Annotated in this window: 51 protein-coding genes (2 of these 51 cut by a window edge); 18 read left to right on the top strand and 33 right to left on the bottom strand. The window is 57.0% G+C overall.

The window, feature by feature from the left end; translation table 11 throughout:
- The 6 genes from hppD to LRR79_RS02600 all read right to left on the bottom strand — a co-directional run.
- Window positions 1–49 carry the beginning of a 4-hydroxyphenylpyruvate dioxygenase gene (gene hppD, locus LRR79_RS02575; RefSeq protein ID WP_231758857.1) on the bottom strand. Its footprint begins 1,049 nt before the window's first position, so 49 of the gene's 1,098 nt are visible here — the first part of the coding sequence; its start codon is at window positions 47–49; its stop codon lies off the left edge, out of view.
- A gap of 316 nt (window positions 50–365) precedes the next feature.
- Window positions 366–2,060 carry a flotillin family protein gene (locus LRR79_RS02580; protein ID WP_231758858.1) on the bottom strand — a complete coding sequence of 565 codons (1,695 nt, stop codon included), beginning with the start codon at window positions 2,058–2,060 and terminating at the stop codon, window positions 366–368.
- Between the two features lie 15 nt (window positions 2,061–2,075).
- Window positions 2,076–2,735, bottom strand: a complete 660-nt coding sequence (locus tag LRR79_RS02585) for a YqiJ family protein (protein ID WP_231758859.1) — start codon at window positions 2,733–2,735, stop codon at window positions 2,076–2,078.
- Entirely contained in the window at window positions 2,735–3,403 is a 669-nt protein-coding gene (locus LRR79_RS02590) for a PspA/IM30 family protein (protein ID WP_231758860.1), read from the bottom strand. Before LRR79_RS02590 ends, LRR79_RS02585 begins: the two co-directional genes overlap by 1 nt.
- Window positions 3,404–3,441: 38 nt before the next feature.
- Entirely contained in the window at window positions 3,442–3,897 is a 456-nt protein-coding gene (locus LRR79_RS02595; RefSeq protein WP_231758861.1) for a hypothetical protein, read from the bottom strand.
- 356 nt (window positions 3,898–4,253) lie between these two features.
- Window positions 4,254–5,030, bottom strand: coding sequence for a ferredoxin--NADP reductase (locus LRR79_RS02600; protein WP_231758862.1), 777 nt, complete (start codon window positions 5,028–5,030; stop codon window positions 4,254–4,256).
- A 113-nt stretch (window positions 5,031–5,143) separates the two neighbouring features.
- On the opposite strand from LRR79_RS02600, the gene LRR79_RS02605 reads away from it, so the two are divergent.
- Window positions 5,144–6,025 (top strand): LysR family transcriptional regulator, encoded by an 882-nt coding sequence (locus tag LRR79_RS02605; protein ID WP_231758863.1) that lies wholly within the window; start codon window positions 5,144–5,146, stop codon window positions 6,023–6,025.
- A gap of 54 nt (window positions 6,026–6,079) precedes the next feature.
- Here the strand turns inward: LRR79_RS02605 and LRR79_RS02610 are convergent, their stop codons facing one another.
- Complete coding sequence (locus LRR79_RS02610; protein ID WP_231758864.1) at window positions 6,080–7,546, bottom strand: RimK family protein; 1,467 nt, start codon at window positions 7,544–7,546, stop codon at window positions 6,080–6,082.
- A 353-nt stretch (window positions 7,547–7,899) separates the two neighbouring features.
- Between LRR79_RS02610 and LRR79_RS02615 the strand changes: the two genes are divergently transcribed.
- Window positions 7,900–8,676 (top strand): FadR/GntR family transcriptional regulator, encoded by a 777-nt coding sequence (locus tag LRR79_RS02615; protein ID WP_231758865.1) that lies wholly within the window; start codon window positions 7,900–7,902, stop codon window positions 8,674–8,676.
- A 258-nt stretch (window positions 8,677–8,934) separates the two neighbouring features.
- On the opposite strand, the gene LRR79_RS02620 is transcribed toward LRR79_RS02615, so the two are convergent.
- Window positions 8,935–11,949 (bottom strand): TonB-dependent receptor, encoded by a 3,015-nt coding sequence (locus tag LRR79_RS02620; protein ID WP_231758866.1) that lies wholly within the window; start codon window positions 11,947–11,949, stop codon window positions 8,935–8,937.
- A 478-nt stretch (window positions 11,950–12,427) separates the two neighbouring features.
- Between LRR79_RS02620 and LRR79_RS02625 the strand changes: the two genes are divergently transcribed.
- The 9 genes from LRR79_RS02625 (at window position 12,428) to LRR79_RS02665 (ending at window position 26,489) form a co-directional block, all read left to right on the top strand.
- Window positions 12,428–14,698, top strand: a complete 2,271-nt coding sequence (locus tag LRR79_RS02625) for a chondroitinase-B domain-containing protein (RefSeq protein ID WP_231758867.1) — start codon at window positions 12,428–12,430, stop codon at window positions 14,696–14,698.
- A gap of 20 nt (window positions 14,699–14,718) precedes the next feature.
- A complete protein-coding gene (locus LRR79_RS02630; protein WP_231758868.1) occupies window positions 14,719–16,962 on the top strand; it encodes a heparinase II/III domain-containing protein in 2,244 nt (747 codons plus the stop codon).
- A 16-nt stretch (window positions 16,963–16,978) separates the two neighbouring features.
- Window positions 16,979–17,320, top strand: coding sequence for a cupin domain-containing protein (locus tag LRR79_RS02635; protein WP_231758869.1), 342 nt, complete (start codon window positions 16,979–16,981; stop codon window positions 17,318–17,320).
- Window positions 17,321–17,334: 14 nt separating this feature from the next.
- Window positions 17,335–18,630 (top strand): MFS transporter, encoded by a 1,296-nt coding sequence (locus LRR79_RS02640; protein ID WP_231758870.1) that lies wholly within the window; start codon window positions 17,335–17,337, stop codon window positions 18,628–18,630.
- Window positions 18,631–18,691: 61 nt separating this feature from the next.
- Complete coding sequence (locus tag LRR79_RS02645; protein WP_043319803.1) at window positions 18,692–19,441, top strand: SDR family NAD(P)-dependent oxidoreductase; 750 nt, start codon at window positions 18,692–18,694, stop codon at window positions 19,439–19,441.
- A gap of 48 nt (window positions 19,442–19,489) precedes the next feature.
- The gene (locus tag LRR79_RS02650; RefSeq protein ID WP_231758871.1) at window positions 19,490–20,446 is read left to right on the top strand and encodes a sugar kinase; all 957 of its coding nucleotides are present in this window, start codon (window positions 19,490–19,492) and stop codon (window positions 20,444–20,446) included.
- Window positions 20,447–20,803: 357 nt separating this feature from the next.
- Window positions 20,804–23,677, top strand: coding sequence for a TonB-dependent receptor (locus LRR79_RS02655; protein WP_231758872.1), 2,874 nt, complete (start codon window positions 20,804–20,806; stop codon window positions 23,675–23,677).
- A 200-nt stretch (window positions 23,678–23,877) separates the two neighbouring features.
- Window positions 23,878–25,746 carry a polysaccharide lyase family 7 protein gene (locus LRR79_RS02660; RefSeq protein ID WP_231758873.1) on the top strand — a complete coding sequence of 623 codons (1,869 nt, stop codon included), beginning with the start codon at window positions 23,878–23,880 and terminating at the stop codon, window positions 25,744–25,746.
- 353 nt (window positions 25,747–26,099) lie between these two features.
- Window positions 26,100–26,489: a polysaccharide lyase family 7 protein gene (locus LRR79_RS02665; RefSeq protein WP_231758874.1), complete on the top strand. Its 390-nt coding sequence runs from the start codon at window positions 26,100–26,102 to the stop codon at window positions 26,487–26,489.
- A 142-nt stretch (window positions 26,490–26,631) separates the two neighbouring features.
- Here LRR79_RS02665 and LRR79_RS02670 read toward each other — a convergent pair whose 3' ends face one another.
- Window positions 26,632–27,477: a hypothetical protein gene (locus LRR79_RS02670; RefSeq protein ID WP_231758875.1), complete on the bottom strand. Its 846-nt coding sequence runs from the start codon at window positions 27,475–27,477 to the stop codon at window positions 26,632–26,634.
- 232 nt (window positions 27,478–27,709) lie between these two features.
- Between LRR79_RS02670 and LRR79_RS02675 the strand changes: the two genes are divergently transcribed.
- Window positions 27,710–28,828, top strand: coding sequence for a GNAT family N-acetyltransferase/peptidase C39 family protein (locus LRR79_RS02675; protein WP_231758876.1), 1,119 nt, complete (start codon window positions 27,710–27,712; stop codon window positions 28,826–28,828).
- A 50-nt stretch (window positions 28,829–28,878) separates the two neighbouring features.
- Here LRR79_RS02675 and LRR79_RS02680 read toward each other — a convergent pair whose 3' ends face one another.
- Window positions 28,879–29,034 carry a hypothetical protein gene (locus LRR79_RS02680; protein ID WP_231758877.1) on the bottom strand — a complete coding sequence of 52 codons (156 nt, stop codon included), beginning with the start codon at window positions 29,032–29,034 and terminating at the stop codon, window positions 28,879–28,881.
- Between the two features lie 236 nt (window positions 29,035–29,270).
- On the opposite strand from LRR79_RS02680, the gene LRR79_RS02685 reads away from it, so the two are divergent.
- Window positions 29,271–30,428: a polysaccharide lyase family 7 protein gene (locus LRR79_RS02685; RefSeq protein ID WP_231758878.1), complete on the top strand. Its 1,158-nt coding sequence runs from the start codon at window positions 29,271–29,273 to the stop codon at window positions 30,426–30,428.
- Window positions 30,429–30,501: 73 nt separating this feature from the next.
- On the opposite strand, the gene LRR79_RS02690 is transcribed toward LRR79_RS02685, so the two are convergent.
- The 9 genes from LRR79_RS02690 to LRR79_RS02730 form a co-directional block, all read right to left on the bottom strand.
- The gene (locus LRR79_RS02690; RefSeq protein WP_231758879.1) at window positions 30,502–32,259 is read right to left on the bottom strand and encodes a M28 family metallopeptidase; all 1,758 of its coding nucleotides are present in this window, start codon (window positions 32,257–32,259) and stop codon (window positions 30,502–30,504) included.
- A 100-nt stretch (window positions 32,260–32,359) separates the two neighbouring features.
- Window positions 32,360–33,106 carry a hypothetical protein gene (locus LRR79_RS02695; protein WP_231758880.1) on the bottom strand — a complete coding sequence of 249 codons (747 nt, stop codon included), beginning with the start codon at window positions 33,104–33,106 and terminating at the stop codon, window positions 32,360–32,362.
- A 70-nt stretch (window positions 33,107–33,176) separates the two neighbouring features.
- Window positions 33,177–33,587: an ACT domain-containing protein gene (locus LRR79_RS02700; RefSeq protein ID WP_231758881.1), complete on the bottom strand. Its 411-nt coding sequence runs from the start codon at window positions 33,585–33,587 to the stop codon at window positions 33,177–33,179.
- Window positions 33,584–34,408, bottom strand: a complete 825-nt coding sequence (locus tag LRR79_RS02705; protein ID WP_231758882.1) for a hypothetical protein — start codon at window positions 34,406–34,408, stop codon at window positions 33,584–33,586. Before LRR79_RS02705 ends, LRR79_RS02700 begins: the two co-directional genes overlap by 4 nt.
- 150 nt (window positions 34,409–34,558) lie before the next feature.
- Entirely contained in the window at window positions 34,559–35,104 is a 546-nt protein-coding gene (locus LRR79_RS02710; RefSeq protein WP_231758883.1) for a hypothetical protein, read from the bottom strand.
- A 166-nt stretch (window positions 35,105–35,270) separates the two neighbouring features.
- The gene (locus LRR79_RS02715) at window positions 35,271–36,500 is read right to left on the bottom strand and encodes a cytochrome c (RefSeq protein WP_231758884.1); all 1,230 of its coding nucleotides are present in this window, start codon (window positions 36,498–36,500) and stop codon (window positions 35,271–35,273) included.
- 154 nt (window positions 36,501–36,654) lie between these two features.
- A complete protein-coding gene (locus LRR79_RS02720) occupies window positions 36,655–37,332 on the bottom strand; it encodes a thiol:disulfide interchange protein DsbA/DsbL (RefSeq protein ID WP_231758885.1) in 678 nt (225 codons plus the stop codon).
- Window positions 37,333–37,510: 178 nt separating this feature from the next.
- Window positions 37,511–38,815, bottom strand: a complete 1,305-nt coding sequence (locus tag LRR79_RS02725; protein ID WP_407665237.1) for an IS4 family transposase — start codon at window positions 38,813–38,815, stop codon at window positions 37,511–37,513.
- 172 nt (window positions 38,816–38,987) lie between these two features.
- Window positions 38,988–39,638, bottom strand: a complete 651-nt coding sequence (locus LRR79_RS02730; RefSeq protein WP_231758887.1) for a c-type cytochrome — start codon at window positions 39,636–39,638, stop codon at window positions 38,988–38,990.
- A 136-nt stretch (window positions 39,639–39,774) separates the two neighbouring features.
- Here LRR79_RS02730 and yihA point away from each other — a divergent pair, with 136 nt between their 5' ends.
- Window positions 39,775–40,449 carry a ribosome biogenesis GTP-binding protein YihA/YsxC gene (gene yihA / locus LRR79_RS02735; protein ID WP_231758888.1) on the top strand — a complete coding sequence of 225 codons (675 nt, stop codon included), beginning with the start codon at window positions 39,775–39,777 and terminating at the stop codon, window positions 40,447–40,449.
- 6 nt (window positions 40,450–40,455) lie between these two features.
- Here the strand turns inward: yihA and LRR79_RS02740 are convergent, their stop codons facing one another.
- The 3 genes from LRR79_RS02740 to polA form a co-directional block, all read right to left on the bottom strand.
- Complete coding sequence (locus tag LRR79_RS02740; RefSeq protein WP_231758889.1) at window positions 40,456–40,632, bottom strand: hypothetical protein; 177 nt, start codon at window positions 40,630–40,632, stop codon at window positions 40,456–40,458.
- Between the two features lie 10 nt (window positions 40,633–40,642).
- The gene (locus LRR79_RS02745) at window positions 40,643–41,134 is read right to left on the bottom strand and encodes a hypothetical protein (RefSeq protein ID WP_231758890.1); all 492 of its coding nucleotides are present in this window, start codon (window positions 41,132–41,134) and stop codon (window positions 40,643–40,645) included.
- 1,081 nt (window positions 41,135–42,215) lie between these two features.
- Window positions 42,216–44,966, bottom strand: a complete 2,751-nt coding sequence (polA, locus tag LRR79_RS02750) for a DNA polymerase I (protein ID WP_231758891.1) — start codon at window positions 44,964–44,966, stop codon at window positions 42,216–42,218.
- 209 nt (window positions 44,967–45,175) lie between these two features.
- Between polA and LRR79_RS02755 the strand changes: the two genes are divergently transcribed.
- Entirely contained in the window at window positions 45,176–45,691 is a 516-nt protein-coding gene (locus LRR79_RS02755; protein WP_231758892.1) for a hypothetical protein, read from the top strand.
- 28 nt (window positions 45,692–45,719) lie between these two features.
- On the opposite strand, the gene LRR79_RS02760 is transcribed toward LRR79_RS02755, so the two are convergent.
- Window positions 45,720–46,652 carry a metal ABC transporter substrate-binding protein gene (locus tag LRR79_RS02760; RefSeq protein ID WP_231758893.1) on the bottom strand — a complete coding sequence of 311 codons (933 nt, stop codon included), beginning with the start codon at window positions 46,650–46,652 and terminating at the stop codon, window positions 45,720–45,722.
- Window positions 46,653–46,833: 181 nt separating this feature from the next.
- On the opposite strand from LRR79_RS02760, the gene znuC reads away from it, so the two are divergent.
- On the top strand, window positions 46,834–47,622 hold the full coding sequence (gene znuC / locus LRR79_RS02765; RefSeq protein ID WP_407665238.1) for a zinc ABC transporter ATP-binding protein ZnuC: 789 nt from the start codon (window positions 46,834–46,836) through the stop codon (window positions 47,620–47,622).
- Window positions 47,622–48,428 carry a zinc ABC transporter permease subunit ZnuB gene (gene znuB, locus LRR79_RS02770; protein ID WP_231758895.1) on the top strand — a complete coding sequence of 269 codons (807 nt, stop codon included), beginning with the start codon at window positions 47,622–47,624 and terminating at the stop codon, window positions 48,426–48,428. Before znuC ends, znuB begins: the two co-directional genes overlap by 1 nt.
- Before the next feature lie 39 nt (window positions 48,429–48,467).
- Here znuB and LRR79_RS02775 read toward each other — a convergent pair whose 3' ends face one another.
- The 6 genes from LRR79_RS02775 to LRR79_RS02800 form a co-directional block, all read right to left on the bottom strand.
- Window positions 48,468–49,256 (bottom strand): CPBP family intramembrane glutamic endopeptidase, encoded by a 789-nt coding sequence (locus LRR79_RS02775; RefSeq protein ID WP_231758896.1) that lies wholly within the window; start codon window positions 49,254–49,256, stop codon window positions 48,468–48,470.
- Between the two features lie 115 nt (window positions 49,257–49,371).
- Window positions 49,372–50,040: an SCO family protein gene (locus tag LRR79_RS02780; RefSeq protein ID WP_231758897.1), complete on the bottom strand. Its 669-nt coding sequence runs from the start codon at window positions 50,038–50,040 to the stop codon at window positions 49,372–49,374.
- A gap of 1 nt (window position 50,041) precedes the next feature.
- Window positions 50,042–50,950 carry a heme o synthase gene (gene cyoE / locus LRR79_RS02785; RefSeq protein WP_231758898.1) on the bottom strand — a complete coding sequence of 303 codons (909 nt, stop codon included), beginning with the start codon at window positions 50,948–50,950 and terminating at the stop codon, window positions 50,042–50,044.
- Between the two features lie 79 nt (window positions 50,951–51,029).
- Window positions 51,030–52,082 carry a COX15/CtaA family protein gene (locus LRR79_RS02790; RefSeq protein ID WP_231758899.1) on the bottom strand — a complete coding sequence of 351 codons (1,053 nt, stop codon included), beginning with the start codon at window positions 52,080–52,082 and terminating at the stop codon, window positions 51,030–51,032.
- 20 nt (window positions 52,083–52,102) lie between these two features.
- Window positions 52,103–52,756, bottom strand: coding sequence for a hypothetical protein (locus tag LRR79_RS02795; protein WP_231758900.1), 654 nt, complete (start codon window positions 52,754–52,756; stop codon window positions 52,103–52,105).
- A 72-nt stretch (window positions 52,757–52,828) separates the two neighbouring features.
- On the bottom strand, window positions 52,829–53,674 hold the full coding sequence (locus tag LRR79_RS02800) for an SURF1 family protein (RefSeq protein ID WP_231758901.1): 846 nt from the start codon (window positions 53,672–53,674) through the stop codon (window positions 52,829–52,831).
- A 33-nt stretch (window positions 53,675–53,707) separates the two neighbouring features.
- Between LRR79_RS02800 and LRR79_RS02805 the strand changes: the two genes are divergently transcribed.
- Entirely contained in the window at window positions 53,708–53,932 is a 225-nt protein-coding gene (locus LRR79_RS02805) for a DUF2909 domain-containing protein (RefSeq protein ID WP_043320533.1), read from the top strand.
- Between the two features lie 51 nt (window positions 53,933–53,983).
- Here LRR79_RS02805 and LRR79_RS02810 read toward each other — a convergent pair whose 3' ends face one another.
- The 4 genes in view from LRR79_RS02810 to coxB are tightly spaced (at most 24 nt apart) and all read right to left on the bottom strand, a layout consistent with a single transcriptional unit that may run on beyond the window.
- Window positions 53,984–54,874 carry a cytochrome c oxidase subunit 3 gene (locus LRR79_RS02810; RefSeq protein ID WP_231758902.1) on the bottom strand — a complete coding sequence of 297 codons (891 nt, stop codon included), beginning with the start codon at window positions 54,872–54,874 and terminating at the stop codon, window positions 53,984–53,986.
- A gap of 6 nt (window positions 54,875–54,880) precedes the next feature.
- Entirely contained in the window at window positions 54,881–55,453 is a 573-nt protein-coding gene (locus LRR79_RS02815; protein WP_231758903.1) for a cytochrome c oxidase assembly protein, read from the bottom strand.
- A gap of 24 nt (window positions 55,454–55,477) precedes the next feature.
- Window positions 55,478–57,028, bottom strand: a complete 1,551-nt coding sequence (gene ctaD / locus LRR79_RS02820; protein ID WP_043319828.1) for a cytochrome c oxidase subunit I — start codon at window positions 57,026–57,028, stop codon at window positions 55,478–55,480.
- A 24-nt stretch (window positions 57,029–57,052) separates the two neighbouring features.
- Window positions 57,053–57,671, bottom strand: partial view of a cytochrome c oxidase subunit II gene (gene coxB / locus LRR79_RS02825; RefSeq protein WP_231758904.1) — the 3' portion only. Its footprint extends 542 nt past the window's final position; only the last 619 of its 1,161 coding nucleotides appear in the window; its start codon lies off the right edge, out of view — the gene reads right to left on this strand; its stop codon occupies window positions 57,053–57,055.

The raw sequence follows: 57,671 nt of genomic DNA on the forward strand, positions 1-57,671 counted from the left end.
CGAATTCAAAGCCGTCCAGGCCCATCGGGTTCTCAAATAAGTCGGCCATGTGATCCTCCATTTATATTGGAATCGTTGTCGAGGCCCGCTACGCGACTTGTGGCCACGGCGGTGCGCTTGGTTTCAAGTGCAACGAATTTAGTTACGCGTGAAACCAATGTCAAGAGATGGTTGAGACAGCTCAACTAGTGATAGATCCAGTGACCGGGTTTCGGTGGGAAATTGATGACTGGTAAGTAGAGCGCAGTGCCAATAATTTGCGGAAGCGGGTATCAGGCGGGTACGGCGGAAAGCAATGATCGGCAGGCAGGTGACGGGAAGCGGGATTCCGGGCCGCTGAGGGCCCGGAACAGGGAGTTGATGACTTAGAGTTCCGGTTCGGTCACTTTGCTCAGGTCACCCACACCGGCTTCTTTCAGCAGTGAGTCTACCAGCGGCGCCATGGCACGATGCTTCAGAGCGCTGCCTACCAGCGCTTCCGGCAGGCTCTGCCCCTGGGACTGCTCGTCGCCGTCGACGATACCGCCACTGGCACGGCCACCGACGCCATTCAGACCTTCCACGGAGATGATCTTCATGCCGTCGATCTTCTCCAGCGGGCGCACGCTCTCGCGCACAATACTGGGCAGATTCTCGTGCAGGCTGAGTACGCGCTTGAGGGCGATCTGCGCTTCGCTCAGGCTGTTCATGGCTTCGTTCATCAGGCGCTGACCTTCCGCATCCACCGCGTATTTTTCGCGATCCGCTTCCACCTTGATGCGCACAGCTTCGGCTTCGGCGGCGGCCTGCAGGCGCAGGGCTTCGGCCTTGTCTTCCGCCGCGGCTTTTTCCGCTTCTGCGGCGACCTTGATGGAGGTTGCCTGACGCTCGGCTTCTTTCTGCGCTTCGATAATCTCGATGCGCTTGTCACGCTCGGCCACTTCCACGTCTTGGGCGGTACGCACCTGTTCTTCTGCCTTCACCGCTTCGGCGCGGGCAACGTTGGCCTGCTGATCGGCAACGGACTGCTCTTTGGATTTCTCCGCAACCGCAATCGCGCGCTCCTGCTCGGCAATTTCCACGGATTTTGTTTTGGAAATACGCTGCTCGTCCAGTACCCGCTCGCGCTCGATTTCCTGCTCCTGCAGACGCTTTTCCTTTTCAATTTCCAGCAGTCGTGTCGCCTGCTCCGCGGCGATACGGGACTGATCGACTTCGCGCTCCGCTTCAATTTCTGCCTGGCGGGCCGCGCGTTCCTGTGCGGCGGTTTCGCGCGCAATATCCGCTTTCTGTGCGGCTTCGCGGTTTTCCAGTTCGCGCTGCTGCTCAAGGTGTGCGTAGCGTTTTTCTTTTTCAATTTCCAGACGCTGACGTTCGGCTTCCAGGTTTTTGGTTTCGATCTGGACCCGGGTCTCCTGCTCGACGTCGTTCACTTCTTTGCGGCGCGCCTCAATCGAGCGGGTCATGCTGGCGAGACCTTCGGCGTCAAACACGTTGTCCTGGTTGAAAAACTCCTTGCCGGTCTGGTCCAACCCGGTCAGGGACACGGACTCCAGTTCAAGACCGTTTTTCAGCAGGTCTTCAGACACCACCTGCTGCACCTTCTGCACGAACTGGCTGCGCTGCTCATGCAGTTCCGCCATTTCCATTTCCGCGGCCACGGAGCGCAGAGCATCAACGAATTTACCCTCGATCATTTCTTTCAGTGCTTCCGGATCCAGGGTGCGCACACCCAGGGTCTGGGCCGCGTTGGCGATGGCGTCGGTATCCGGTTTAACCCGCAGGTAAAATTCGGCAAGCACATCCACACGCATGCGGTCTTTGGTGATCAGCGCCTGGTGCTCCTTGCGAGAAACCGCAAGGCGCAGGGTATTCATATTGACCGGAATGATTTCGTGCAATACCGGCAGCACCAGTGCACCACCATTCATGATGACTTTCTGGCCGCCCATACCGGTGCGCACAAATGAACGCTCTTTGGAAGCACGCGTATAAAGGCGCGCGAAAATTGTGCCGATAACGATCAGGCCGACAAGAACCGCCCCTGCCATGATCGCAATGTTGGATAGATTCTGAATCACTGAGTTTTCTCCAATTTAATTGTTATGCAGCAGATGCGCATTGGTGGGTCTGATCACACGGAAACAGGCTCCGCGCTCTTCCACCAGTAAGACCTGCTCTCCCTGTGAAAATGTTTCACCGGTATCCGGTTCCACCATCACGTAATGGGTGGTCCCAAATTCATCGCTAAAGCGCGCCTCCGCGGGCGATCCGGCGCTGGCCTCACCAATAGTGATTACCGCTACGCGCCCAACAAAGGTTTTTCGCCCCACTGCTTCGGTTTCATCACCCACCGCGAAACGGCGCAACACATTGCCCACAAAACGCACCTGCGGCAGCGCCAGAAACAGCACCGGGATCGCCAGCAGCCAGCCGGGCAGCAACATTCCAAGCAGCGACTCGCTGAACATCTGGATCAATAGGCCGGTCACGCCGAAACTTACCAGAAATGCGACCAGCAGGATCAGTGCCGGTACCTCACCGAAGCGCAGCCAACCGAGCAGCTTGGTCAGGACGCCACCGGCTTCGGTTTCCGGTGCATCCAGATCGATGTCCATGTCCGGCAGTAAATTGTCGAGCATGTCCGAAATGCCGACGCCGATCATCAGCATCACACCTTCGAGCACGGCAATCATCAACATCAGTACCAGGGCACCGGTGAACAACTGATTGCCGTCTTGCAGAAAGAACCCCATCAGGCCTCCGTCTGGGTTTTAATTTTCGCCAGACGCTCCTTGATGCGGTTGCTTCGCGCCAGCTCTTCCAGCTCGGCCAGCTTGCTGGCATCGGCACTGGATTCACTGGTGGGCACACCGGCATTTTCCAAAATACGATTGAAGGCACCGGTAGCCTGCTCCACCTTGTCCGCTGTACCCCGCTGTGTGCCCGGCTGCTCACCGGTCGCACCACTGGCTACATGCTCGCTTGCCTTCACAAATTCCCGCAGCTGATCGCGCATTTCGCGCTTTTTGCCCTGCAGTGCGGAAATGTAGGAGTTCAACTCCGCGATTTCCTGGTCGGTTTCGCCGATGGTTTTTTCCAGTACCGGAATCTGCGCTTCGATATCCATCTGCCTGGCGATGGCCGCCTCGGCAAGATCGTCCCGCCCCTGCTGTACCGCCACCTCGATCTGCTCACTCAGAGCAGTGTGACGGGTGTTTTCGTCGTTCAGGGTTTTGCTGCTGAGATACTTTGCGGCTTCCGCCTTACCCAGCTGATCGCGCACTTCGGCGATGGCGTCGTCGATTTCACGGATGGCCTGCTCCATCACCAATTGCGGGGTGGCATTTTCCACCGAATCCACCACCGCATTGGCAGAGGCGGAGATAATGCGGGAAATACGTTTTATCAGTCCTTCTTTCATTGTTGTTTCCTTCCTCTTGTTGATCAGTTAATTGGCCGTCACCGCTCGAGTAACATTTTCAGACGGTGTCGGATTCGTTCCGCCGTTTGCGGATCTGCAAGACGCGGCTCTTGTTGCAACGCGATCAGTAGTATTTTTTCCAGAAAGGCTTCCACCGCAGGCAGTGACTTCTGCTCTAGGACCGGCGCCACAGGCTGTTGGTCCGCACACACCTGAATAGCGGCCGCGCCCTCGCTGACCAATTCCAGCAGAGCTTCCACCAGCAGGCTGCGGGGCTCTTCATCGGCACAGCGGGTTTTTATTGGCAACATGGTTTCATTGGAAGCGAGATAGGCGCGGGCAAAGCTCTCCACACCCACGGATTCCCGAGCCATTGCGATCAGCTCGCGCACTTTTTCACTCTGGGTGACAGCGCCATTGCGATCAATGGACATCAGGTAGGCATAATCTTCCGCGGAGAGGCGCGCCGATATGGATTGGCTTTTATTGAGCATGGCATTCCCTGACTTGCGATGTATACAAAAGTACACAGTACATCAGGGCGGGTCAATTACATTCCGTTACAGAGCAATTCTCACGACACCCGGCGCGCAAAAAGTCACAAGATAACGGAAAGACATACAACTTTCGCCAGCAATGATTTCTGCCGGCGAAAAAAAACCACCCGTAGGGTGGTTATCAATACAGGGTTGAACCCTTTCACTGGTAGGGCCGGCCACATCACTGGCAGGGCACCGGGGTCGACACTTGGAAGTTCAGCTTTCCCACTCTGTCCTTGCGCAATCCTTCACGCGACCACTTCTAAGTACCGACGCCGCTGCCCTGCCCGGGGCGGCAGGTTCGGACGGGTTTACTTCTCTACGAACGCCCGCTCGATCACGTACTCATGGGGAATACCCGCGCGGGTTTCCTTAAATCCCCACTCGTCCAGAATTCCGGTCAGGTCTTTGAGCATCGCGGGCGAGCCACACAACATAAAGCGGTCCTCTTCCACATTCGGCTGAGGCACTCCCAGATCACTCAATATTTTGCCGGACAGCATCAGATCCGTGAGCCGGCCGTTATTGCGATAGGGCTCGCGGGTTACTGTGGGGTAATACAGCAGCCCCTGTTTCACCATTTCGCCGAAGTACTCGTGCTCCGGCAGCTCCTTTTCGATGTAATCCTGATAGGCCAGCTCAGACTTGAAGCGCACACCATGGGTGAGGATCACCTGGTCAAAGCGCTCGTAGACATCCGGATCCTTGATGATGCTCATAAAGGGCGCCAGCCCGGTACCGGTAGACAGTAACCATAGGCGTTTGCCCGGCAGCAGGTGGTCGGCCACCAGGGTACCCGTGGGCTTGCGGCTAACGAAGATCTCGTCACCGGGTTTGATCTTTTGCAGCTGGGAAGTCAGTGGGCCATCCGGGACCTTGATGCTGAAGAACTCCAGCTCGTCTTCATAATTGGCACTGGCGATGGAGTAGGCGCGCAACAGCGGACGGCCGTTGGGCTGCTCCAGTCCAATCATGGTGAAGTGGCCGTTCTCAAAGCGGAAACCGGGGTCACGACTGGTTTTGAAACTGAACAGGGTCTCGTTCCAGTGATGGACCTCGAGCACCGTTTCCTTATTCAAGTTTGACATAACAATAGAACCACTTATTCCTGACTACTTTGCTGGGTGAATTCTAGCGCTGGCATATCTATTGGCAAAATGGGATATTTCGATATTCGTTATCAGTTATCTGGATATTTGCCATGCGCTATTCCCTGCGCCAGCTGGAGGTGTTTCTGGCCTGTGCCCACTTCCAGAATGTGAGCCGGGCCGCCGAAAGCCTGAACATGTCCCAATCCGCCGCCTCCACCGCCCTCAAGGAGTTTGAGCAGCAGTTCGACCTGCGTCTGTTTGAGCGCACCGGCAAACGTTTGCGACTGAATGAGCTGGGCCGGCAGCTGTGGCCGCGGGCGGAAGAATTACTGGAGCGGGCGCGAGAACTGGAAGCCACCTTGTCGGTACACAGTGATCTCGGCCGTCTGAAGATCGGCGCGACCCTGACGATCGGCAATTATCTGGCGGCGGGCATTATGGCGCGCTATATGGAGGAACAGCCGGGTGCACGCGTGGAGCTGGAGGTGGCGAATACCGCGGCCATTGCCCAGGGAGTACTCAATTTCGAGCTGGACCTGGGGCTCATCGAAGGCGAACTCAATCACCCCGATCTGGAAATGATTCCCTGGCGGGACGACGAACAGGTGGTCTTCTGCGCACCGGATCACCCGCTGGCGAAGTGCGCGCAACTGAGCGACGAGGATCTGCGGGAGGCCACTTGGATTCTGCGGGAAACCGGCTCCGGTACCCGCCAGACCTTTGAGCGGGCACTAGCGGGCTTGTTGCCGGAGCTGAATATAAGGCTGGAGTTACAGCACACCGAAGCGATCAAACGCGCGGTGGAAGCGGGACTGGGGATCAGCTGCCTGTCCCGGGTATCCCTGACCGACGCCTTTCGCCGCGGTGCATTGGTGGAACTGCCGGTACCGCAGCGGGACTTCAGCCGGGAGTTTTACTTCGCGCTGCACCGGCAGAAATACCGCAGCGCGGGTATCGAGCGCTGGCTGGAACTATGCCGGCAGGCTCCGTAATCTGCAGAGAACGCTGGCGGAGCCTGCTCTGCAGGTATGCAGTGCAGCGCGGCTTTACTCCTGCCCCGCCTTGCGCGCATCCAGGCGGCGGATAAATTCCTGCAAAATCAAACGGTACAGTTCCTTGCCCAGATATTTATCTTCGACACCGCTGTCGATGGAGGGGTTGTCGTTCACCTCGATCACGTAGCCTTTCCCCGCCGACTCCTTTACATCCACACCATAAAAACCGCGGCCGATGGGTTTGGTGGCTTTTAGTGCAGCCTGCAGAACCGGCTTCGGCACTTCAAACGTCGGCAAGGTGGTAAAACCTCCGCTCACGGTTTTTTTGTTACCGTGGTTGTAGATCTGCCAGTGGTTCTTAGCCATGTAGTAACGGCACGCGTACAGGGGTTTGTTATCGAGCACACCAATCCGCCAGTCAAATTCCGTGTAGAGAAATTCCTGAGCCAGTAGCAGGCTGGACTCCGCAAACAGCTCTTCGAGTTTGCCGTGCAATTCGCCTTCCGAATTGACCTTCACGACCCCACGGGAAAACGAGCCGTCGGGAATTTTTACCACCATAGGCAATCCCAGTTCTTCCATCGCGCGCTTCAGGCTCTCCTCGTCACCGCGGCGCAGAATGCATGTGCGCGGTGCCGGCACCTTGTGAGTGTTGAACAGGTCCGCCAGGTAAATCTTGTTGGTACAACGCAGGATACTGGTCGGGTCGTCCAGCACCACCAGACCCTCCGCTTCGGCTTTCTTGGCAAACCGGTAGGTGTGGTGATCAATGGCGGTTGTTTCGCGGATAAACAGACCATCAAACTCCGGCAGTCGCATGTAATCTCCGGGACCAATCAATTCCAGCGACAGGCCCAATTCGCGCCCGGCACTGACAAATTTCTTGATCGCCGCTCCATCGGACGGCGGCAGCGTTTCTTCCGGATTTACCAGAATCGCCAGATCGTAGCGGCTGTTGCTGGGCTTTTTGTGCTGACGCCACACTTTGTTGCTGAAATTATCCAGCGCCTCGGCGAATTCAGTTTCTTCCTCCTCGCTCAGATCCCGGTGTGAACACACCTTTAACTCGACAATTTCCCACTGCGGGTTCGCCCGCAGTTGAATTTCCAGCACTGGACAGGCGAACCGGTCAAACAGGGCTCGCGCCAGAGGCTGCAATGCAGGATCCGCGCAGCGGCCAAAATAGCTCTTCACCACACGCTCAGTACCCGGGCCCGGCAACGGCAGTTTCGCCAGTGCTGGAATCACCTGAGATAACTGCAGTTTGTACAACTGAGGCAGCGCCAGGTCATTCAGGGTTCGCACACTGGGCAGCACATTGTGATGGCGCGCTTCCGCCAATAGCGAACAGTAATAGCCTTCACTGCGGTAGTCGTAATCTGCGCACAGGTTAATCACGCGCACCCGCTGGGAACGCGCCGGCAGTGCCAGGTAATCGGCAAATGGAATCACCCGCTCGCTGGGGTAATAGGGTGCCCAGTCGTCGGGCTCATCAATCACAATGAGAATCTGTGACATCGGTTGGGGGTCTGCCTCAATAAAAGGTGGGCGGCGCTGGGAGACGGTAACCCGTGATCTCGGGCGAGCCTGGATAGCGGGTCAGATCTGACCCGCAGGATGTGCGAAAGATAGAAGAAAAACGGCGTTCTGCCTAATACTTTTTACGCCCGTTTTCGGCTCCGCAATGGCGGCTATCGGGCGTTATTTCCAGTGGCCGACAGCGAGGGAAATCCAAGCTGTCACGACCAGCCATCATACCAATAAATCTTGCCTGTAAGACCAATTGTGGTAGACTCAAGTGTGACTTTCAGCCTGTGGCTCTACGTCGCCACACCACAAAGGCTTATATAACAACGATAGAATTTAGTGCTATGAAAAGCGATTATGTAGGAAATGGCCGCCGCATCTATCAGCAGGTGGTAGAAAAAATGTTGACCCTCCTCGACAGTGGCGAGTATCCCCCCGGGGTGCGCCTACCGTCCGAGCGGGAGTTGTCGGAAATGTTTGATGTCAGCCGCCCCAGCATCCGCGAAGCGATCATCGCGCTTGAGGTGATGGGCCGGGTTGCCGTGCGTACCGGCTCCGGGGTATACGTCATTGAGCCGGTGAATTCCTTTACCGACACCAAGGACTTCAGCCCCTTCGAACTGACCGAAGCGCGGGTGTTGATCGAGGGCGAACTGGCCGCGCTGGCCGCGACCATGATCACTGAGGAACAGCTCGAAGATCTGCGCCTCGCATACCGCGACATGGTGCGTGAGAACGAGGAAGGCAACCTGACTTCCGAGCGCGCCGACCGCAAATTCCACGAAGTCATTTCCCGCGCAACCAACAATCGCGTGTTGATGAGCACCATCGACAAACTCTGGGATATTCAGGAACATTCGCCGGATATCCAGACGGTACACAAGAACGTGTGTAAAAAAGACGGACAAAAGCGTCTTGCCGAACACAAAGCCATTCTGCAGGCACTGGAAAATCACGATCCCTGTGCGGCGCGCAAAGCCATGCGCCTGCACTTCAACCGCTCACTGAATGCGCTACACGATGCCTCGGAAGCGAAAGCGGTGGAAGTGGTACGCCGCGAAGTTTCCGAACGTCGCAAGCGCTTCTCTATCGACCGCCTTGGTGAGACTGCAGGGTTCTGAATCCACCAAAACCAGCGCTGAATATTCAGGCCATACCGCAGCGCGGTATGGCCTTTTTTATAGGCAGGCGGAAATCCTTTCAGCGAATTTCACGCATAAAAAAGCCCGCACAAGGCGGGCGAATAATTTCCGACAGGCGGCACCTTGTCGGATGGAGAAGAGACAACCAATCAAACAAAACCGAAAAACTGCAGTCCTCACCGAGGATATTGGACCGCAGATCTCCTATGCCCAGTACATAGGGCCTAAGGATAGCGCTTAAAACTTGGCTTTCAGGCCAAGGAATACACGCGGTCCATAGCTATTTACTTCACCCAGGTTATCGCGGGTAAAGAAGTACTGCTTCTTCGGCTCATCAAACAGGTTGATGGCTTCCAGGCTCAGCTTCACAGCATCGGTCAGCTGGTAGGACGCTTTCATCTCCCAGACACCCACGTCACCAACGTAACGCAGACGGGTACCGTTGGTGGTGTAGGGCTGGAAGTACTCACTGCGGTACTTGTAGATCAGGCTCGTATCGAGATCCCCGATCTGGTAGTACAGCTGGCCGGAGAATACATTCTCAGAGAAACCAGGCAGGTTGCCCGGGGCGATGATGCCCTGCTTCTCTGAAGTCACATTGCCACTTTCGTCGAGTACAACAGAGTCACCGTACAGGCTGTCTTCGAACTCGAAGTCAGAATCAGCGTAGTTGTAGCTCACTTTCGCACCCAGACCGCTCAGGTAACCCGGCAGGTAGGAGAAGCGGTGTGTACCGGTCACTTCAAAACCACTCAGGGCACTGGTGTCTTCGGTGGTGCGAGTAATGTCGAAAGAAGCAGGAATCTGCTGGCCATCAACCGTCAGCATTTCGGTAACGTGTGCAGTTTCGAATCCGCCCTGGAAGCGCTTGTGGTACAGGCCGAACGCCAGCATGGTGTCGTCGTTCGGATACCACTCCAGTGCGGTATCAAAGCTCCAGGACATCAGCGGCTGCATATTCGGGTTGCCGTCACCATTCACGTCTTCCAGCAGATCTGCGATATCGGTGATTTCGTCAGAGCCATTGGTTTCAAATGTGCGGGAATAGCCCAGGTTGGACGGGTCCGGACGGGACATGCCGCGATAAATCGCACCGCGCAGCATCAGGTCGTCACGAATGTCGGCAATGACGTTCAGGCTTGGCAATACTTCGGTGTAGTCGCCACCGGCAGATACACGCTCGAGCTCGGCACCTTCTACGTCGTCGATTGACAGAGTGCCATCGTCGTTGGTGGTAATGGTATAAGGCGTGCGGTACGCCACAGACTCGACCTCAGTCTGTACAACACGGACACCAAAGTTACCGCGTACCGGCAGGTTGGAAACGGAGGTATCGAAGTCCGCCATTACGTACGCGGCGGTTGTGGTTTCGGTAACGTCGGTTGTACCACCACTCTTCGACTCAAGTTCCGGGTAGGCAAAGTCTTCACCCAGGTGGGTCAGAAGCATATCCGCCACACAGTTGGTGTCGAAGGTAGCCCAGGAGTTGGCACCACCGGTTACATTGCCATCTTCGTCAACATTGGTGATCAGGTGGCCGCTGCCTTCTTTCGCCAGGAAATCGCTTTCCGCGAACTCAAGCGCACAGGCCTGATTGATTTCAGCAATTTTTTCCTGGTCGCTGCCCAGACTGATGCTGTACTCATCGCGCGCTGCACCGAGATCTACGTACTCCAGTTCGGAGAAGCGCAGACCACCTTTAACTCCGGTGATAAAGCCGTGATCCAGAGTCAGGTCGAAATCAGTGCGGAACGCTTCGTTCGTGTTGCGACGATCTACGTCGTTGTCTACACGAATGCGGTAGGAATCGGAGAACAGCGTGTGATCGGTTACGTCGAAGTCGGTAACGGTGTACTGACGAATTCCGGAATCAAAATCCCAGGAAACCAGAGGGCGATAGTTTGAGCTGTCGCCGTAAATATCCTTGCTGTCTGACTGGGTACGCAGAAGAATCTGGGTCTCTTCACGGGTGGTCTCAGAGAAAGAGTAGTCTGCAGATACCGTCAGGTTATCGGTGAATGCGTATGCCACATTCAGGCCGTAACCGAGGTAGTCCTCTGCACGTTCATACACTTCACTATTGGATTCGATAGCCGTCTCACCGGCCCACTCTTTCACCGCACCAGAGTCGGTCACCACCAGGCTGTCACCGGTCACACCCGGAGTGGCGCGCTTCATGTTGGCGAAGTTCAGGTCGTGACGTTGCTCGGCCTGGATACGCTCGGACTGCTGCAGGTCGAAGTTGATATCGGTCTTGTCGTTGGGCTGGAATTGCAGCGCTACAAATACGGCGTCGCGCTTGTCAGAGGTATCGTTCTGGCGATAGCCATTGGAGCTGCCCACGAAAGCAAAGGGCGTACCATCACTGATGGCTTTGCCAGTTTCCGGATCAACTGCAGTCTGATAGCCCTGGTTACTGGAGCCATCAATCTGGTCCTCACAGTCACCGGCGGAACCGCGGTAAAAACCTTCATTGGTATTGCTGGGGTCATTCAGACACGCCCACAGCGAAGTACCACTGGGGCTGGAAGAGCGCATCTCGGATTCCGGCTGGGAAATATCACTTCTTTCCACACCCAGAGATACACCGAACGCCATGCCGTTATCGAATTCAAATTGGTCGACATAGCTAGCGCTGCCGCGGAAGCCCATATCACCCGCCATGGAATCTTCCACGTTAAACTGATTCGGGTTGATATTCGCTTTTGCGTCGATCTGGATACGCTGTTCGCCGTATTCCAGCGGCTTCAGGGTTTCCAGGGCGATCAGACCAGCCACACCACCTTCGATCAGGCTGGCGTCCTGGGTCTTGTAGATCGCAATTTTGTTCATCAGTTCAGACGGGAACTGGGAGAAGTTTACCGAGCGATCCCCACTACCATTGGTCGCTGAACGGCCATTAATAGTGGTCGCACTCAGATATGGGCCCATACCACGGATGGAGATCTCGGTGGCACCGCCATTTTCACGGTGAGAACCAGCACCGGTAACGTTCTCGAGTGCTTCACCAATGGACAGCGCAGGCAGATCACCGATCTCATTCGCAGACATGCCGTCTACGATGGTGGTGGAGTTGCGCTTGATATCAATTGTGGTCTGGATAGTGGCGCGGGTGCCGGTTACGACTACCTCTTCCAGCGCCTGATCGGATTCTGCGATTGCAGCGTCCTGAGCTTGGGCTGCACCAACGTAGGTCACTGCAGCAATTGCACTTACAAGAAGCGACTTCTTAAACGTTTTCTCGTTAGCCATTACATCTCTCGCGTCTTTATTATTATCACGCATGATTACCCCCAAGGAAGTCTGCGCTAGTTGATAGTAACAAGGGCGCCGTGCTTTGGCGCCTTATTCATCGCTCATTTCGCGGATTTTATTATCAGCCTCTTGACCAGTGACAACCGTTATTTCCTGTTATTTGATCGGCTGTCCGCGATCTGGCCAGCACAAATTCTCACCTGCCCACAAGCCAGTCAACCAATTTTCAGAAAAACTTCACATTTTGGACTGACCCCTGCCTGTTTTTTGTGCATTTTATCGGAAAATTCTGCGCTGCGCACCAAAAAAGAACAAAAATCTGGCAAAAACTGGTTAACCCGATTGGTTGACAATTATTTTTGACCAATTTAGTCTGGCCCCATAATAACTCCGCGAGGTCATATAACGCCCCGAGATGGTGCAACCGGGCAGACCTTTCGCGAAAACAAAAATCTAATAAAACAATCAGGTGATCATGAGAACTTCAGCAATCAAACCAATACTGGCTGCCGCCCTGCTTACCTGTGGGCAAGCGTCCCTGTTCTGCGTCCAGGCATCCGCCGAGGAATACCTGGTCCACAACCAGCAGGAATACGCGAAGGTTGCCAAAGACCTAGAGGCCGGCGACACCGTGGTGCTGGCCAATGGCATCTGGAAAGATTTTGAAATCCTGTTCACCGGTGAGGGTGAAAAAGAGCACCCGATTACGCTGACCGCGGAGGAAAAGGGTAAAGTCGTCCTTAGCGGGCAATCCAACCTGCGGCTGGCCGGCGAATACCTGGTGGTCTCGGGCCTGGTGTTTAAAGACGGTTATACCCCCAGCAGCGAAGTCATTTCCTTCCGCCGCAACAAAGAACATCTGGCCAACAACTCCCGCGTCACCGAGATCGTCATCGAAGATTTCAGCAAGCCGGAACGTATGGATTCCGACTACTGGGTGAGTATCTACGGGAAAAACAACCGCTTCGACCACAGCCATCTGGCGGGCAAACGCAACAAGGGCGTTACCATGGCGGTGCGCCTGAATACCGAGGCTAGCCAGGAGAACCGCCACCGCATCGACCACAACTACTTTGGCCCACGCCCGGTGCTCGGCTCCAATGGTGGTGAGACCCTGCGTATCGGCACCAGCCACTACTCCCTGACAGATTCACTGACCGTAGTCGAAAACAATTTTTTTGACCGCTGTGACGGCGAGGTGGAAATCATCTCGGTCAAATCCGGCAAGAATATTCTGCGCAACAACACCTTTTTCGAATCCCGCGGAACCCTGACCATGCGTCACGGCAACGGCAATTTGATCGAGGGCAATGTGTTCCTGGGCAATGGCGTAGACCACACCGGCGGTATTCGTGTGATCAATGCGGACCAGGTCATCCGCAACAATTATCTCGAAGGTCTCACAGGCTATCGGTTTGGGAGTGGGTTCACCGTGATGAACGGTGTTCCCAACTCTCCCATTAATCGCTATCACCAGGTGGTGAACGCGAACATCGAGAACAACAGCTTTATCAATGTGGAGCATATCCACCTGGCCGCTGGCAGTGACCAGGAACGCAGTGCTACACCGCAGGACTCCACGGTACGCGACAACATTTTTTATACGGAAACTGGCAAATCGCCGTTCTCCATTTTTGACGATATCTCGGGTATCACGTTTACAGACAATGTCTCCAATGGCTTTGTGGATCAGAAGATTCACGAAGGTATTCACAAACGTGTGAATAAATTGAAGCGCGCAGACAATGGCCTGCTCTACCCCACCGATAAATCTATTGCGGACAAGGGCGCGCGTCGCGATCTGGTGGTGACCACCAAAGAAATAACCGGCACTTCCTGGTACCCGAAATCCGAGCCGGTAACGCCGTTTGATAGCGGAAAGATCATTAGTGTGCGCCCCGGAGAAAATGCACTGTTTGATGCCATTGCACAGGCTGCCGACGGCGATACGCTGCTGCTGGAAAGTGGCGAATACAGTGCGACCAAACGCCTGGATATCAACAAGACTCTGACCATCAGGGCGAAGAAACCCGGTAAAGTGACCCTTACCAGCGGCCGCCCGGTGATGTTTGAAATCCAGGACGGCGGCAGTCTGTCACTGGATGGTCTGGTGATTTCCGGAGCCAACAGCCCGGACAATGCGGGCAATATTCTGATCCGTACCGCGGTATGGGGCATGCTGAAAAACTATCGTTTTTCAATGGTCAATAGCCGCGTAGAAAACCTGGATATCAACCATTCCTACCATTTCTTCGATTCCGGCCTGCGCGCATTCGCCGACACTATCACGCTGACCAACAATCACTTCGAAAACATTACCGGCGATCTGCTGAAATTGAATAAAGAGACCGACGACCTCGGCGTCTACAACGCAGAATACGTGATCGTCACTGGTAACACCTTTAACAACGTGCAGGGCGCACTGGTTGATCTCTATCGCGGTGGTACCGACGAAAGTACGTTCGGCCCGCACATCGATTTCAGTGACAACACCGTTACCGACTCCGGGAAAGGCAAGCGCAACAAGGCACAGGCGCTGATCAAACTGCACGGTACCCAGGTGGCGGACATCCGGGAAAACCGCATCGAGAACAGTGCGGGGATAGTGGTAGAGCACACCGTGGGTGAACCAGTAACGCACATTGCCAACAATCAGTTCTACAAGGCTCCAGAGCCGAAAGTGACCGAGCTGGTGGCTGAAGGTCCGCACACCGCGACCCTCGCCAACAATAAAGTCAAGAACTGATCAAGAGAAGTAACACAACCATGTTTGGCAATCTGCAAAAAAATCAGCGTAAATCCCTAGCCGCCAGGGTCGCACTGGTAGCGGGTGTGTCTGCGGCAGCGTTTGCATTCAACCCCTTGTCAGCAACGGCAGCGGATCACCCCAACCTGGTGATCAGTGCCGCCGATATTGATGCAATGCAAGGCGCCATCGAGCAGCCGGGCCGTTTCCGCAATGCCTTTCTCACTACACAGTCCGCGGTAGATCGTGCGCTGCAAGCACCGATTGCGGTACCGCAACCGGCGGATGCGGGGGGCGGTTATACCCACGAACAGCACAAGAAGAATTACCAGCTGATGTACAACGCGGGTGTTCTGTATCAGATCACCCAGGATGCAAAATATGCGGAACGCGTACGGGACATGCTGCTCGCCTATGCGGATATGTACCCGACGCTGCCCCTGCATCCAAAGCGCCGTCCGGGTGCGGAGAACCCCGGAAAACTCTTCTGGCAAAGCCTCAATGAAGCGGTATGGTTGGTATATACCATTCAGGCTTATGACCTGATTCTCCCTGCACTTTCAGATTCAGAAGCACAGAAAATCGAACAGGGTGCTCTGCGTCCGGTCGCCAAGTTTCTCTCGGTGGATTCGCCCAAAACATTCAATAAGGTACACAACCACGGCACCTGGCTTACCGCTGGTGTGGGCATGGCCGGCTATGTGCTGGACGAACCCGAGTGGGTGGAGCAGGCGCTGCTGGACCTCGATAAGTCCGGCAAGGGAGGCTTTCTTCGTCAGCTGAGTACCCTGTTTTCACCGGACGGTTACTATAACGAAGGTCCCTATTATCAGCGCTACGCGCTTATGCCCTTCGTCACCTTTGCCAAAGCGATTGAAAACAATGAGCCCGAGCGCGGTATCTTTGACTATCGCGACGGTATCGTGATGAAAGCCATCGATACCACCATCCAGCTCAGCTACAACAATCTGTTCTTCCCGATCAACGATGCCATCAAGAGCAAGGGCATCGATACGTCGGAGCTGGTACTGGGTGTGACCATTGCCTATGGCGAATCCGGCAACCCGCAGTTGCTGGATATCGCAGCCCGTCAGGATCAGATTCTATTGACTGGCGATGGCCTCAAGGTGGCCCAGGCTTTGGACGCCGGCGCACAGCAACCTTACGAGTTCAAATCTTTCGCCTTCCGCGATGGTAAAGATGGCGACGAAGGCGCACTGGTGGTGCTGCGCCAACAGGTGAATGGCGACCAGGCGCTGGTCTTCAAGCCCGCCGCACAGGGAATGGGGCACGGTCACTTCGATAAACTGTCCTGGCAGTTTTACGATCGCGGTGCGGAAATCGTCACCGATTATGGTGCGGCCCGTTTTCTGAATGTGGAAGCCAAAAATGGTGGCCGCTACCTGGAAGAAAATGAGACCTGGGCCAAACAGACCGTTGCTCACAATACCGTGGTCGTCGATGAGACCTCCCACTTCGATAACAACCTGCAAGTAGCGAACCGGAATCATCCGGAGCTGCTGTTCTTCCACGCGGATGATCAGGTCAAGATCAGCGCTGCGGAAATCGATTCCGCCTACCCGGGTATTACCCTCAAGCGCACCCTCGCACTGGTCAACAATCCAGACAACGGCAGTACCTTCGCCATCGACGTGTTTGATGTGGAGTCCCGAAATAAACACCAGCTGGACCTGCCGGTGCACTACAACGGCCAGCTTGTGGATACCAATTTCAAGCTTCAGGGCTACACCGACAGCCTGCGAGCACTGGGCAAAGAAAACGGCTATCAGCACCTGTGGCTGAAAGCCAGTGCAAAGCCGGCAACTGGCCTGGCCCAGGTCACCTGGCTGAACGATAACGGCCGATTCTACACTCAGTCCAGTCTGGTAGACGGTAATACCGAACTTCTATTTACCGAGCTTGGCGCCAACGATCCCAATTTTAATCTGCGTGCTGAGAAAAGCTTCATTGCACGGCGGGACAATGCGGACAAGCACACGTTCATTAGTGTTCTTGAGCCCCACGGTGAATACAACCCCTCCAAGGAATTCACCCTCAAGGCTGAAAGCCAGGTCAGCGCCCTCCGTCATCAACGCACTGGCGACCTGGAGCTGATTGCAATCGGCGGTAAAAACGGCACGACACAGTTATTGGCGTACAACCGCAATAGCGATGTGGACGACTCGGTATATAACCGATTTGAATTCGACGGCAGTGAATACTCTTTCAACGGCCGCGCCAAACTCTTTCAGATTAAAAATTGAGGAAGGCAAACACGCTATGCCCGCAACTGATGCATTTGTTCAAGCGCAGGATGTCGAAGTCGAGGATCTCGGCGGCGGTATCAAGCGACAGATTCTTGGCCACGATGACAATCTGATGATTGTCCGCGTTTGGTTTGAGGAAGGCAGTATCGGCTATGTACACAAACATCCGCACACCCAGGTGAGCTACGTGGAGAGCGGTGAGTTTGAAGTACAGGTAGACGGCCGTAAAAAGCTGCTGAAAGCTGGCGACAGCTTTTACATTGCGCCACACCTGGAACACGGCGCCGTGTGTAAAAAGGCCGGAGTGCTGCTCGATACCTTCAGTCCCTACCGGGAAGACTTTCTGGAAAACTAAACAGGACAATAATAATGAAGAACTTACGCTGGACCATTGTGTCCCTGGTGGCACTCGCCACCATCATCAACTACATCGACCGAACCGCACTGTCGGTCATGTGGCCCGGGGTTTCCGAAGACCTGGGTATGGACAGTCACGATTACGCCAACATCATGAGCGTGTTCCTGATCGCCTACGCCATTGGCCAGGCGGTATTCGGACGCGTGTTTGATGCCATTGGTACCCGCCTGGGCTTTATGTTGTCCATCGTGGTGTGGTCTGTGTCGATCGCGCTGCACGCACTGGCTACCTCGGTAACCTCGTTCAGTATCTTCCGTACCCTGTTGGGCTTCGGTGAAGCGGGCAACTGGCCCGGCGCCACCAAGGCCAACGCCGAGTGGTTCCCGGCCAAGGAGCGCGCTCTGGCTCAGGGTATCTTCGGTGCAGGGGCCTCGGCCGGTAACATCATCGCGCCGCCACTGGTTGCCTTCCTGTATGCCTTTATGGGTTGGCAGGCCACCTTTATTGTGATCGCCCTGCTCGGCTTTATCTGGCTGGTGCCCTGGCTGATCATCTACAAAAGCGGCCCGGACGCTCACCCCTGGATTACCCCGGAAGAGCGTGAACTGATCCTGTCTGGCCAGATTGCGCCAGAAAAAGAAGAAGACGAATATGTCCCTACCCTGCGCGAGCTGCTGTCCCACCGCCAGAGCTGGAGCGTAATCTCCGCACGTTTCTTCATCGAGCCGATCTGGTGGTTGTTTGTGGCCTGGCTGCCCCTGTACCTGAACGACAAATTCGGATTTGACGTAAAGGCAATTGGCGCATCTGCCTGGATTCCATACTGTGGAGCTGCCGCCGGTGCACTGTTTGGTGGGTGGTTGTCTGGCAAGCTGATGAGCAGCGGCTGGAGTGTCAACAAGTCCCGCAAATTTGCCGTGCTGTTCGGCGGCCTCTGCATGCTGCCTGCACTGCTCGCCACCACCGTTGCGGCAACACCGGCCGCGGCATTGGCATTGATCACCGTGATCCTGTTTGGCTTCCAGGCGGCGATCAACAATATCCAGACACTGCCGAGTGACTACTTCTCCGGCAAAAGCGTTGCCAGCCTTGCCGGTATCAGCGGCGCGGTTGGTGTGATCAGCGTGATTACTGCTATCCAGTTGGTGCCGGTCATTACCAACGATGGCACCTATTACCCGCCCTTCTTCATTCTCGGTGCTTCTTTGGTACCGCTGATGTTGATCTCAGTTCTGTTTGTTGGGGGACGTATCGCACCGGTACGTAGCAAGCAGCAAAAGAAGCAACTCGCTGAAGCAGCGAGCTAAATCAAACTTAGAAAATCCTTCGATCAAAAGTCGGAATTCAAAATTACAGTTAGGAGTAACTATGAAACTTCAAGGTAAAGTAGCCATCGTCAGCGGTGGGGCGCGGGACATCGGTAAAGCGGTTTCCCTGAAACTGGCAGCAGAAGGCGCCAAAGTTGTGGTGAACTACTTCAGCAATGCGCAGACTGCCGAAGAAACTCTGGCGGAAATCAAAGCCGCTGGTGGCGAAGCCATCATCGCCAAGGGTGACATGACCAAGCAGGCGGACGTTGAGAGCGTCGTCGCTGCGGCGCAGGAAGCTTACGGTAAAACCATCGACGTGCTGGTAAACGTTGCTGGCGGCCTGGTAGAGCGCAAAACCATCGAAGAAATGGATGAAGATTTCTTCAATAAAGTCATCGCCCTGAACCTGAACAGCACCTTCCTGCTGACCAAAGCGGTTGTTCCGCACATGGACGGCGGCGCTATCGTAAACCTGGCCTCCCAGGCTGGTCGCGACGGTGGTGGCCCCGGTGCTTCTGCCTACGCCACCTCCAAGGGTGCGGTCATGACTTTCACCCGCGCTATGGCAAAAGAGCTGGGCCCGAAAAACATTCGCGTCAACTCTCTGTGCCCGGGCATGATCAGCACCACCTTCCACGATACCTTTACCAAAGATGCCGTACGCGCAAACGTTGCCAACGCAACCCCGCTGAAACGTGAAGGTAAGGCTCCGGAAGTGGCTGACGCTGTGGCTTACCTGGCCTCTGATGAAGCTTCCTTCATTACCGGTACCAACATCGACATCAACGGTGGCCTGTTCTTCTCCTAAGGGAGAAGACACAGATACTCAGCTCTTTGAGGTAAATAGGCGGAAACCATGCACAAGCGCATAGCAGTCATCGGCGAATGTATGCTGGAAATGAACCTGGACAGCGATTGTCGCAGTCATCACAGTGAGCGCCGCCTGAACGCGGGGCTCTCATTTGGTGGCGACACATTGAATACAGCACTGTATATGTCCCGGCTCGGCGCCAGTGTCGATTACGTGACAGCGCTGGGTGATGATCACCTGAGTGACTGGATGATCCGCCAATGGCAGGCAGAGGGTATCGGCTGTGATCTGGTAAAGCGCGAGGCAAATGCAACACCCGGGCTTTACCTGATCGAGACCGATGCCAGCGGTGAGCGAACTTTCCATTACTGGAGGGACCGCGCCCCGGCAAAACGCCTGCTGGATAGCCCGCAGGCTGCCAAGCAGCTGTTCGCGCAGCTCGCGCAGTTTGATGCGGTTTATCTGTCCGGGATTTCCCTGGCGATTCTCTCACCCTATGGGCGCGAGTGCCTGTTCGATTTCCTGGCGGAGTTCCGCCAGGGCGGTGGGCAGGTTATTTTCGATGGCAATTACCGGCCTCGCCTATGGGGAAGTGAAACACTGACCCGTAAAGCCTACGAGCAGATACTGCGGTTGACAGATATCGCCCTGCCGACCTTTGAAGACGAGCAGTTGCTATTTGCGGATGAAGATACTGATGCCGCACTGGCACGTTTTCAGGAGTGGGGTGTGGGTGAAGTCGTGCTGAAACTCGGCGGCGACGGCTGTCTCGTGGTTCAGCATAACCGCGATCCACAGCTTGTGCCGGCGAATAAAGTGGTACCGGTAGACACCACTGCGGCCGGTGACTCGTTCAATGCCGGGTACCTGGCCAGTCGCCTGTCTGGTGACAACCCTGAAACTGCGGCAAAAAACGGTCACTTACTTGCCAGTACGGTTATTCAGCACCGCGGCGCCATCATTGCGCAAAGTGCCATGCCCGAAACTCTGCAGGATGCGTAAAATATCCCGACAGATTCGGTGACCAAAAGCGGCTATTAAGCCGCTTTTTTATTGTCTGTCCGACGGTAACCGCTTTACGCAAGCCTCATAAAATACCGACCTATCAAACCAATTGGTTTTACCCCTGGGTAATAGTTGAGTCGTTTATTAAAACAATAAAATTCCCTCAAAAAAATTTTCTCACTGAAAAAACCCGAAAAACCCATACAAAACAATTATTTAATCGAGTTTTGCAACAACCTATCTTACCAATATCGGTAACCAATATTATTGACAGGTTTTCCGGAACGCGTTTAACTCGCAATGCTGCGAGCTAATAAAAATAAAATCGTTCTTACAATGAGAGGAAACTGTTCGATGGATAACTATAAGAAGTTTAAGAAGTTCGATAAGCAGACCGCCCTGAGAGACCTCAGTGTGCTGATGCTATCCGCCTCCGCTATGGCATTTACCCCGATGACTTTTGCCCAGGCTGACGATGCCGCCCTGGAAGAAGTTACCGTAACGGGTATTCGCGCCAGTCTCGAAGCCGCCGCCGATGCCAAACGTGACGACGCCCGTGTTGTCGACGCGGTGGTTGCAGAAGATATCGGTAAGCTCCCCGACAATAACATTGCCGAAGCGCTGCAACGTGTAACCGGGGTTTCCATTAACCGTGAGTTTGGTGTGGGTTCTGCGGTATCTATTCGCGGTCTCACCCAGAACCGCGTAGAAGTGAATGGCCGCTCTGTTCTCGGCGACAGCCGTAGCGGTATCGACTTCCAGGATTTCCCCGCTGCATTCCTGCAGAAAGTGGAAGTCGTTAAATCACCAACCCCCGAAATGACCGAAGGCGCCCTGGGCGGCACCATCAGCCTGAAAATGGCACGTCCGCTGGATCTGAATGCGCCGCTGGCAGCCGTATCGGTGCAGGGCGAATATGCGGACAAGGCAGAAAACTGGGCCCCCATCATCAGTTCCGGTGTGGGTAACAACTGGGACCTGGGTGATGCCGGCACCTTCGGTGTGATTGCCTCACTGGCGTATCAGGACCGCACCCTGCGTCGCGACGAATCTCTGGTGCAGCTGCAGGTAGGTCCCGTTGAAGGCCTGGGCCCGGCTCAGAACACACCAAGCGGCAACTATGTGTACGCCCGCGAGCACACCTACAACCCACGCACCGAAGATCGCGAACGCACCGCTCTGAACCTTGCCTTCCAGTGGGCCCCCGCTTCCGAGCAGGGACAGTTCTACCTGGATATGAACATGGTTGAGCGCGACGGCGCACAGGAGACCTTCTCCCTGCTGCATATTCTCGACGATCCGACCGTGATTCCTGGCGAAACCTATGAAGACGGAAACGGGCAGCTGCAGAATTTCATGTACGATGAAGTACAGCCGCTGATGACCACCGGTTCCAGCTTCCGCCAAAGCGATTCCTTCAGCCACGCCTTTGGCGGTGAGTGGAACTTCACCGATAAATTGACCGTAAGCGGTGAATACTCCATCGCCGAATCCGACAGCTACATCCCCTTCTCCGAGTTCCGCTACCGCGGTATTGATCGCTCCCTGGAAGGTCAGGGCGCCGAGGGCGAAAACAAGTGGCTGATCCCGGTAACCTACCGCGGGAACGATAGCGGTGCACCGGTGGTGGACTTTGCTGACGGCTATGTATTTACCGATCAGCAGAATCAGGCGTTCCGTCGCTATGAAGACACCCGCGACTACATCAAAAACAACGAAGACGCTTTCCGTTTTGATGTGGAGTACGTCGAGCCCTTCGGACTGAACTGGGTGAGTGCGGTCAAATCCGGCGTACGCGTTACCACGCGCGATTACGAGCAAAGCAAAGAGCAGTTCCGTATTACCAACATCTTTAAAGACCTGACCGATGCGGATGGCAATCCCGACATCATCTGGATGGAAGATGTTTCGGCACAGTTCCCCAATGCGATGACCGACTACGACTTCACTGGCGATGCCTTCGAGCACTCGGGTCGCGCCGGCGCCTATGATCTGGCGAAATTCACTGCCTACGATGCCAAGCTGCTGCAAAATCAGCAGGCGACTTTTGATATCGTCAAGCAGCTGCTCGCCGGTACCAACATGGAAATCAACGGCAGCCTCGCCGACAACCTCGAATATCAGGAAGGTGGTTACGCGGAAGTCAACGAAGATACCGCCGCAGCCTACATTCAGGCGGAACTGGACTTCGGGGATGTGCGTGCGATCGTCGGTGGCCGCTATGTGTCTACCGACCTCAGCTCCAGCGCCTACCAGGATGGTGAGATTGTTTCCGACACCAGCAGCTATGACGACTTCCTACCCAGCGTGAACGTGACCTGGGGCCTCACTGACGATACCCAACTGCGCTTCGCCGCGGCCAAGGTAATGCGTCGTGCGGACTTCAATCAGCTGAGCCCCGCTTATGACTATCGCGATGCGTATATTGCTGCCAGCCGCGGTAACCCGGACCTGGAGCCGTACCGCGCAACCCAGTACGACATCGCCGCTGAGCATTACTGGGACAACAACATGGTCTCCGCGACCCTGTTCTTCAAGGACGTGGAATCCTTCCTGACCCGCACCTACGAGTGTGAAAACCAGCCAGAGATTGTCAGCACTCAGACCAACGTGTCTGACTACGACAAAATCTGTCTGTGGCAGGCGAACGGTATCCAGTACGCCAACGAAAACACCCCGATCTCCGAGATGGGCATCCTGACCGACTTCATCACCAATGGTGAGAACGGCAAGATCCAAGGTCTCGAGCTGGGCTACCAGCAGGCGTTTGACTTCCTGCCGGGCCGCTGGTCCGGCCTGGGCATCAGCGCCAACTACACCTACGCGGACAGTGAAAACCCCGACGGTACCCCGCTGGAAGATATCTCCAAAAACACCTTCAACACTCAGTTGTACTACGAGTATGAAGGCCTGGGTATCCGCCTGGCATACACCTACCGCGACCGTTTCCTCGACAACGAAGAAACCAAGCGCGTACTGCCGCTGGGTGAGCTGGTACTTGCCGGCGCTTCACAGGAAGATGACCCGACTCTGGGTAACGACTACCGTGAAGACCTGGCGCAACTGGACCTTTCCGCCAGCTACGACATCAACGACAACATTACCGTGATCGGCAATGTTGTAAACCTCACTGGTGAACCCACCATCAACACCGGTACCAACGGCAGCGCGTTCCAGATTATGGAAAACGACCGTCGCTTCGTATTGGGTGTACGCGCCAAGTTCTAATCTGGCGCAAGGGCCGGCGGCGCTCCGTCGCCGGCCTTCCTGCTCTTACCAAATATCAAGTTAAACAAAAATACACCGTACCAACGGCGGCTTCGCTGTGGACGAGAATTCCAACGAATATAAAAAGAGAGAAACAGCAGCAGTCGGTATCGCTGCGCCCCTAGGCCATTAGAGCACCTAATAAAAATATAGAGGGTTCAATGAAAAGCAGTAAAAAAACCTTAGCGATGAAAATCAGTTGCGCCGCCGCACTGTCGGTCTGTATGGCCGGTGCCAACGCATCCATTCAAAACCCCGGATTCGAAAGCGACTGGGATAGCTGGAGTGACTCTGACCCTTCCGCCATTTCTGGCGTTGCCCACAGTGGCAGTAAATCCGCAAAAATTTCCGGTAGCGGTGGCAAGGTGGAACAACAGGTTTCCGTCAGCCCCAATACCAACTATCGCCTGACAGCGCGTATCAGCGGTGCTGGCACCATCGGCGCCGTGGTTGACGGGACTACTTACGACAGCAGTGTCAGCAACGGCGACTGGGATCAGTTGCAAGTGGACTTCCATTCCGGAAGCGCCAGCACGATCACCGTATTCGGCACCTACAACGGCAGTGAAGGTCGCTTCGATACCTTTGCACTGGAAAACCTCGGCAGTGGTTCGTCTTCGGGAGGCTCATCCGGTAGCTCCTCTGGCAGCTCATCTGGTGGATCTTCCGGTGGCACTAGCTGCACCTCCGGATCCAATCTTCCGGTAGCATCCGCCAGTGACGATGGTAGTAATGACGGGCATGGTCCGGGCAACGTAATTGATGGCAGCCTGGCCGACGAGTCCCGCTGGTCTTCCCAGGGCATTAAATGGATCACCCTGGACCTCGGTGCAGTGAAAACCGTCGAGGGTGTGGATATCGCCTGGTTCAAAGGGGATCAGCGATCCAGCTTGTTCACTGTCGAAACCTCCACGGATAACAGCAACTGGACCACGGTACTTTCCGGCGGACAATCCAGTGGTAATAGCACAGATATGGAAAGTTACGACGTAACCGATACCAGCGCGCGCTACGTGCGGGTTACCGGTAGCGGCAATACCGCCAACAACTGGAACAGCATGCTGGAAATGGACGTGATTGGCTGCGGAGATGGCGGCGGCTCCAGCTCCAGTGGCTCATCATCCGGCTCCTCCTCCAGCTCGAGTAGTGGTTCAAGCGGTGGATCCGGTTCTGGCAGTTCTGGCTCCGGTGGCAACCTCGATCCGAATCTGCCTCCCGCCAGCAACTTCGATCTAAGCGCCTGGTACCTGAGTGTCCCTAGCGACAACAACGGTGACGGCAAGGCGGATTCCATTAAAGAAAACGAGCTGAACAGCGGCTACGCCAACAGCAGCTACTTCTATACCGCTGACGATGGCGGCATGGTATTCCGCTGCCCGATTGATGGGTACAAAACCTCGTCCGGCACCTCCTACACCCGCACCGAGCTGCGCGAGATGTTGCGCCGCGGCGACACCAGCATCGCCACCCAGGGTGTGAATGAAAACAACTGGGTATTTGGCTCCGCGCCTTCCTCTGCACGCAACGCCGCAGGCGGTGTCGATGGTGTGCTGCGTGCGACTCTCGCAGTCAATCACGTGACCACCACCGGCGACAGCGGCCAGGTCGGACGGGTCATCGTCGGTCAGATCCACGCCAATGACGACGAGCCCCTGCGTCTCTACTACCGCAAACTGCCGGGCAACAGCAAAGGCTCTGTGTACATCGCGCACGAGCCCAACGGTGGCAGCGACAGCTGGTACGAGATGATCGGTAGCCGCTCCAGCAGTGCCTCCAACCCGTCTGACGGCATTGCCCTGGATGAAATCTGGAGCTACGAAGTCAAGGTGGTGGGCAACACCCTCACCGTCACCATCATGCGCGATGGCAAAGACGACGTGGTGCAAGAAGTGGATATGAGCAACAGTGGTTACGACGTATCCGATCAGTACCAGTACTTCAAAGCCGGCGTGTACAACCAGAACAACACCGGTAATGGCAGCGACTATGTACAGGCGACCTTCTACGCCCTGGAGCAGTCACACGACTAACTGCCGAATGACTATTTCCCCAAGCGCGTGATGCGGGTGACTCTTACCCCCAATAGTAGTTTCTAGGAAGGGTCACTCAGCGGAAGCTTCCCGGAGCGGTGTCGTTTCATCTCCGCCGCTCCGGGCTTTTTGATTCTAACGATTTTTCTTAACTACCCTCGAGGCACCTGTTGAATGACAACCTGGAAACTTCTCGCAGTATCGAAGCAATTCCTGTGTATATTCACACTCAGCGTATTCCTAACCGGCTGCGGCGAAAACGCAACCGCACCGGACGACGATAGCAACAGCAACCACCTATCCGGCTCTTCTTCAAGCTCATCGGCCAGATCCACGCCAACGACGACGAACCGTTGCGCCTCTACTACCGTAAGCTGCCCAACAACAGCAAAGGCGCAATCTACATCGCCCACGAACTCCTTGGCGGTGACGACACCTGGTATGAGCTCATCGGCAGCCGCTCAAGCAGCGCACCGGATCCGGAAGACGGTATCGCCCTCGATGAAATCTTCAGCTACGAAATCAAAGTCGAAAGCAACACTCTCACCGTCACCATAATGCGAGAAGGCAAAGACGATGTGGTCCAGATCGTCGATATGACCGACAGCGGCTACGACGATCCCAGTCAGTACCAGTATTTCAAGGCAGGGGTGTACAACCAGAACAATACCGGCGATGACAGTGACTATGTGCAGGCGACTTTTTATGCGCTGGAGAATAGTCACATGGGCTATCAACACTAAGTTCGGCCTTATAGGAATACCGATACCATACAGACGAGACACTGTCTCAGATTTGGACGGGCACTATATTCAATATTCGGGTCAGAAAATATGTATCTTCTGCTTGAGTTCTTCGATACATATAAGTGTTTTTAATTGCTCCTCATTGGATTAGTTCCACTTTTGGATCAAATAAATTCACCCCTGCGCTCATATACAAATCGTCATACATCAGGCCGCCATTCCCGTATGGCGCACGTCGAGGGCCGGTATTGCAATTCATTAAAAAGTGGCTCAGGGGTGCTTCCCGTTTCATGCGGAAATCTGCCAGGCGATACACCTGGGTTTGCCGGGTAAACTCCCCACCCCTTACGAATACGTCGTACGTTTGACCACCGAGCGACGCCGGCGCATTATTCACCACGTACCAGATTTCATACCACTGGCCAGGGCGCAACGGCTTGGCATCGGCGCCGCTTTCGGGATCGACAATATTTTCGTATCCACCATCGACTTTCACCATTAAAGTGCCGGTGTTTACCAGGCCGGAAGATTCGGTTTTGTCGGTGACCCGTAGGGTGGGCTCGAAGGCGTTGTAGTCGTGCTGCTTTATGCCTTCAGCATCCAGATTGCTGATACCGAAGGCGTGATTGTTGGGAAATGATTCCACCTGAATGCGGGTGTAAAAAGTGTAGACTTCACCAACTTCCACCACGCGAGGCAGTCGCTTGAACGTGAGCGCCTTGCGATTGCCCACGATGCCTTCAGCGGCGGGCTTTTTCAGCAGGTACGCGTTTTCCTTGCCATTGATCGTTTCCGTACGTCTTATGGTGATCTGAGGATTTTCTACCCGGGGTTCTGTTTCATTTTTCGTGTCCACCAATGTCCAGGCGTTCACGGCATCTTCTGACTCAAAATCGTCAATCAGAATCCAGTCGGTACTCTTTGCCTGGCTTGCTGGTACCTGAAAGAATAAGTAGGCACCCAGCAACAAGTGCAGATATTTCATTGGTAATCCTTAGTCACAATTCTCGCGACGTTCATCGCAACATTGGCGAACTGAAAAGCCCCCCGTTTCCGACTCGACTCGGGAGGCCCCTGCCCGGGTCGCCTATGGTATCACCCGCTCCCCCGGGTTACCGCTGACCAATATTTTTCCGGCCCTATTGCCACCGGGAATCGGACACTCTAATCTCTGAGGAATCCCACCTTTCCTGGCGCGCCGCCAGCAGACGCACCCCATGCCCCAAGACCGTCAGTCTCAATTCACCCTTCGTCCGGCCCTGCCCGGCGATCTGGATCAGCTATGTCATCTGGAACAAACGGCTTTTCAGGGTGACCGGTTGAGCCGCCGGCGCTTTCGCCACTGGCTGCAGACCGACCACCGGGTATTTCTGGTGGCGGAACAGCGGAGCGCGCTGCTCGGCTACGGGCTGGTTTTACTGCGCCGGGGCACGCGTCTGGCAAGACTTTACTCTCTGGCGGTAGCGCCGGCGGGTAGGGGGTTGGGTATCGGCAAGGCGTTACTCAGCGCCGCCGAGGACGCGGCCCGCGCTTGTGGCCGTCTGTATATGCGCCTGGAAGTGGCAGAGCAGAACACGCCTGCCATTGCCCTGTATCGCCAACTGGGTTACCGCACGTTCGGCAGCTATGCCAATTACTATGAAGACGCGGGCGCGGCCCTGCGCATGCAGAAGCGCATTCGCTACCGCCCGGAGAATCTGCAGACGCTCAACGTACCCTGGTACGGGCAACGCACGGAGTTTACCTGCGGCCCGGCGGCGGCCATGATGGCGATGGCGGGACTGGATTCCGGATACGAACCGAACGAAAGTGACGAGCTGACCCTGTGGCGGGAAGCGACAACCATTTTCATGACCTCCGGTCACGGGGGCTGTCATCCCATTGGCCTCGCGCTGGCGCTACACCAGCGCGGTTTTTCCAGTGAGGTCTATCTGAACCTGACCGGCCCGCTGTTTATCAGCGGCGTGCGCAGTGAAGAAAAAAAGCGTGTGATGGCACAGGTGGATAGGGATTATCGCGCCCAGGCCCGAGCGCGTGGTCTGCCAGTGATTGCCGAGGACTTTACCCAGCAACGGTGCCAGCAATGGTTGGAAGAAGGTGCACTGGTTTTATTACTGATCAGCACCTACCGTCTGGACGGCAAGAAGGTTCCCCACTGGGTGACGCTGACCGGCATGGACGATGAATGTTTTTATGTGCATGATCCGGATGTGGACGATGAAGATAATCCGCTGGATAGTCAGTATCTTCCCATAGCGCGGGAGGACTTTGCGAAAATGTCACTGTTCGGAACCGAGCGACTGCGCACTGCAGTTGTTGTACGCAGGTTTCAATAAAGCAGTTTTCAGGGTAATGCATTTTTACCAGGCACTTGTTCGGTAGATTTTTATGACAATATATTTTCGCCTGACTGACCAATTTTTTTGAACTGGTTTACGGTATTTTTCTTGCCGCCATCGGGGGGCTTTTTCCGGTAGTTAAGCCTGACCGGGATGTGAGAAAAAACTCGTTCATTTTCAATCACTTTCCACTCTTCTTTCATTTTCGAATCGCCAAAGCGTTATTCCGTTCCGGCTGACTATTCTTGCGCTGAGAAATTTGACCGCTCCGTTACTTCCTTCTAGCCTTCTGCGCGCTTTCCGGTATCGTCCACCCCCATTTTTTCGACCTGGGTTCGGCTACCGGAGAGCAGACACCAGTCACCTTGTGTGACCTTCACAATAAGAACAATTCCGGTACGGATATCTTTTTTCTGTGCCGCTTCAGAGAGAAAACAAAATGGTAAGTTACAAATCCCTTCTAGCCGGTCTGGCTATTTCGGCAACCGCCACATTCGGGCACGCCGCTACCATCGTCAATGGGGGTTTCGAGGATGGTTTTGATAATTGGAACGAAGTGGACCCTGCGGCAATTTCCGGCGTGGCCTACAGTGGTTCCAACTCGCTCAAAATCTCCGGTAGCCCGGCTCGGGTGCATCAGGTGGTAAACGTGAAACCCAATACCAAATACACCCTGAGTGCCTATGTGCGCGGTAAGGGCCAGATTGGTATCAATGACCTGAATGGGCTGTTTAAAAACAAAAAGTTTGACGTGAGTGACTGGACCAAGGTATCCCGTACGTTTACTACCGCCGGCACCAATTCTTTACAGGTATTTGCTAAACATAACAACAATACCAGCGATGTACGCTTCGATAATTTCTCACTGGTGGAAGAAGGTGGTTCATCCACACCCCCCAGCTCCGGCGGCAGCAAGCTGCCGAGCAGCATAACCGAGGGCACCATTTTCGATCTCGAAGGTGATAACCCGGATCCAGTGGTAAACGATTCCACCCTGTTATTCCTGCCTCTGGAAGCCCGTTACACCTCACCCAACGGCAACGGCTGGCGCCATGAGTACAAGGTAAAATCGAGCCTGCGGGAAGCCATGACGGATACCTACGAGGAATTTTCAGCGAACATCAAAGTGGAAATGTCCGACGCGGGTAAAACCATAATCGCCCAGCACCACGCCAGTGATACCGGCACCATCATGAAGGTGTATGTTTCCGACTCGCGGGAATCCGGTTTCTTCGACAGTGTGGCGGGCAACGGCGTGTTCGATGTGTATGTGCGACTACGCAATACCAGCGGCAACGAAGAGAAGTATGCGCTGGGCACCATCACCAGCGGTGGTTCCTTCGATCTGCACGTGCTTAACAATTACGGGGAAGTCTATGTAACCGCTCTGGGCCGGACCTACGGTATTCCTGTGGAGGACGATTCCGCATCCTACTTCAAGTTTGGCAACTACCTGCAATCCCAGGACACCTATACCATGGAAAACTGTGGCGAATCCGGTAATTCCAGTTCATTCGCGGAGTGCTTCGACGACCTGGGGATTACCCAGTCGAAAGTGACCATGACGGATGTACGCTATACACGGGTCACCAACTAAGAGTTTTCACCAAGCGGGCATCAAAGACACCGGGTGCCCGCGCCCATCGCGCTTCTCACGCATTGCCTGGCGATTACTTTCGGTACAGATCTCCGAAGAAGTCCCCTTGTTTCCACCTCGGTTTCTCATCCGCATCCGTCACCTCCCGCGCTATCGCATAGTTCACCTCAGCAAACTGCTGGGCGGCGGTGTAGTTGATCTGCTCGTCGGCTTCGTCGCTGGGGCGGTGATAGCGGCTTTTCAGGAATTCAATCTGCGCACTGGCGCCGTCGATCTTGCTGTCGATCGCGTCGCGGCCGGTGATCAGGTAGATCGCCGGAACTCCCTGCCGAACGAAACTGTAGTGATCGCTGCGTACGAAGATGACTTGCTCGGGCATCGGGTCGGGGCTGAGTTTCAGGCCCGCGCGCTCTGCCGCGCGGGCGGCGGTTTTGCCGAGGCTCGAATGCTCGGCGCCGAAGGCGATGACGTCTTTGAACGGGTACAGCAGCATCGGCATATCCAGATTGATGTTTGCCACCATGGATTTCGGCGGTACCGGCGGGTGCTGGGCGAAATAGTCGGAGCCGAGCAGGCCTTCCTCTTCGGCGGTGACCGCGACGAACAGGATGGAACGGCGCGGGGCGCGGCCGGATTCCACAAACAGGCGCGCGACTTCCAGCATGACGGCAATACCGGCGGCATTGTCCTGGGCGCCGTTGTTGATCCGATCCAGCGGGGCTGATTGCGATGCAGATGGACCGGAAACCACGGCATCGTGACCGCTCCGGGGTGCATCATGCCTGCCCGGTTTATCCACCCCGATATGGTCGAGGTGCGCAGAAAAAACCACATACTCGCCTTTCAGATCCGGATCGCTCCCCGGTAGCAGCCCCACTACGTTGGGGCTGATCACCTTGCGGTGCTCGGCGCGGCTGGTGAGGGTGGCGGTGTAAGGCAGCGGGAAACCCGCGGGCACCAGGCCGTTTGCCGTTTCGGTAAATATGGTGTCGAGACTGCGCTCGGCACCCATAAACAGCTGTTTGGCTGCCGGGATATCCAGTAACACCCCCGGGTGCAGCCCGGGATTGGCATTGCCGGGAATATCGTCTGCGCGCACCCAGTCAAAGCTCGGGTCCGGTATATGCTCAGCGGAGCGGGCAAATGGACGGCGATACTCCCGGGCGGGGGTGTTGAGTGTGATATAGCCGACGGCGCCGTGGCGGGCGGCAGTGGCCCGTTTGCTGCGGCCGGAGGCAAAGTGGGCACCCACTTCGTTGGGCAGGCGCTGTGGTCGTCCGTCCAGCATCACCACGATCTTTCCCTGCACGTCCAGGCCGGCGTAATCGTCGAGGCCGAATTCCGGGGCCTCGATACCATAGCCCACAAATACCAGCCCGCCATTAGTGGCGGTATCTTCGCTGATGGCGGGCGGCGCGGCGATGAAGTCCGACCCCAGCTCAAAGGTGATATCCCCCTCACGGCTGTGCAACATCAGCGTGGCGCGATGGGCACTGTGTGTCGGCCAGCGGGCCTCGCGGAAGGGCACCTGCTGGAAATAATCATCGCCGGTAATCGAAGTCAGGCCAAGACTGGCGAAACGCTGTGCGACATAGTCCGCCGCCTGCTGATAGCCGGCACTGCCGGTCTCGCGGCCCTGCAGGGCATCGGCGGCCAGAAAATTCACATCGGCGCGCATGGCGGCCACATCGGCTGTCGGTATGGCCTGGAATTTTGGCAGGGAGCTACAGGCACTGATCAGGCCGCTGCACAACACGGCGGCAACCAGTGCCGGGAATGCGAACTTTTTTGAGCGGGTGGCGGAGACAGCGGAAGTTTCGGCGCGGGACATGCTGGGCTCGGACTTGTTATGGGAATCGGCGCCAGCTTAGCACGCTCGCCGGTGGGACACCGGCGACAAATTGGGGAATTGCGAAGGCGATTGCAGCGGTTCAGTGACCTGGTTGCAGGCGGGTAAAACTGCTGGCGACGGCCTGCTCAGCCAGCTCGTGGGCGCGGTCTGCGCAGAAGTCGCCGTGCCCTGCAAGCATATGCTGAAACGGCAGCTGCAGGAGCCGCTGAAAGTCGGCTGCCAGCCAGCGGTGATTGTTCTCACTGTCCGGTGTGGCACGCCGACACCACCCTGGCGCCACCTGCATCCCCTGATGCACCCCGCTGAGTCGCAGCATCCATTTCCCCGCCCAGTTGCACGCGGTCCAGCTGTTCCAGTACTGCAGCGCGTCGCAGGTGAGCAGCAGGCCGCCGGCCTGGGGAATCAGCAGGGCCGCTTCCGGTACCTCGCTGTTACTGAACTCAAACACTCGACCACCGGTCACCGGGCAGGTACCGCCATCAACAAGAAACTGATCGGCGGGGGGCAATGGGTAGTGATCGGAATGGGACTGCCGCCAGAAAAATACGTTGAAACGGTCCCGGTAGTAGAGGTCGTCACAACCGTGGAAATAGCCCAGGCGTACCGCCTGACACACGGTGCCAAGCTCGGTGAGCCGCTCCTCCTGCACCGGGTTGAGACGTACCGGGTTGACCAGCAGCAATTCGTCGCCGCTACGCACGATACCCATGTTGCGGTTTACCAGCACCCCCGGGGCGATACGGGCCTGCCCCCGCACCACAAAGAAATCCGGCAACAGCTGGCGAATGGGTCCGTGGGGAAGCGGTGGCGGATAGGCGATATGCATGGTCGGCAAGGAGCTCCTGTGCGGCACTCCCTGCCATCAGTGGTTTACAGCGCGCACTGTGGTAACGGTCTCAGCTGTACTGCAGCCGATTGCTGATGCCACTCAGAATCTGCATGGCATGTGCCGAATCACAATCACGCACCAGGACATGTTCATGACAGCGGGCGGATACCACGTTGACCGGGATACCCGCATCCGCCAGCTCTCGCAGGATGATGGCGGTCAGGCCCGGCACCTGTACACCCGCAGCGTAGTGCAGGGTAATCTGGCGGTAATCGTCTTCCACGGTGAGTTTTGCATTTTCAGCAATCTGGCGAGGCAGCAGTGCACAGATGCCTTCCCGCTCACGGAAAATGCACCGGCACTCAGGCAACAACTGCCGCAGCTGTTCTTCATCCAGGTTACACAGGCCCAGGCGCTCACGGTCCAGAATGGGGGTAAGGCGCATTAGCAGCTGATCGATTTTTACTTGGGCATTCATCGGCGATCTCTCCTGGATTGGTCTTTCACCCGCGCCTTGGCGCTGTTTCCGGGTTTTTGGTTTGGCAGTTTGCCCTTGGGTTTTTGCACCGCCGGGCCAAACTTTTCACCTTCAAAAGTGGGTTCCCCTTCCACCGGTGTGGTGTCCACCAGCTGCTCCCCCTGCTGCTCTTCCTGCTCCCAGCGATCCAGAGCCATATCGATATCGTTTTCGATATCCATGCGCGGGAAGGTGGGACAGGGTGCGTCTTTTTCCGGGTTGTGCCAGCCAGACAGCGGCGCCACAAATACCACCAGGGACTTGTGCAGATAGTTGCGGCCGATACTCGCTTCGGTCCAGGTGGTCTGCCAGGCGTACTTGCCCTTTACCGCGTAATCACTTTCGTAGGATTTGAGAGTGAGAAAATACGGATACAGGCGGCCGCCGCGGCACACGATGCGGCGCTCGGTCTTGATATTGGCCATCTGCGTGAAGGGGTCGAAGTACCAGGTTATGTCGTAACCGTAGGAGAACTTCATCTTGTCGCCGCGGCGACTGAAAGCATAGGAGCGGCCGGTGCCGTCCTTGTTGAGGCTCCACACATGCTGGGCCTCTCCGTCCCGGGAAATCAGCCAGTTGCCCACCCACTGATCCGCTTCAAGACGGGAATCCACATCCCAGCCGGGGTACTGACCATCTTCCGCGGATTCGGGCTCCGATTCCCTGGCTGCGGATTCGCTTTCCTCGTCAGCGGCGATGGTTACCGGTGCCAGAACCATAGCGGCCAGTAACAGAGTGCTGTGACTGGCGGTGCGAAGTGTCTGAATAAAGCGTGGCTGCATGACTGCCGAACTCCACTTGCGCTTTATTCGTCCCTGAGAAAGTTGCCGTTGCCGCTGACCGGCGCCGGTGCCATCCTGCACCGACGCGGGCCCCGATACTGCTACCTGTGCCGACATGGGCCGGGGCCAAGGCTTGACTGGGCCCAACCCTCAGTTCCCCGCGGAAGCGGTTTGCTGGGATTCACTGCGGTCGCGCTGGTACAGATTCGGGCACTCGGCACCGTGATTGGGGGTTTCCCAGTCCGCCAGACGGCGTTGGAAGGCCAGAATGCCGCCGTTGTGCTGGCGCCAGTGACGGCCGTCGATCACGTTGAAGTCTAGGGTGACGGGGCTCCAACCGGTAAACTGCGCGTACACCATGCCGCTGTTGCAGTGCAGGGTGCCACCGGTACGAATCCGCACGGTATCTCCCTCAAACCGCCAGGAAATGGCGAATCCATGGGTGAGCTGGCCGTCTTTACGGAAACCGTGGGCATACCCGGTGCCGTCGGCCTTGAGCTGCCACACGAGCTGTTCATCCCCCTGCCCAACCACCAGCCAGTTGCCCACCCAGCTTTTGGCGGCGGCCTGATCCGGGGTGTGCTCCTGCGCTTCGGCGAAGGTGGGGAGGATTAGAAAGACTGCAAATGTGAGGGCGTAAGCCTGCAGCAGGGAGTGGAGGACGGGACGGAAGGACAACTGACGCAACAACTTCATGCGGCACTCTTCTCTGTTGGATTCAACGACTGGCGGTTATTTGATCAACCTAAATAAAAGCCTAGTCGTAAATCTCAACTGTGGCAGCAGAAGCGACAATTTTCTTTGATTTCGCGCCACGCGACGCTATTGATCCGTTTTTTCCAGTGGCTGCGCTACAGGGTAGTTACCTGGTCCGCCGTCGGCGCAGCCCGAACCACAACAGGGCGCCCACCGCGAGAGCGGCGAGAAACAGCAGCGCTGCCCAGCCGTAAATGGCACCCCCGCCGGTCGGCTGCAGCAGTTCGCGAGCCTTCACCACATTTCCCAGCAGTCGTTGGAATTTCTCGATCACTTCGTTGGACGGTGCCCGCTGCAGAATCGCGTCCCGCAGCCCCTGCCACTGTTGATCGAGCTGGGTGGCAAGTGCGGGATTACGCGCCGCCAGTTGCGCGCGCGCGGGCTGATAACCGGTGCGCAGAGCAAGCATGATCTGGTGATAGGCACTGGCGGCATCGCCGCTGCGATAGGTGGACTGGGCGAGATACAGCAAGCCGGCGGCGCGTGCCAGGGGATGCTGCAGCGCGCGAGTTTCAACCGGGTGCGCACGCCACCACATCAGGGATTCCCGGGCCTCCTGTGGAAGTGTGGCCGGGCGCAATACCGCGATACCCGGTAGTCCCACCAGGGCGGGATAGCGCTTGGCGAGCTTTGGGGCCGGCGCCAGCTGCGGCGCACTGAACGAGGCCACCTTCACCGCAAGCGCCCAGCGCTGCCGGCTGCTGAGATCCCCGTCTACCGCCTGGTCATGGGCATCATTGCGGGTGGGTTCCAGCACATTGTAGAAATCGTAAAGACTCAGGTTCGCCATCCGTGCCGGATCGTTCAATGCCCGCTCGGGCTGGTCGGCGGCGCCGTCGATACCATGACAATGCTGACACCGGTCCTGATACAAGGCGCGGGCCTCACTGGCTGGTGGCAGGGATTCCGCCGGGGAACGCGGCAATTGATAGAGAGCAGCGAGACGGTCGGCAGCGGCGTTGGCCTGGCGGCGCACCGCCTCTGCGGACGCTTTGTCGGCGATGGCGCTGTTGAGGGACTGTAGCGACCCCAGCAACTGGGTACGGCCGGGCCTGTCCGGCAGCTGCTCCACCAGGCCACTGGCAAATTCGGTATTGTCCCGCGTCTGCCGGTAGAGGCTCCGGTCGGCGACCGCCCCTTCCTGAACCGCCTCCGGATAATCCACCGCCACAAAGGACAGCAGGCTGACCGCACGGGCGGCGATATCCTGCTGCTCACGGTCGGCGCTGTCCGATGTCTGCGCCGCGTTCAGCCCGGCCCACAGCAACAGGCACAGGCTGCATAGCCAGGACGCAATCTGCGGAGAACACGGTGGCAGCGGGCGAGTCTGGAGCATTGTGATTCTGTTGGTCTTAATAGCGACACCCGTTTTCAGCCTAGCAGTGCTGGCCGCGGCAGGGGCGCACAGTCAGCCGGGTGGCATGGGATACCGGTCACCCGGCCACAAAAAACCCCGCGGCTGCGGGGTTTTCGGTGGGCGGTGCGGGCGATCAGCCTTTTTCGCTGCGCTCTTTCTCCACCAGGAAGTCCACCACGTCCAGCATCATCTGCTGTCCGTTGGATTTGCCCTTGAAGCCCGGCAGCGAGGTGCTGACACGGTATTTGCCAGCGACAACCATTTCCGGTGTTCCGCTCAGTTTATACGCGCGCTGCTTGGCCTGGCCCTGCTTCACCTTGCTGTTGATGGCGAAGCTGTTCATCAGCTTGACCGCTTTTTCGCCATCGGCACCGGCTTCACTGAAGATCTCGGCAATGGCCGCATCATCCGGCTTCCACTCGCGACCATCGCGGTTGGCGAACATTTTGCGCTGCTGGGCGATGGCGCCAAAGATGGGGGCGTGTACCTGGTCCAGAACACCCATGGCATCGGCGACGTAGAACATGCGCGCATGCACTTCCATGACCGGCTGCCAGATTGCTGGAATCTTCTTCAGCGTCACGTCGGCGGGCATGGTTTTCTGCCACTTTTTCAGCGGTGTCTCGAAGTGATAGCAGTGGCCACAGCCGTACCAGAACAGCTCGGTGACCTCGATTTTGCTGTCGTCATCCTGGGCGACGGCCTGGGGCAGCACTTCGTAATGCTGGCCAGCCTTGAATTTGCCCGGGGCTTCCTGAGCACAGGCGGCGAGGCTCAACAGCATGGTAAATAGTGCGACGACGGCTCTCATAGGTACTTACTCCAAACTTTTATTCTGGGTGACGGACAACGCTTGGCCAGAGGATACTCCGCTGTAACTGTCGCCCGGCTGAATATAGACCGCGAAGATTATTGAAGTTCCCACCGCCCGGTGCAACCCGCGCACGGTGGCCAGAAACAAAAAGACCGGTCAGTGACCGTAATGCTGTTCACTTAAGCGGAGCAGCACGACGATTCACCGGATAGCGGGTTTTGCTGATCTTTACCGTCCTCGGCCTAGAAGGCCGAGGACGGTCCTCTAAAAACAGGTTCCCAATCCCCGCCCTAAGCTCCGATAAGCGCGCTCCAGTCCTTGATAATGGCTGAGCCGCGGCCATGACAATCAGCTGCGCAGCAATATACTGGCATGCGAACTTAAAGCGTATCCTGGCTGGGTTTCCCCCGTGAGCGACCGCTGCCTGGCTTGCCTCTCGACGTATCACGTTGTACGCCAACAGTAGCCCCCACACTTCCTGATAAACCAGTTCCACGGTCTTGCTACGTAGGGTGACGGCGTTGTGCTGCATGGAACTTTTGATGTCACGGAAGCCGATTTCGATTTCCCAGCGCTCTTGGTAGAGCCTCGCAACGGCTTTAGTGCCATAAGTATCTGCCGGTAGCGAGGTAAATACCGTTTTGTTTTTGCCATTATGCTTGTAGCTCACTGCTCGAACTTCCCAGTACTCGGGAAGGGCCGGATTGCGCTTCCGAGCCTGGGGGGAGACCTTCATTCGCAGTAGTCGATCATTTTTGTTGTAGACCTCCACTGTCTCACTGACCAGGCCTTTGCGCTCGGGGATCAGCCAGTGGCGTTGCGTGTTCTGATCCGCCCACCGCAGCAAAAGGTCTGCACTCCAAAAACCCTTATCAAACAGGGTTACGGAGGCTTCCGGCACCTGATTCATAAACTCATCGGCCAGGCGTATTTCGCTGCGTCGGTAAGGGCTTAGCTCTGCATTCAGAAGTACATGTGAACGTACGTTCATTAGAGCAACCAGGCGCATAAGAGGGTACGGAGTTTGCCGGTTTGTGCTCGTGTTACCGGAGCCAAAATGATCTCGCAGCTCAGGAGTATCTTGAGTGCGCAACAGCGCGCCATCGACAGCGAGAACTTGCAATCCTCGCCATTCATCTTCGGGGTAACGCTCATGTCCCCAGTGCACCCCGGTACGTTGAAATAGCCACTGAACGGGGTTAGCACCAAGACGCTGTCGCGCCTTTGATACCCCGCTTGGCGCCAACAGGCTATCGTTCGCGAGCCCCTGAGCACAGATATTGAGCCTGCGGGCAACTTCTGAGACCGGTTCATTCCTGAACAGGGCCATGCCCAGCACGAGCCAGAGTACCTGATCGGCGGGAAGTCGACGGCGGCGAATAGTGGCTTGCGAGGATAACTGCAGAGCGGAATCCACCCATTCAACGGGAATGTTCTGGGTGAAGGTACTCAGGTCACAGAAGGACTGGAGGGCATCAATATCGAAGAGAGACTGCTGAAGAGACACAAAAAAATCCGGTTTCCTGATCTGGAAACCGGATTTTCCGGGGCCCCACCTTAGGCTGCAATGCTTAAGTGAACAGCATTACGGTCAGTGACCGGTCTTTTTGTCGGATAGCGCACATGCTGAGGCTTATCTGATCGCGTGGTGGTTATTCGGTCAGGCCTGCCACGTAGTTCGCTACCGCCTTGATTTCGGCGTCCGACAGCTGGCGAGCCACGGTGCGCATGGTGCGGGCGTCGCCATCGTTGGCGCGGGTACCCTCGCGGAAAGCCTTCAGCTGCTTTTCCACATACTCGGCATACTGCCCGGAAAGGCGCGGATAGCCGGCGGGCGCATTGCCCTGCCCGGTCGGGGAGTGACAGCCCATACAGGCCGCCACACCGGTGTCGGCATTACCCGCGCGGAAAATTTTACGACCCAGCTCCAGCGCATTCACGGTGTCGCCGTTGTTCAGCATGACGGTGAACTTCTCGGATCCAGAGATCTGGATGTTCTGGGAGGCGAAGTAGGCAGCTACGTCGGCCATATCCTGATCGTTCAGGTTGTCCAGCATACCGGTCATTTCCGGTACCTTGCGGGTGCCTTCCTTGATGTCGTGCATCTGCTTGAGCAGATATTTCTCACCGAGACCGGCAATCTTCGGAAAGGTCGGCGCCGGGCTGTTGCCGTCAACACCGTGACAGGCTACACATGCCGCAGCCTTGGCCTGTCCCGCACTGGCGTCACCGGCAGCGTGTCCCACCTGGGCGAAAGCTACCATCCCCAAAGCCAGAGCGGCCTTCTTTATAATGCTGTTCATACGTCGTCCTGTTGCGCGCTGAAGTTTTGCATTCGATCTTCGCTGTCGACGGCAACCATACGCCGGGCAGCCATCAGCGACGATAAAACCGCGGCATTATATACTTGCGCGCCATCTGAGTGTACCGGGAAGGCCCATGTCCGAATCCAATGTAGAACGAATCAATTTCCGCCGCGCGGAATTCCTCACCAGCGCGCCGACCCTGGCGGAGTGCCCGGAGGATTCCGGCGCCGAAGTCGCCTTCGCGGGCCGCTCCAATGCAGGAAAGTCCAGTGCCATCAATGCGTTGACCGACAACAGCAAGCTGGCGCGCACCTCCAAAACCCCCGGGCGTACGCAGCTGATCAACTTCTTCCGCCTGAATGAGCAGCAACGGCTGGTGGATCTGCCCGGTTACGGCTACGCCAAGGTGGCGCGCTCGATGAAGGACGAGTGGCAACGCCATCTGGCCTTTTACCTGGAACAGCGCCACTGCCTCAAGGGGCTGGTACTGCTGATGGACATCCGCCAGCCGCTCAAGGAGTTCGATCTGCAGATGTTGAGCTGGGCCACCACTTCGGGTCTGCCCACACACATTCTGCTCACCAAGGCGGACAAGCTGAAAAATGGCCCTGCTAACAACGCGCGCTTTGCGGTGGAGAAAGAACTGAAGGCGCTGGAACTGGACCGCAATGTCACGGTACAGATTTTTTCTGCGCCCAAACGCAAGGGGCTGGACAAGCTGGAGCGCCAGCTGAACCAGTGGCTGTCACTGGCGCCGACACCGGCTGCCGACGGCGCTCCGGAAAGCGATGAAGGTGGCGAACACTGACCCGCATCAAACACCGCTGGAGGGCTGTTCACGCAGACTTTCGAGCAGAATCCGCCGCAGCGTGCGGCGGGTGCTGGGGGAAAGTCCACGCAACTGTTCCGCGGTCAGCTGGCGGCGGGCAATCAGCGATACCAGAGTGCGCTGACTGATCTGAACGGTTAAAAACGTTTCCGGACGGGCCATGGGGGTACCTTCAGTGCAACCGCGGCGCCGCTGTGGCGGCACCGGCGGGGATTGGCAAACCACCGCTGCCCCTCACCCGCTCGGCCACCCCAGGGGGCAAATCTGTTGCGCCGGTGTACAGGGTGCGAATGCAGTCGGCGGTCAACTGGTAATTGGCCTTGTCCCCCAGTTCCCGAGCGAGACGCGAGCTGGATGTCACCAGAACATAGTTGGCGTACCCGCTTTCCCCGTGCTGACGGTAGGCCTCCATCAACTGACGCGCGCTGTCGGTAAAACGCACGGTCGCCACCGCGTATCCGGGGGTACGCTTCAGCAGCAGAAAATCTGCCAGCTCAAACGCACAGCCCAGAAACGGAATGGCCTGCCCATGTTTGCCCTCCTCGCATAACATAGCGCCGCGCTCGCTCCATTCCAGCCACGCCTGTTCTGCACGGCCGCTATCCTCCATCAACCACTGGCGGTGATTGGCACATAAAAATCGCAGGTTCACGAACTTCTCCATTGTCTTCCCCAAAGGCGCTGCCGCGGGGCACTGCCCGATGGCAATTCCGTATGCCCGGCTCCCCGGTACAGAGCGGATCCGAACAATTAAAACATGCTAATGCGAAGCATTATCGTTTGCAATTGTCAGGATAGGTTCTTGCTGGCATTTCGGGTGATTTGCGCCGCCAGAAATCGTCTAGACTAAAAACATGCCGCTCATATTTCGCGCACACCGCAAGGTGAGAGAATGCGGAGGCGGTCTCACAGGATGTTTCTTGGGCTTCGCGTGAATGTGTTTTGGGGAAGCTTGTGGACAAGTCGCCCGGCGGGCGGCGCTATTACCTGGCATGTAGGCGGCGCCGGGTAAGTAAGAAAACCGCAGGCAAAAAAAAGCCGGCAGATTGCAGCTGCCGGCCAGGGGTCAGTGTCCTTGGGGATGGACACTGGGGAGCCGCGTCCAGGGGGACGGACGCGACCTTGGGTTCTCACCCAAATTCCACTGCATCCGATGCGATTCCTTCAACACCAAATCCTTCAGTACAAAGACTAAGCTGGGGCACCAGGGTTCCCCACTTTTTTTCGCTGTTCGGATGCTGCAACTGTATCCCACCTATCCTGCCGTTGCGGGCAAAAAATTCCGGTTCTGAGACTTTATTCCCCGCAGCACATCAAAACTTTCCGCTTTCGCGCAATTTGTAGCCAGATTCCCCACGAAAAATTCCCGCCCTTGCCGCGGGAGCGTACAAATTTCGGGCAAAAAAAAGCCCCGATGGGGGTAGCTTCGGGGCGAGGGGCTTCTGACTAAGCTTTGGGGGATGATGTTGCAATCCAACGATCTTGCTTAGTTAGAGGGGCCCTTTTGTCGTTTGTTCCGCAGGTTGCGAAAAAATTAAAAAAATTCGCTGATATTTTTTCAGGTTCGAAGGAAACTGTGCGGCTTCGCACACTGTAGCTTCTGGATCCCGGGTCGAGCCCGGGATGACGTAGTAGCCGGGGTGATATAGTAGCCGGAGTGACGTCTTGGCCGGGATGACCAAGGCTCCGTCATGCCGGACTCGATCCGGCATCCAGTGAGGCCCAGCCGACAAGCGCATATTTGATCAATGCGCTTCATCCCAGTTGGCACCCTCGCCCAGTTCGGCAATCAGCGGCACATCCAGTTCCGCCGCGGCCTGCATCAGTTCGGGGATGCGTTTAACCACCTGTTCCCGCTCGTCCGCCGGCACTTCCAGCACCAGTTCGTCGTGCACCTGCATGATCAGGCGGGTCTTGAGCTTCTCGTCCCGCAGCCATTGGGCCACTGCGATCATCGCGCGCTTGATAATGTCCGCTGCGGTGCCCTGCATGGGCGCATTGATGGCGGTGCGCTCGGCGGCCTGACGCTGCATGCCGTTGCGGGAGTTGATCTCCGGCAAATACAGGCGGCGGCCGAACAGGGTTTCCACATAGCCCTTGTCCGCGGCCTGCTTGCGGGTGTTTTCCATATACGCCAGCACGCCCGGGTAGCGCTCGAAGTAGCGGTCGATATAGGTCTGGGCGTCCGCGCGGGGAATATCCAGCTGTTTGGCGAGGCCAAACGCGCTCATGCCGTAGATCAGGCCGAAATTGATCGCCTTGGCGCGGCGGCGCTGTTCGTCGGTCACGTCCCCTGCCGGGACTTCGAATACTTCCGCCGCGGTCGCGCGGTGAATGTCGGCCCCCTCGGCAAAGGCATCCAGCAGGCCTTTATCGCCGGACAGGTGCGCCATGATGCGCAGCTCGATCTGCGAGTAGTCCGCGGCCACGATTACACTGCCACCGTTGATTCTTGGATCGGCCACAAACGCCTGACGGATGCGACGGCCCTCTTCGGTGCGGATCGGAATATTCTGCAGGTTGGGATCCGAAGAAGACAGGCGCCCGGTAGCGGCCACCGCCTGATGGTAGGAGGTGTGCACGCGACCGGTGGCCGGGTCGATCATCTGCGGCAGTTTGTCGGTGTAGGTGTTTTTCAGCTTGGCCATACCCCGGTACTGCATGATCAGCGCCGGCAGCTTGTGGGAAAGCGCCAGCTCCTGCAGTACCGGCTCCGCGGTGGACGGCGCCCCTTTGGGGGTTTTCTTGATGACCGGAATTTCCAGCTTTTCAAACAGAATGGTGCCCAGCTGCTTGGTGGAGCCGAGATTGAACTCCTCTCCCGCTTCCTCGTACGCCTGCTGTTCGAGGTCCCGCATTTTCTCTTCGAGCTCGCCGGACTGTTTTTTCAGCATGGCTGCGTCGATATAGGCCCCGTTGCGCTCAATATGGGTGAGCACCGGCACCAGCGGCATTTCAATCTCATCGAGCACTTTTTCCAGGCTTGGCTCTTTGGCCAGGCGACCGCTCAATTCCCGATGCAGACGCAGAGTGATGTCGGCATCTTCCGCCGCGTAAGGCCCCGCCTTGTCCAGCTCGATCTGGTTGAAGGTGAGCTGCTTGGCGCCCTTGCCGGCGATGTCTTCAAATTTGATGGTGGTCTCGCCCAGATACTTCAGCGCGAGAGTATCCATATCGTGGCGGCTGCCGGTGCTGTTGAGCACGTAGGATTCGAGCATGGTGTCGCGGGTGATACCGCGCAGCTCGATTTCGTAGTTGGCTAGAATGTGGCTGTCGTACTTGAGGTTCTGGCCGACTTTTTTGTAGTCGTCACTTTCCAGAATCGGTTTGAGCTTGGCCAGCGCCTGGTCGAAATCAACCTGCGCCGGTGCCCCCATATAGTCGTGGGCCAGGGGCAGATAGGCGGCTTCGCCGGCTTCCACCGCAAAGCTCATTCCCACCAGTTTGGCCTGCATATAGTTGAGGCTGGTGGTTTCGGTGTCGAAGGCGAAAACGTCCGCCTCCTTCAGCTTTTCGATCCAGGTATCGAGTTCTTTTTCGTCGAGAATGGTGGTGTAGTTGCGCTCGACGGTCATGGCCTCGGCGGCGGACTCGGCATCGCCGTCACCCTGCCCAGACAACTCCTCCACCCAGCTGCGGAATTCCATTTGCTTGAACAGCTCGCGCAGCCTGTCGGTATCCGGCTCGCCGTTGGCGAGGCGCTCAGGCCGGTAGTCCATTTCCACATCGGTCTTGATGGTGGCGAGCACGTAGGACATATCCGCCGCGTCTTTGTGTTCGGCCATTTTCTTGGCCAGGGTTTTCGAACCGCGGAAACCCAGCGGTGCGATGGCATCGAGATCCGCGTAGATATCCTTGAGGCTGCCGATACCCTGTAACAGCGCCAGCGCGGTTTTCTGACCCACGCCCGGCACGCCGGGAATGTTGTCCACCTTGTCGCCCATCAGCGCGAGGAAGTCGATGATCAGCTCCGGACCCACGCCAAACTTCTCTTTGACGCCCTCTACATCCATGACCGTGTTCGACATGGTGTTCACCAGGGTCACCCCCGGGCGCACCAGCTGGGCCATGTCCTTGTCGCCGGTGGAGATGATCACGTCCATGCCCTGCTCTGCGCCCTGCAGCGCCAGGGTGCCGATCACATCGTCCGCTTCCACCCCGTCGATCACCAGGCGCGGCAGTCCCATGGCGTCGATGATGTCGTGAATGGGCTGGATCTGTGCGCGCAGGTCATCCGGCATCGGTGGACGCTGGGCTTTGTATTCTTCGAACAGTTCGTCGCGGAAGGTTTTGCCCTTGGCGTCGAACACCACTACTACCGGGCTGTCCGGGTGCTCCTTGAGATGTTTCCGCAGCATGGAGATGACACCGCGCACCGCGCCGGTAGGCTGGCCATCGCTGGTTTGCAGTGGCGGCAGGGCGTGGAAAGCGCGGTAAAGATAGGAGGAGCCGTCCACCAGAATCAGTGGTGCGGAAGAGGACTTGGGGTTGCTCATAGACAGTCGGGAATTCGATTTGCGTGGGTCGGATTTGTTGGGCGACAGGATACCCGCGTTGAAAAAATTTCGCTCGTGCAGCGGCCGCGGAATTTGGCGCTGCGCCGTTCAATCCATCGTCACCGCCGCGCCAGTCATCGCAGTGTCACCCCCGTTCCGGCCGCAGCTTCTAGGCTTGGTATAGGGAAGTCGCAGCGAGGCACAACATCATGAAATCCCACCTAAACATCCCCCTGGTATTGACTCTGGGGTTCTCTGGCGCGGCCTTAGGCGATGGCGCCGATCAGCAAGATCTGCACCGGCAGAAGGCTGCCGGCTCGGCCTATGCCGCTGAGACCATGGAACATGTAGAGACCAACACCTACCAGATACCGGAAGTGGCCCGGCAAGAAGGTAGCACCGTCAACAGCTACCTGGTGGAGGAGCAAAACCGCGAGCAGTACCGTCAGGAGATGTTGAAGCAAAAAAATCGGCGCGCGCTGCTGAGCAATGTGCGCAGCGCACAGATGCAGCAGGTCAAGGCGTTCCTGGAAGAGGCACAGCAGAGTGAGCAGGTCGCGCAGGAATCCGCGCCAGAAGCACCCGCGGAAGCGACGGCGCGGCCGATGGAGCAGATAACCCCGGCTCTTCTGGAAGAGGAGGCCGACCGCGGCGCACCAGCGGCCGACGTGAAACTGCAGACAGAAGACGAGAATCCGGTGGAAGCGGCGCAGGAGCCTTCCTGAATCGCTTCGCGATCCTCTCTGATCAGGCCTATTGCGCGCTGCGGTCCGGGATCCGCGCAAGACACAGACGTGCGTCGGCCAGCAGCTTTTCCATCAAGTCCCGATAGCTCGCACCTTCCGCCATCGTGATGCCCAGCGGGTCCAGCGCCTGATAGCCAAGGTTCAGATTGGTGGCCGTCTGGCGGTCCCGATCATTTGCCGGTGCCTCGCCAAACAGGCAACCGACAACTGCGGACGGATCCTCGTCCAGTGCGCGGCGCTTCTGCACCAGGGTCCGCGCCCCGTGCTGGTGACCGGAGCCAGCGCCCAGACTTTCCACCGCCACCCCGGCCGCGCCAAAAAAGTGGCTGTAGGCCTGGTGCGTGGTAACGATAGGGGCATCCTTGTAGGCCCAGAGTGCGCGGTCCTGTACCTTCTGAAGATTGGCCATGGCGCGGGAAAAGTCTCGGGCACGCTGGCGATAGTCCTCGGCATGCTCGGGATCGGCAGTAGCCAGCCGGGTAGCAATCATCGCCGCCATCACCGCGGCATTGCGCGGCCGCAACCACAGGTGCGGGTCGGCAGCGTCTGCCCCGGCATACTCGTATGCAGTCTCATCGGCCAGCAGCACCAGCTGGCGCTCGTCCGGCACCAGGGCCATCTGTCGCGCCAGCACCGACTCCATGGCCGGTCCCATCCACACAACCAGTTGCGCCGCTTCAATCCCCATGCGGTCGGATACCTTGGGGGCAAAGTGGTGGGGATCACCATTGCGGATCAGCTGATGCACACTGGCCTGATCCCCAGCGACCTCCCGGGCGATCATCGCCAGCGGGCCAATGCTGGCAACCACCTTCGGGCCCGCCGCCGCCTCATCCGGTTCCCGGGGGGCGCAGCCACCTGTCGCGACCAGACTGGTCACCACAATCATCAGGACGGAAAGCAGGCGAAGGACAATTTCGGACATCAACTGACGGCTCACGGGGCGTTCATTCGGTTCATACTGGACAGGCGCCGCTGGCGACACCCAATTTAGGGGATGCGATATAATCACAGCCAGCTTACACTCGCCAGCCAAATCCCACCTTTTAAACCCGTTAGTCATCCGGTCTGGAATTCCCTTGAAGAGTCCGCAGGAGAGCCCCCAAACCCTACACGCACCGTTGATCCGCGCCCACCAGGTGGGCCTGGAAGTCGCCGGCCGGCAGTTATTGCAGGATATTTCCCTGGAATTGCGACCCGCCGAGATTGTCACCGTCATCGGCCCCAACGGCGCCGGCAAAACCACACTGTTGCGCCTGCTGCTGGGGCTGACCCGGCCCACCTCCGGAGAAGTGGAGCGACTGCCGGGGCTGCGTCTGGGGTATATGCCCCAGCGTCTGCAGATCGATGCCACCATGCCCATGACCGTAGCGCGCTTTCTGCAGCTGGGGATTGAGGGCGTGAGCGTCTCAGACGCGCTGGCCCGGGTGGCGGCCCCCCATCTGGCCGGCTCGCGCCTCGCGGATCTGTCCGGTGGTGAGATGCAACGGGTTCTGCTGGCGCGGGCGGCAGCGCGCAAGCCTCAACTGCTGGTGCTGGACGAACCCACCCAGGGTGTCGATCTGGGCGGTCAGAGTGAGGTGTACCAGCTCATCGCGCAATTGCGTGACGAGCTGAAGTGCGGAGTGTTACTGGTTTCCCACGACCTGCACCTGGTGATGGCCGCTACCGATCGTGTGCTCTGCCTCAATCAGCATATCTGCTGTCACGGGCATCCCGAGCAAGTCAGTCGAGACCCCGCCTACCTGGAAATGTTCGGCGATAAACTGGCCCCCTATACCCACCACCACAATCACCACCACGATATCGGCGGTGAGATCGTGGACGAAGACTGCAATCACGACCACGATCACGCGGTGACCCCGCCACCATCGCGGACCGGGACGCGCAACTCGGGGGAGCGCAACTGATGGACTGGTCGCAGATTCTGCACTCTACCTTTCTCTGGTACGCCCTGGCCGCCGGCTTGCTGGTGGCTCTGGTGAGCGGTCCGCTGGGGTGCTTCGCAGTATGGCGGCGTATGGCCTATTTCGGCGATACCCTCGCCCACTCCGCACTGCTCGGAGTTACCCTGGGCTTTGTGCTGCATATCCAGCCGACGCTCGCGGTGGTGGTCAGCAGTTGTCTGCTGGCGTTCTTACTGGTGTATTTTCAGCGGCGTCAGAACCTGTCCGTGGATACCCTGCTGGGGATCCTGTCCCATTCCATGCTGGCCCTGGGGATCGTCACCGTCAGCCTGCTGGATATCAATGTGGATCTGCTGTCGCTGCTGCTTGGTGACCTGCTGGCGGTATCCACCCAGGATCTGGTGCTGATGGCCATTGCCACTCTGGTGATCGCGGTGTTGCTGTTTTTCCTGTGGTCGAAGTTGCTCGCCTTTACCCTGCACGAGGAGCTGGCCGCTGTAGAAGGTGTCAAAGTAGAACGTGTACGCCTGGCACTGATGCTGATGCTGGCGCTGCTGATCGCCATCGCCATGAAAGTGGTGGGGGTACTGCTGATCACCGCCCTACTCATCATTCCCGCCGCCACCGCCCGGCGCATTTCCACCACCCCGGAACAGATGGCCGGCTTCGCCTCTCTGATCGGCTGTGTTTCGGTGACCATCGGCCTCGCCGCCTCGGTACTCTGGGACAGCCCCGCAGGGCCGTCGATTGTGCTGGCGGCGGGCGTTATCTTTCTCTTGGGTCAGTTCTGGTCCAGAAAGGAAGCGTGACCTACACAATCCAATTTCCTGATTCTACCCTTCAGGGAATCACCCCGGGTATTGCAGCAGGGTCATATGCAGTAGGTTTACTCCCCAATGGGCCAGCACACAGGCCCAGAAGCTGCCGCGCAGTTGCCACAGCAGCGCGTAACCGAGACCTGCCAACCCAACCAGCGACAACAGGATGAGCGACACGGCCCAGCCGGTATGCAGATAGGTGAACAACACCGTCACGATCACGGTCGGGATCCACGGCCAGCGGTGTAGCCATTGGCCCAGTCCGCGCTGCAGTACCCACCGGAAGAAACCCTCTTCCGCAATACACACCACCACCAGATTGAGCAGTGCGGCAAGGGCGATCGCGGCGGTGAGCTTGGGTTGGAACTCCAGGAAGAAAGCGCCGATGATTATCGGCACGACGATGGCGATGGCCATCAGTGGCAGGTCTTTGCGCTTTAGCGGTTGCGGGCGTACCAGCATATACAGCACCAGCGTGAGTGCGATGACCGCCTTGGCCGGGCGGAAGCTGGGATATATCTCGCTGCCGTTATGCAGATAGGGTTCCATCAGCAGGATATGATCGTTCCCGGGTATAACGCCACTGGTCACCACCAGCATCAACAGCGCGGTGATAATAAAACTGAGCGCCTTTTTCCAACCCCGAGCGGTGTCCATGGCCACCAACCCCAACCAGATGACCGGCGCGAAGACACCGATCCAGCCAAAGGGAATGGACAGCAGACAGAGAAATGCGGCAGGCACCCAGAGCGCTTTGCCCTCGATGGGCGCATCGGCGGCAATCACCGGCACCCCCCGTTGTACGTTGAGTGAAAACATAGAAAATCCATTTTCAGCGAATTGTCAGCTTGTTCAGCCCGTTAACCCGAGTTCGGAAACGAGAACAGGCGCTATCATAGCGCCTGTTGGGAAGCCCTACCGTGATCGTGGTCGCTCACCCGTTATAAGTGGCCCGCATGGAACGGTACGTCAGTTTCATTTTCGCCGGGTCCAGAGGCGCTTTAAAAAAGCCATGATAATGCCCACGGGGATTGATCAATACCACCTGTGACCCATGATCGACGGTGTAATTGCCGTCATCCAGGGGCACCTTGTTAAAGGGTACGTTGAGCTGATTGGCAAAGCGTTTCAGGTTGATGAATTCGCCGGTTACCCCATAAAAATCCGGATTGAAGTAACGCACATACTCCTGCAATTGCAGGGGTTTATCCCGCTGTGGATCCACCGATACCAGTAAAATGTCGGTGTTCTCGCGGGTATCGTCATCCAGCGTCTGATAGAAACGGTTCAGCGTCGACATGGTCGTCGGGCATACATCGGGACAGTGGGTGAAACCAAAAAATACCAGAGTCCAGCGCCCGGCCAGCTGGGTGGTTTTGAAGGCGCTGCCACTATCCGCAATCAGTTCAAATTCATCCAGTATGCGCGGGCGCTCCAGTTTAATGGCCCCATTGGCCCGCAGTTCCGTGTCGGTAATGACCCGCGGCTGATTCATTTTGTTCAAAAAGCCCGCCAGTACCGCGACCATAAACAGCACCAGCACAGCGACGGTCAGAAAAATGCCGCGTTTCTGCGCCGCTGTATGTTGCAGGTTCTCCCCCATTTCAGACTCCGCTGGTAGGCAGCGCTACCAGGTAGTGATCCAGTAGCATGATGCAAAAGAGTGCCATCAGATAAATGATCGAATACTTGAAGGTCTCCATGCCCGCGTTGGGGTTTTTATTCCGCAACATTTCAATGGCCCAGTACAGGAAACCGATTCCCAGTACCACCGCACCCAGAAGATACAGCCAGCCGAGCATGGCGGTGGCAAAAGGCAACAGGGAAACCGCAAACAGGATGAAGGTATAAAGCAGAATATGAATCTTTGTGTATTGCACCCCGTGGGTGATGGGCAGCATGGGAATTTCTGCCTTGGCGTAATCGTCCCGCCGGTGCACCGCCAGCGCCCAGAAATGCGGTGGTGTCCAGGCAAAAATGATCAGTGCCAACAGCAGGCCGTGGCCGTGTAGATCACCGGTCACCGCAACCCAGCCCAGCAGGGGTGGGGCGGCGCCAGCGAGGCCACCGATCACAATATTCTGCGGCGTGGCCCGCTTCAGAAACATGGTGTAGACCACTGCATACCCCAACAGAGATGCCAGGGTAAGCCAGGCGGTAAGCGCATTGACGAAGGCGAGTAGTATGGCCATACCGGAACAGCCCAGCGCCAGCGCGAACAGCAGCGCTTTTTGCGGCTCGACCCGGCCGCGCGCTACCGGCCGATTGGTGGTGCGGGCCATTTTTATGTCCACATGCCGGTCCACCAGATGATTGACGGCGGCGGCGCCACCGGCGCAGAGGGCAATGCCTATATTCCCCAGAATCAGAATATCCAGTGGCACCATCCCCGGAGTGGCCAGCAGCATGCCGATCACCGAAGTGAGGATCATCAGCATCACCACCCGCGGCTTGGTGAGTTCGTAGTAATCGCGCCATCCGGCGCGGCGGACAGTGACTGCCTGGGTACTCATTGCTACCACCTCGTTTTCATTATTATTGAGGTACTACTAAACCCTCTACGCTACATCTTTATGCTCTATGCAAACTTTGTTACGGATAATTCTTGATGGCCGGCTGCACGGTGTTGATCCGATAGCAGAAGGTCAGCAGACTCAGCAACAGCAGTGCTGCGCCGGCGTTGTGAGCCACGGCAATCGGCAGCGGCAAGTACATCACCACATTGGCAATTCCCAGGGCCACTTGCAAGCCCAAAACCAAAAGTAGCCCCTGTCCCCAGCGGGGTGAGCCGGCGCGCCAAGCGAGGATCGCCAGCAGGCTGACGATCAGCGTGACAATGATTGCGCCGATACGGTGGGTCAGATGGATTGCGGTGCGCGCATCGCTCTCCAGGGCACCACCGAGATAATTCGGGCCTATCTGCTGGGCAATATTGAATCCCTGACGGAAATCCGCTTCTGGCCACCATTGATTGTGACAGGTGGGAAAATCCGGACACGCCAGCGCCGCGTAATTGGAGCTGGTCCAACCGCCGAGGGCAATCTGCAGGCTGACGACGATTACTGCCACGATCGCCAGGGGGCGCAGTCTCTGCAGCGCGGTGTACTCGTGGGGGGGAATCAGCCGTTTGCGGTAGCGCAGTCGCTCCGACAACATCCACAAGACCGAGAGAGTCGCCATACCGCCCAGTAAGTGCAGCGTAACCACTTGCGGCCACAGTTTGAGAGTAACCGTCCACATGCCGAAGGCGGCCTGCAGAATGATCAGACCCAATAGAATATGACTCTGGATAAACCCTCGGTGACCGCGGCGACGCCAGAACAAATAGGTGAGCCCCGCCACCAGTAACAGCAGCAGCCCGGCAAAGTAGCGATGTACCATCTCCGGCCAGGTTTTATCGGTTTCTACCGGTGTATCGGGGAAGGCGGCATTGGCCGCAGTAATTTCATGGTGTTCATCGGGCCACAGCAGGTGCCCATAGCACCCGGGCCAATCCGGACAGCCCAGGCCCGCATCGGACAGACGCGTGAACGCGCCCAGCACCACGACCACCAGTGCCAGACCGGTACCGATCAGCGCCAGGCGAAAGCGCCAGTCTTTTTTATAGTTCTTGCGCAATTCCGTGACGTCGGATTCCACATCCATTCCGCTCTCTCCTCTGACCACTACTTCTCGTAGGAGTACTTCAGCAATCGTTTGATGTCTTTCAGAAGCTGGTTACCGCTGTGGCGGCCGTTGTAAACCATCATGGCGTAGCCCTGCTGATCCACCAGCAATACGGCGGGGCGCTCAAGCCGGGCGTGATCGCTGTCCACCAGCCACTGATCCAGCTGTTGCCGATCGACACTGGTGAAGCGCAGCTTCGGATGCTGGCCGGCAAGGTCGCCATGCCGCTCTTCGCTCAGCGGTGCGGTGGTGGCAAGAATTCGCTCCACCCGCCGCGCCTTGTCGCCCAGGCGGATATGCACCTGACGGGTGGTGTACAGGAGCTTGTCACATTCTTCCGCACATTGCGCATCTGCGACAATCAGGTAGCGCCATCTGGGCTCTTCGTCCACCAGCGACAGCACACTCCCGTCAGCGGACATCAGGTCAATATCACCCACGCTCTGTGCGGGAGTCAGCAGTTCACCCTGATTGACCGTCTCCGTGGGCATGCCCACGCCGGTATAAAAAATGATATAGGCCGCAAAAATCGGAATCGCTACAGACGCAATCACGCCAATCCCGGTCCAGCGGCTCAGGCCCGATGGCTTATCCTGGGGCGGCGCTTCTGATCCCGCCGCTGCGCTGTCTACGCTCTGGATCTGCTCAGTCACTTTGTGTACCTCGCTGTCGGGCGCCATCCGCGGATCGATGCCCGCACCGCCCTCGTTATTGTTATGGATTGATTATGTCTCTTTTGATGTTTTTTTAAACCACTTTTCGCGCAGTATTTGACGCAGGTTGGTTGCGGTGAGCAGCCACAGCAACAACAGTGCTGTCGCCATGGCGAACCACTGTACCGCGTAGCCCGTGTGTTTCTGTGGGCTGGTGGTAATCAGGTGCCAGTCGGTAGTGAATGCAGTATCGGAGTCGGCGCTCAGGCGTATCTGCCAGGCTGGCTGCCTGAGCGCCAGTTGCCGGGTGCTGAGGTCCTGTGGAGACTGGATGCGACTGTGCGGGGGTGTCACGCCCTGCCCTTCGATTCGCGCTGGATAGAGAAATCCGGTGATGACTTTTGCCGCCAGCGGGTAGCGCACTTCCGGCAACTCGCTACGATGACTGCCGGCAGGGAGCCAGCCACGATTGATCAGCCATCGCGCTTTCGGGGTATCCCCGCTGCCGGTTTCAAAGACCTGCAGTACTTCGTAGCCAACGCGGCCATTGCGGGTGCGGTTGTCGAGCAGGAAGTACTCGTCGGTATAAAACCCCAGTAGCCGCACCGGTGCGTATATTTGCAGGGCCCCCTCCTCTGACGCCTCCCCGCTCAGACGGATTGGCTGTCCAGAGAGGCGTGCATCCAGTTGATTCTGAATCTGTTGCTTTTCTGCCGCACGGTTAAGTTGCCAGTTTCCCAAGCTCAACAAAAGTGGAAGAAAACACAGGCTGAGCAGGGTCACGGGCCAGTTGCGAATAAATGCTACACTGGCGTCGCGCGGTGCAGGTTTGCCATCCATCGCGGATGAACAGCGCTCGGCGTTCCCGGTGTCTACTGCTTGATCGCGGTGTTGCTGCGATGATTTGGGAGCTGTCATGCCAATAAATACTTCAATAAGTGGCGTTTTATTATGTGGCTAAAAGCAATAATTGTGTTGTTGTTTCTCGCCGTGCTGGCCAGCCTGACCAGTGCTCTGATCTTTCTGCTGCGCGACATGGGCGCGCCGCAATCGAAACGTACCCTCTATGCATTGGGCATTCGCATCTCGTTGGCGGCGCTGCTGCTGATTGCGATCTGGTACGGATTCGATAGCGGTATCCTATCCAACACCGCGCCCTGGGCGAACAAATACTGACGCTCGTCAGCCGCGGTGGATGCATGCACCCATCCACCGCGCCCTTTCGGCTTACGCCCCCAGTACGTAGACGAAAATAAACAGTCCTACCCAGACCACATCCACGAAGTGCCAGTACCAGCTGGCCGCCTCAAAGCCGAAGTGATCGTCCGGCTTGAAGTGATGGGCGATGACCGAGCGCAGCAACATGATCAGCAGCATGATGGTGCCGAGGGTCACGTGTGCGCCGTGGAAACCGGTGAGCATAAAGAAGGTGGTACCGTAAATACCGGATTCCAGGGTCAGGCCCAGGTGCTGATAGGCTTCCAGGTATTCTTCCACCTGGAAGAACAGAAAGGCGATACCCAGTGCCACCGTGGCACCCAGCCAGAGATTGAAGGCCTGCCGCTTATCCTTTTTCAGATACACGTGCGCAATGTGCACGGTGACACTGGAAGCCAGCAGCAATACTGTATTGAGCAGCGGCAGATGCCAGGGATCGATGATGCCTTTCGGACCGACTACCTTGGCCGCCTCACCACTCACTGCCTGCTCCGGGGTCACCATCAGCGGCCAGGTATTCTGAAACCCCTCCCACAACATATTCGAGGAACCGCGATCTCCTTCACCACCAAGCCATGGCAGTGAAAAGGTGCGAATGTAATAGAGCGCACCGAAGAAGGCGGCAAAGAACATCACCTCGGAGAAAATAAACCAGCCCATTCCCCACACATAGGAGCGCTTGAGCTGATCGCTGTTCAGGCCCTGCATGTTTTCCTTGATCACCGCAGCGAACCAGAACCACAGCACGGTTGCCATGGACAGAGCACCGGCAAAGAAAATATAGGAACTGCCGCCATTGATCCAGGTGGCGGCGCCGAAGGCCGTCAGGAAGATGCCGATGGTGGCGAAGATAGGCAGCCGGGACTGCTCGGGAACATAGTAGCTGCTTTCGGTGGCCATAGTTTTTTATCCCTCTCGCTCGGAGTCGGTATTTTTGTTGTTCGCTTGTTTGGCAATTCTTTCCGTGACATCAAACAGCGTGTAGGAAAGCGTAATGGTATTCACCCCGGCGGGCAGATCCGGATCGACAATAAAGCGCAGACCCAGTTCGGCGGATTCACCGGCGGCGAGTGCCTGCTGGTTAAAGCAGAAACATTCTGTTTTGTGAAAATAATTGGCTGCCTTGAAGGGCACCAGACTGGGAATCGCCTGACCGATCATGTCGCGGTCCGTCGGATTACGTGCATGAAAGACCGTATCCACCGCCTCACCGGGATGTACACGGATTTCCACCGTATCGGGTTTGAATTCCCACGGCATATTTTCATTGTGACTGGCAACAAACTGGACTTTCACCGTGCGCTCTGTATCCACCGCTGCCGGCACCGCCTCGTAGCGACCACCGGTTTTGCCATTCAGGCCGGTAATCTCACAGAAAGCGTCGTACAGCGGCGGCATGATAAACAGCGCAAAGCCGAGCATGCCGACCGCGAGGGTCAGCAGCTTGGCGGTAGTTTTTGCGTTTGCACTCAGTGACATAACCTCAGCTCTTGCAGCCGGAAATCAGCGCACAACCGGCGGGGTACTGAAGGTGTGGTATGGCGCCGGTGAGGGCACACTCCACTCCAGACCTTCCGGGTTTTCCCAGACCTCGTCGGTGGCTTTCTTACCGCCTTTCACCGTGCGGATCACATTGAACAGGAACACGATCTGCGCGGCTCCAAACAGGAAGGCGCCCACACTGGCAATCTGGTTGAAGTCTGCAAACTGCAGCGCATAGTCCGGAATGCGGCGGGGCATCCCCGCAAGGCCGACAAAGTGCATCGGGAAGAAGGTCACATTCAGGCCCACAAACGCCATCCAGAAGTGCACCTTGCCCATGGTCTCGTTGTACATATTCCCGGTCCACTTGGGCAGCCAGTAATAGACGCCGGCGGTGATCGAAAAGATGGCGCCGGGCACCAGTACATAGTGGAAGTGTGCCACCACAAAGTAGGTGTCGTGATACTGGAAATCTGCCGGGGCAATAGCCAGCATCAGACCGGAGAAGCCGCCCAGGGTAAACAAGATCACGAAGGCAATGGAGAACAGCATCGGGGTTTCAAACGTCATCGAGCCCCGAAACATGGTGGTCACCCAGTTGAACACTTTCACCCCGGTGGGTACCGCGATCAGCATGGTGGCGTACATGAAGAACAGTTCACCGGCAATCGGCATACCCACGGTAAACATATGGTGCGCCCACACGATAAAACTGAGGAACGCGATGGAGGCGGTGGCGTACACCATGGAGCTGTAACCAAACAGCGGCTTGCGCGCAAAGGTGGGAATGATCGCCGACACGATACCGAACGCCGGCAGAATCATGATATACACCTCAGGGTGCCCGAAGAACCAGAACACATGCTGGAAGAGTACCGGATCACCACCGCCGGCCGCACTGAAGAAGCTGGTACCGAAGTGGATATCCATCAGCATCATGGTGACCACACCGGCAAGCACCGGCATCACCGCGATCAGCAGGTAGGCGGTGATCAACCAGGTCCATACGAACAGCGGCATCTTCATCAGGGTCATACCCGGTGCGCGCATATTCAGAATGGTGGCGACGATATTGATCGCCCCCATGATCGACGACGCACCCATGATATGAATGGCAAAAATAAAGAAGGTCACACTGGGCGGTGCGTATTCGGTGGACAGCGGCGCGTAGAATGTCCAACCGAAGTTGGGCGCACCGCCTTCCATAAACAGCGTGGAGGCCAGCATCGCGAAGGCGAAGGGCAGAATCCAGAAGCTCCAGTTGTTCATGCGCGGCAGCGCCATATCCGGAGCGCCGATCATCATCGGCACCATCCAGTTGGCGAGCCCCACAAACGCGGGCATCACCGCACCGAACACCATGATCAGCCCGTGCATGGTGGTCATCTGGTTAAAGAAATCCGGCTGCACAATCTGCAGACCGGGCTGGAACAATTCGGCGCGGATTACCAGCGCCATACAACCGCCAAGCAGGAACATCGCAAAACTGAACCACAGGTACATCGAGCCGATGTCTTTGTGATTGGTGGTGTAGAGCCAGCGGGTAAAACCGGGTTTGGGACCGTGTGCCATAACTAAACTCCTTTCGGCTCCTGCTTACTTATTCTTGAAATTGAGAATGTCGATGGGCTGCACGGTGTCGCCCATATTGTTGCCGAAGGCACTGCGCTGATAGGTGATCACTGCCGCCAGGTCCACCTCACTCAACTGCGCGCCGAACGCCTGCATCGCGGGATTGCTCGGTGAACCGTTCACCACCATGCTCATATGCCCATCCATGGGACCGGTAGCGACCTTGGATCCTGCGATCGCAGGGAAGGTACCGGGAATTCCCTGGCCATTGGCCTGGTGACAGGCGACACAGGCACTGTTGTAAATCTTCTCTCCGCGGGCGTAGAGCTCGTCGAAGGTAAAGGTTTTGTTGGTCAACTCTTTGATGCGGGCGGCGGCAGCGGCGCGATCACTCAACCAGGAGTGGTATTCGTCTTCCGGTACTGCCTTGACCACAATCGGCATAAACCCGTGGTCTTTACCGCACAGCTCCGCGCACTGGCCGCGGTAAATACCGGGCTCGTCGATGCGGGTCCAGGATTCATTCACAAAACCCGGGATCGCATCCTTTTTCACCGCCAGGTCCGGCACCCACCAGGCGTGGATGACATCGTTGGCGGTAATCAGGAAGCGGATTTTTTTATTCACCGGCACGACCAGGGGC

The organism is Microbulbifer elongatus, from assembly GCF_021165935.1.
GTDB lineage: Bacteria > Pseudomonadota > Gammaproteobacteria > Pseudomonadales > Cellvibrionaceae > Microbulbifer > Microbulbifer elongatus.

Bases quoted from the DNA above. Each gene is read 5' to 3' on its own strand.
- LRR79_RS02585 (WP_231758859.1), bottom strand. From the start codon at position 2,735: ATGGGGTTCTTTCTGCAAGACGGCAATCAGTTGTTCACCGGTGCCCTG.
- LRR79_RS02590 (WP_231758860.1), bottom strand. From the start codon at position 3,403: ATGAAAGAAGGACTGATAAAACGTATTTCCCGCATTATCTCCGCCTCT.
- LRR79_RS02595 (WP_231758861.1), bottom strand. From the start codon at position 3,897: ATGCTCAATAAAAGCCAATCCATATCGGCGCGCCTCTCCGCGGAAGAT.
- LRR79_RS02600 (WP_231758862.1), bottom strand. From the start codon at position 5,030: ATGTCAAACTTGAATAAGGAAACGGTGCTCGAGGTCCATCACTGGAAC.
- LRR79_RS02605 (WP_231758863.1), top strand. From the start codon at position 5,144: ATGCGCTATTCCCTGCGCCAGCTGGAGGTGTTTCTGGCCTGTGCCCAC.
- LRR79_RS02610 (WP_231758864.1), bottom strand. From the start codon at position 7,546: ATGTCACAGATTCTCATTGTGATTGATGAGCCCGACGACTGGGCACCC.
- LRR79_RS02615 (WP_231758865.1), top strand. From the start codon at position 7,900: ATGAAAAGCGATTATGTAGGAAATGGCCGCCGCATCTATCAGCAGGTG.
- LRR79_RS02620 (WP_231758866.1), bottom strand. From the start codon at position 11,949: ATGGCTAACGAGAAAACGTTTAAGAAGTCGCTTCTTGTAAGTGCAATT.
- LRR79_RS02625 (WP_231758867.1), top strand. From the start codon at position 12,428: ATGAGAACTTCAGCAATCAAACCAATACTGGCTGCCGCCCTGCTTACC.
- LRR79_RS02630 (WP_231758868.1), top strand. From the start codon at position 14,719: ATGTTTGGCAATCTGCAAAAAAATCAGCGTAAATCCCTAGCCGCCAGG.
- LRR79_RS02635 (WP_231758869.1), top strand. From the start codon at position 16,979: ATGCCCGCAACTGATGCATTTGTTCAAGCGCAGGATGTCGAAGTCGAG.
- LRR79_RS02640 (WP_231758870.1), top strand. From the start codon at position 17,335: ATGAAGAACTTACGCTGGACCATTGTGTCCCTGGTGGCACTCGCCACC.
- LRR79_RS02645 (WP_043319803.1), top strand. From the start codon at position 18,692: ATGAAACTTCAAGGTAAAGTAGCCATCGTCAGCGGTGGGGCGCGGGAC.
- LRR79_RS02650 (WP_231758871.1), top strand. From the start codon at position 19,490: ATGCACAAGCGCATAGCAGTCATCGGCGAATGTATGCTGGAAATGAAC.
- LRR79_RS02655 (WP_231758872.1), top strand. From the start codon at position 20,804: ATGGATAACTATAAGAAGTTTAAGAAGTTCGATAAGCAGACCGCCCTG.
- LRR79_RS02660 (WP_231758873.1), top strand. From the start codon at position 23,878: ATGAAAAGCAGTAAAAAAACCTTAGCGATGAAAATCAGTTGCGCCGCC.
- LRR79_RS02670 (WP_231758875.1), bottom strand. From the start codon at position 27,477: ATGAAATATCTGCACTTGTTGCTGGGTGCCTACTTATTCTTTCAGGTA.
- LRR79_RS02675 (WP_231758876.1), top strand. From the start codon at position 27,710: ATGCCCCAAGACCGTCAGTCTCAATTCACCCTTCGTCCGGCCCTGCCC.
- LRR79_RS02680 (WP_231758877.1), bottom strand. From the start codon at position 29,034: ATGAAAGAAGAGTGGAAAGTGATTGAAAATGAACGAGTTTTTTCTCAC.
- LRR79_RS02685 (WP_231758878.1), top strand. From the start codon at position 29,271: ATGGTAAGTTACAAATCCCTTCTAGCCGGTCTGGCTATTTCGGCAACC.
- LRR79_RS02690 (WP_231758879.1), bottom strand. From the start codon at position 32,259: ATGTCCCGCGCCGAAACTTCCGCTGTCTCCGCCACCCGCTCAAAAAAG.
- LRR79_RS02695 (WP_231758880.1), bottom strand. From the start codon at position 33,106: ATGCATATCGCCTATCCGCCACCGCTTCCCCACGGACCCATTCGCCAG.
- LRR79_RS02700 (WP_231758881.1), bottom strand. From the start codon at position 33,587: ATGAATGCCCAAGTAAAAATCGATCAGCTGCTAATGCGCCTTACCCCC.
- LRR79_RS02705 (WP_231758882.1), bottom strand. From the start codon at position 34,408: ATGCAGCCACGCTTTATTCAGACACTTCGCACCGCCAGTCACAGCACT.
- LRR79_RS02710 (WP_231758883.1), bottom strand. From the start codon at position 35,104: ATGAAGTTGTTGCGTCAGTTGTCCTTCCGTCCCGTCCTCCACTCCCTG.
- LRR79_RS02715 (WP_231758884.1), bottom strand. From the start codon at position 36,500: ATGCTCCAGACTCGCCCGCTGCCACCGTGTTCTCCGCAGATTGCGTCC.
- LRR79_RS02720 (WP_231758885.1), bottom strand. From the start codon at position 37,332: ATGAGAGCCGTCGTCGCACTATTTACCATGCTGTTGAGCCTCGCCGCC.
- LRR79_RS02730 (WP_231758887.1), bottom strand. From the start codon at position 39,638: ATGAACAGCATTATAAAGAAGGCCGCTCTGGCTTTGGGGATGGTAGCT.
- yihA (WP_231758888.1), top strand. From the start codon at position 39,775: ATGTCCGAATCCAATGTAGAACGAATCAATTTCCGCCGCGCGGAATTC.
- LRR79_RS02740 (WP_231758889.1), bottom strand. From the start codon at position 40,632: ATGGCCCGTCCGGAAACGTTTTTAACCGTTCAGATCAGTCAGCGCACT.
- LRR79_RS02745 (WP_231758890.1), bottom strand. From the start codon at position 41,134: ATGGAGAAGTTCGTGAACCTGCGATTTTTATGTGCCAATCACCGCCAG.
- polA (WP_231758891.1), bottom strand. From the start codon at position 44,966: ATGAGCAACCCCAAGTCCTCTTCCGCACCACTGATTCTGGTGGACGGC.
- LRR79_RS02755 (WP_231758892.1), top strand. From the start codon at position 45,176: ATGAAATCCCACCTAAACATCCCCCTGGTATTGACTCTGGGGTTCTCT.
- znuB (WP_231758895.1), top strand. From the start codon at position 47,622: ATGGACTGGTCGCAGATTCTGCACTCTACCTTTCTCTGGTACGCCCTG.
- LRR79_RS02775 (WP_231758896.1), bottom strand. From the start codon at position 49,256: ATGTTTTCACTCAACGTACAACGGGGGGTGCCGGTGATTGCCGCCGAT.
- LRR79_RS02780 (WP_231758897.1), bottom strand. From the start codon at position 50,040: ATGGGGGAGAACCTGCAACATACAGCGGCGCAGAAACGCGGCATTTTT.
- cyoE (WP_231758898.1), bottom strand. From the start codon at position 50,950: ATGAGTACCCAGGCAGTCACTGTCCGCCGCGCCGGATGGCGCGATTAC.
- LRR79_RS02790 (WP_231758899.1), bottom strand. From the start codon at position 52,082: ATGGATGTGGAATCCGACGTCACGGAATTGCGCAAGAACTATAAAAAA.
- LRR79_RS02800 (WP_231758901.1), bottom strand. From the start codon at position 53,674: ATGACAGCTCCCAAATCATCGCAGCAACACCGCGATCAAGCAGTAGAC.
- LRR79_RS02805 (WP_043320533.1), top strand. From the start codon at position 53,708: ATGTGGCTAAAAGCAATAATTGTGTTGTTGTTTCTCGCCGTGCTGGCC.
- LRR79_RS02810 (WP_231758902.1), bottom strand. From the start codon at position 54,874: ATGGCCACCGAAAGCAGCTACTATGTTCCCGAGCAGTCCCGGCTGCCT.
- LRR79_RS02815 (WP_231758903.1), bottom strand. From the start codon at position 55,453: ATGTCACTGAGTGCAAACGCAAAAACTACCGCCAAGCTGCTGACCCTC.
- ctaD (WP_043319828.1), bottom strand. From the start codon at position 57,028: ATGGCACACGGTCCCAAACCCGGTTTTACCCGCTGGCTCTACACCACC.